Below are 49,335 nucleotides of genomic sequence, written 5' to 3'. Positions count from 1 at the left end.
GATCGTAGCCGGTGGCTTTCCGGAGATGTCATAGACGACGCGGGAGGTGCCGTTGACTTCGTTGACGATGCGGCGGGCGCAGACGTCCAGGAGTTCGTACGGCAGATGCGCCCAGCGGGCGGTCATGAAGTCGATGGTTTCGACGGCGCGCAGGGCGATCACGGGTTCGTGGCGGCGGCCGTCGCCCATGACGCCGACGCTCTTGACCGGCAGGAACACGGCGAAGGCCTGGCTGACCTCGTCGTACAGTCCGGCCTTGCGCAGTTCCTCGATGAAGATGGCGTCGGCCTTGCGCAGTTTGTTGGCGGCGTCCTGGGTGACGACGCCGAGGATGCGTACACCCAGACCGGGGCCGGGGAACGGGTGGCGGTAGACCATCTCGCGCGGCAGGCCGAGTTCCACGCCGATCTTGCGCACCTCGTCCTTGAACAGTTCGCGCAGCGGCTCCACCAGCTTGAGCTTCATGTGCGCCGGCAGGCCGCCGACGTTGTGATGGCTCTTGATGACGTGGGCCTTGCCGGTCTTGCTGCCGGCGGATTCGATCACGTCCGGGTAGATGGTGCCCTGAGCCAGGTAATCCACGTCCGTGAGCGTGGTCGCTTCCTCGTCGAACACGTCGATGAACAGGCCGCCGATGATCTTGCGCTTGGCTTCGGGGTCATCCACGCCGGCCAGGGCCTGCATGAAGCGTTGTTCGGCATTGACGCGGATGACCTTGACGCCGAGGTGCTGCGCGAACACGCGCATGACCTGGTCGCCTTCGTCCAGGCGCAGCAGGCCGTGGTCCACGAACACGCAGGTGAGCTGATCGCCGATGGCCTTGTGCAGCAGGGCGGCGACCACGGAGGAATCGACGCCGCCGGACAGGCCCAGCAGGACCTTGCCGCCGCCGACTTCCTCGCGCACGCGCGCGATGGCGTCGTCGATGATCTTGCCGGGCGTCCAGCTCGATCCGCAGCCGCACAGGTCGTGCACGAAGCGCGACAGGATGCGCGCGCCCTGGGCGGTGTGGGTGACCTCGGGATGGAACTGCACGCCGTAGTAGCGACGTTCGTCGTCGGCCATCGCGGCCAGCGGGACGTCCCGCGTCTGGCCGCAGGCGAAGAAGCCTTGCGGGAGTTGCACCACGTGGTCGCCGTGGCTCATCCACACGTCGAGCAGACCGTGGCCCTTGGCGTTGACGCGGTCCTCGATGTCCCGGAACAGCTTGCTGTGGCCGCGCGCGCGGACTTCGGCGTAGCCAAATTCGCGGGTTTCGGAGCCTACGACCACGCCGCCCAGTTGCACGGCCATGGTCTGCATGCCGTAACAGATGCCGAACACTGGCACGCCGAGTTCGTAGACCACCATCGCGGCGCGCGGCGAATTCTCGGCCGTGACCGATTCCGGGCCGCCGGACAGGATGATGCCCCTGGGACCGAAGGCGCGGATGTCCGCTTCGTCCATGTCCCAGGGGTGCAGCTCGCAATAGACGCCGAGTTCGCGCACGCGGCGGGCGATCAACTGGGTGTACTGACTGCCGAAGTCGAGAATCAGGATTCGGTCAGCATGAATATCCGCCATCTACGGGTTCCCGGCGATCGTGTGGTGGGAGGCTGGCGTCATTCGACGCGGTAGTTCGGCGCTTCCTTGATGATGGTCACGTCGTGCACATGCGATTCCTTGATGCCCGCCGCGGTGATCGTGTTGAAGCGGGTCTTGGTACGCAGTTCGTCGATGCTCTTGCAGCCGGTGTAACCCATGGAGGCGCGCAGGCCGCCGATCAGCTGATGGACGATCGACGCCATCGGGCCCTTGTACGGCACGCGGCCTTCGATGCCCTCCGGCACCAGTTTTTCGACTTCGGTGGTGGTGTCCTGGAAATAGCGGTCCCTGGAGCCGCTGGTCTGCGACATCGCACCCAGCGAACCCATGCCGCGATAGGACTTGTAGGAGCGCCCCTGATAAAGATCGACCTCGCCCGGCGATTCTTCGGTGCCGGCGAACATGGAGCCGATCATCACCGCATTGGCGCCGGCGGCCAGGGCCTTGGAAAAATCGCCCGAATAGCGGATGCCGCCATCGGAAATCAGCGGCACGCCCAGGCCCGCGAGCGCTTCGGCCACGCCCATGACGGCGCTGATCTGCGGCACGCCAACCCCGGCGACCACGCGCGTGGTGCAGATCGACCCCGGACCGATGCCAACCTTGACCGCATCGGCGCCGGCTTCGACCAGCGCCAGCGCGCCTTCCGGCGTGGCAATGTTGCCGCCGATGAGCTGCAGGTCCGGATAGTGTTTCTTGACCCAGGCGACGCGGTCGAGCACGCCCTTGGAGTGGCCGTGCGCGGTATCGACCACCACCACGTCGACGCCGGCTTCGACCAGCGCCGCGATGCGTTCCTCGGTCTCCGGCCCGGTGCCGACGGCGGCGCCGACGCGCAGACTGCCCTTTTCGTCCTTGCAGGCGCGCGGAAAGTCGCTGGACTTCTGGATGTCCTTGACGGTGATCATGCCGCGCAGCGCGAAATGATCGTTGACCACCAGCACTTTCTCGATCCGGTGCCGATGCAGCTTGGTGACGACTTCCTCGCGGCTGGCGCCTTCGTGCACCGTCACCAACCTGTCCTTGGGCGTCATCACGATCGACACCGGCTCGCCGTAGCGCGATTCGAAACGCAGGTCGCGACTGGTGACGATGCCGACCAGCTGGTCGCCATCGACCACCGGCACGCCGGAAATGCGGTGGTCGCGCGTGAGCTTGAGGACTTCGCCGATGGTCATGTTCGGCGGCACGCAGATCGGATCGACGATCACGCCGGATTCGTACTTCTTGACCTGACGCACTTCCGCCGCCTGCTGCGCCGCCGTCATGTTCTTGTGGACGATGCCGAGCCCGCCTTCCTGCGCCAGCGCGATCGCCAGCTTGGCTTCGGTGACCGTATCCATCGCGGCCGAAAGCAGGGGAATGTTCAGACGGATCGTGCGGGTCAGTTGCGTGCTGGTGTCAACCTGGCGCGGCAACACGTCCGAATAGGCGGGGAGCAGCAGCACGTCGTCGAAAGTGAGGGCTTCGTGCTGAATGCGCATCGAGAGACGGTTCTGCGGGGAGTTCTGGGGGAAAGGTTTATCTACCATGCGATAGTATAAAAGCATTCTCCCCGACTCGCCCATGGATCTCGCCGACCGTTCCCCCACCGGCGCGCCGCTGCGCACCGTCTACAGCGTTTCCGAACTGTCGGAACTGCTGCGGCAGCTGCTGGATGCCAACCTGCCGCGGTTGTGGGTCCAGGGCGAGCTGTCCAATTTCTCGCGCCCGGCCTCCGGTCATTGGTATTTCACCCTCAAGGACTCGGGCGCCCAGTTGCGCTGCGCCATGTTCCGCGGCGCCAACCGCTTGGTGCTGCCCAAACCCAAGGAGGGCGACGAGGTTCTGATCCGCGGTCAGATCGGTCTGTACGCGGCACGCGGCGATCTGCAGATGATCGTCGAACACATGGAGCCGGCCGGCACTGGCGCGCTGCTGCGCGAATTCGAAGCGCTCAAGCGGCGCCTGGCGGACGAGGGACTGTTCGATGCCGGCCTGAAACGCCCGATTCCCACCGTGCCGCGCCGCATCGGCCTGATCACCTCGGCCAGCGGCGCCGCCGTTCACGATGTATTGAGCACATTGCAGCGCCGCTTCCCGCTGGCCGAGCTTGTCTTGTATCCAGTGGCGGTGCAGGGCGCAGCCGCCGCGCCTGCCATCGTCAAGGCCTTGCAACAATTGCCGCGCCGCGTGGCGGTGGACGTGGTGCTGCTGGTGCGCGGCGGCGGCTCCCTGGAAGACCTGTGGTCGTTCAATGAGGAAGCGGTGGCACGCGCGGTCCGCGCCTGTGCGGTACCGGTGATCTGTGGCGTCGGCCACGAAATCGACACCACGATCGCGGATTTTGCCGCCGATCTGCGCGCACCCACGCCGACCGCCGCCGCCGAGCTGGCGACACCGAGCGTGGCGGACTGGCTGAGCCGCGTGCAGCAGGCGCAGACCGCGCTGTCGCAGCGTCATTCGGTGCTGCGCCGTGCCGCCGGCGAACGGCTGGAGGCGCTGCGGGCCCGGCTGGACCGTGCGCATCCGCAGCGGCGCCTGCAACAGAACGAACAGCGGCTGGACGAGCTGGAGGCGCGGCTGATCGCAGCCTTCACGCGTAGACGTGCGCGGGCCACGGAGCGGCTCGGCAACGCCTCGGCACGGCTGCGCGCCGCAACGCCGCAGCGGCGCCTGCGACTGGCCCTGCGCGAGCTCGAATCCCTGCAACTGGCCTTGCATGGGGCACAGCAGCGAAACCTTGCGCAGGCCGAACAACGACGTGCACGCGCCGAAGCCTTGCTGCTGGCGGTGAATCCGAAGGCGGTGCTGGAACGGGGCTATGCGATCCTCAGCAACGCGCAGGGTCAGGTGGTGCGTTCCGTGCGGGCCGTTCGGGCCGGAGACGTGTTGCGCCTGAGTCTGGTCGACGGGCAGCTCGGCGTCCGTGTCGATTCGGACACCGATCCGTCTCGAAGTTGAAACCGGGAGCCTCGAACCTGCTCCCATCGTCTTTCAGTCATCGGAGCCTGCCCTTGAACCCGTCCACCCTCCTGCCGTACCGCGCCGGTCTCGTCTTCACCGCGTTTGCGACCTTGCTGCTCGCCGCCTGCGCGAGTACGCCGCCCGCGCCGACGCAGACCGCAACGATCAAGCTGATCGCGTTCAACGATTTTCACGGCAACCTGGCACCGCCGGGCCGCGGGCTGGAAGTTCCGGACCCCGCCGATGCCTCGGCCACGCTGAGGCTGCCGACCGGCGGGGTCGCCTATCTCGCCGGCGCCGTTTCCGAACTCAGGGCGCAGAACCCGTTGAACGTGGTGGTGGCCGCCGGCGATCTGATCAGCGCCTCACCGCCGACGGCGGCACTGTTTCGCCAGGAACCGAGCATCGAGGCGCTCAACGCGCTCGGGCTGGAATACAGCGCCGTCGGCAATCACGAGTTCGACCAGGGCATCGACGAGCTTCGCCGCCTCCAGAACGGCGGCTGCGGCGGACCCGGCGCGCCGGGCACCGAATCCTGTGTCAAGGGTCCGTTCACCGGTGCCCGTTTCCGCTATCTCGGTGCGAATGTGACCGAACAGGCATCGGACACGCCGGCCTTCCCGCCCTACCTGATCAAGCGCTTTCAGGTGGACGGCCGCTCGATCGGCGTGGCGTTCATCGGCGAGGTATTGAAAGGCACACCGGCCATGGTGACCGCCAGCGGGATCGCCGGCCTCGAATTTCACGACGAAGCCGACACCGCCAATGCGCTGGTCCCGGAGATCCGCGCTCAAGGGGTGGAGGCGATCGTGCTGCTGCTGCACGAGGGCGGCTACAAGCAGGGCGGCTTCGATGCCTGCGAAGGCCTGTCCGGTCCGGCGGTGGGCATCCTGCAACGGCTCGATCCGGCGATCGACGTGGTCATCAGCGGCCACACGCATCAGGCCTACAACTGCCGGGTCGATGGCCGCCTGCTGACCAGCGCCGCGTCGTACGGCCGCGTTATCAGCGACATCGATCTGCTCGTGGATCGCGCCAGCGGCGAGGTGATCAGCGCCAGCGCCCGCAATCTGCCGGTGATCAACCAGCCGGTGCCCGAGGCGCCACAGTGGCCGGCGTTCACGCCGGACCCGGTGGTCACCGCCATCGCCGCGCAGTACGAGGCCCTGGCCGCGCCACTGGCGAATCGCGTGGTCGGACGCGCGGACGGCATGGTTTCGCGGCAGGTGAATGCACACGGTGAGAGCGCCCTGGGTGATGTGATCGCCGATGCGCAACTGGCGGCCACGCGCATGCAGGGCGCTCAGATCGCGTTGATGAATCCCGGCGGCATCCGCGCCGACCTCGGCTATGGCCCGTACAGCGCGCAGGGCACCCCCATCACCTGGGGCGAGGTGTTCACCGCGCAGCCGTTCGGCAACAATCTGGTGACGATGACGCTCAGCGGCGCACAGATTCATCGGCTGCTGGAATCGCAGTGGAACCTCGGCGCCGAAAGCGCGCTGCTGCAGGTTTCAGCGGGATTCAGCTATGCCTGGGACGGGCGCCGCCCCATCGGTCAGCGCATCGATGCGGACAGCATCAGCCTCGACGGAAACACGATCGAGCCGGACCAGTCGTATCGCGTCACGGTCAACAATTTCCTGGCCGGCGGCGGCGATGGCTTCGAAATGCTGACCGCAGGCGCCGACGTGACCGTCGCCGGCTCGGATCTGGATGCGATGCTGGACTGGTTGGCGACGGCCTCACCGCTGGCCGCCAGCAGCCATGGGCGGATTCACCGACTCGATGCGCCGTAGCCGCCGAACTGGCCGGTGTCAGCCGCCGCGCCGGACCGGCCAGGTGTTCTTGAAGCCGAAACGCTGTTCGACCTCGGCCGACAGACGTTTCGCCTGCTCGGCCGAGGCGAAACCCGGCACGATCACGCGGTACCACAGCGCGCCCTTGACCTCGGCGGCGCGCACCTCTGCCGGATAGCCTCCGCCGCGCAAACGAACGGCCTGGGCTTCGGACTTTTCGCGGTCACGAAACGCGATGACGCTCAGCGCCCAGGGACCGCCGGAATTCGTCGCCACCGGCGCAGGATTGGGCGGAGCCGGCGCGGTAGCCGCTGCTGGAGCCGGCTGCCGACGCGGCGGCGCGACGATCGGCGCAGTCCCTGGCGGCGCAGCCTGCGCCGCCGGACTCGGTGATCGCTCGGGCGCCGACACCACGGGCCCGGAACGGGCGCCTGCCTGCGGCTCGGCCCGCCGCGGCTCCGGGGCCTGAACTGCTGGCGCCGAAGCCACCTGCACGCCGGGCAGGCCGACCACGCCGAAGGCGGTGCGCATTGCCACCCAGTCGTCGCTGTCGCGCAGGATACGGACCGGCTGCAGACCCTTGTTGAGCCGGTAGCAGGCCTGCGGCACCAGGGTGTCGTAGACCTCGCCTTCGGTCACCTTGGCTTGGCCGCTGGCCACGCAGACCACCTGCCGACCGTTGAGGTTCTCGAAGAAGTATTCGCCGCTGCCGAGCGTCAGCCGCTGATCGCCCATGTAGATGTAAATCGGCCAGCTGGTGGAAATCTGCGGATGCTTCCAGACCACTCGAAGATAGCCCTGACGCAGGCGGAACACGGTGCGCAGGTCGTCGTCGTAGCTGGCGAACGGCAGCCGGTCGAACAGCACCAGCGCATCGGATCCGAGATCGATGAAACCGTGGCGGGCGAACTCCAATCGGGCGCGCGACTGCGGGCCCAGGCTCAGGGCATCACCGCTCTTGATGTCGGTGCTGGCGGTCAGCGGCTCGCGCTGCTCGCCACGGATGCGTTCGACATCGACACCCGCCGAATCGTAGACCAGCACGCCGGCCTGCGCCTGGGCGGCACCCAGAAGCAGAACAGCGGACAACAGCACGCGAACATTCGACATGCCGACAGTTTAGAGCCTGTTGCCGCCGCACGCGCTGCGCGTGGACCGCGCCGGTGCTGGCTAGAATGGCGCGCTGGGTGCGACGAACCAGCCTTGCGCGTAGTCGACGCCGATGTGCTTCAGAATCTCGAGCACACCTTCATGCTCGACGTGCTCGGCGATCACCTTGAGATTCATTTCGTGCCCGATTCGGTTGATCGCCTCGACCATGCCGCGATCGACCCGGCTTTCATCGACCGAGCGCACGAAGCTGCCGTCGATCTTGAGGAAGTCCACCGGCAGATTCTTGAGGTAGGAGAACGAGGCCATGCCCGCGCCGAAATCATCGAGCGCGAAATGCACACCGAGATTCGAAAGCTCACGGATGAAGTGCACGGCATCGGTGAGGCGTGACACCGCTGCGGTCTCGGTGATCTCCATGCACAGGCGCCGCGGATCGATCCCGCTGGAGCGGATCGCGGCACCGGCGAATTCGAGAAATTTCTCATCACCGATGGACTGACCGGAGACATTCAAGGCATAGATGATGCCGTCGTCCTCGCGTGCCGCGAGCCCGTCCAAGGTCGTGCGCAGGACCCAACGGTCGATCGAACTCATCAGAAAGTAATGCTCGGCGGGCGGGATGAACCGGGAAGGCGGCACCAGCTTGCCGTCTTCACCCCGCAGGCGCACCAACAGCTCACGGTAGACGACCCGCGTCGGATCGCTGACGCTGACCACATCCTCGGCCATCAGCATGAAGCGGTCCTGCTCCAGCGAGCTGGCGATCCGGCCCACCATGTCCATCTCGGTGTAGCGTTGCTCCACCTCGTCGCTGTCACCGGCAAATCGCGCGCGGTCACGCCCCGCCTCCTTGGCCGCAAAGCACGCCGAATCGACCTGCGACAGGGTGAACGACACCGCGCTCTCGCCGGCCGCCAATACCGAGACGCCGATGCTGCAGGTGATCGAAAGGGTCTGCTCGCCCCAGGCGAAGCGGAAGGCGCGGATGCTGCCGAGCAGTTCGTCGACGACGGTGCGTGCACGCTGCAGGTCGCAGTGCCGCAGCAGGACGCCATATTCGTCGCCGCCGAGACGGGCCAACACATCGGTCAGGCGCAGCTGTCCGCGCAGGATCGCGCTGACCTGCCGCAGCAACTCGTCGCCCGCCGCGTGCCCCAGCGTGTCGTTGATGATCTTGAACTGATCCAGATCGATGAAGCAGACCACATAGCGTGCCCGCGAGGCCTGTACCTCACGGGCTGCCTGCTTCACCCGCCGCTCGAACTCCTCGCGGTTCAGCAGGCCGGTCAGCGAATCGTGAGAAGCGCGATAGTCGAGTTCGTCGGACAATAGTGTCTGGTCGGTCAGGTCGGTAATCGCACACATCGCGCCCTCGACCCCGTCATTGCCGAACACGCAGGCGATCGTCAATCGTGCGATCAGTTTCCGGCCGTCGCGGGCCAGGATGACGCAATCTTCGGTGACGTGCCTTGCAGAGCGCTCGCTCAATGCCCACAGAATCGGACTTTCCAGAGGCTCGCCGTCCGCCGTCATCAGCCTCAGAACCTGATCGTGAGGACGCCCCAGCGCCTCCTGCCGCGACCAGCCGAGCAGTCGCTCGGCCGGCGGCATCAGCTCCACGATATCCGCCTGGGCGTCGACCACCAGCATGCCGTCGCTGATGGCGCGCATGGCCGCCGCCAGTTGCCGGCTGGCAGCGGCCTGGAAATGCGGCTTGCGAATTTCGACGATGGTTTCGCCATTGCCGATGCGCGTCAGACGAAGCCGCACCGGCTTTTCGGCCTTGCCACGCATCAGCGAAAGATCGCACTCGACCGCTTTGCCGTCATCAAGTGCATTCCAGACCTGGGCGAAGTGCTGGAGCCGGGAGGGTGCCACCACATCGGAAAACCGGCGGTCCATCAAGCCGCCAGGTGGCAGTTGCAACAGATCGCCGACGGATGCGCTGGCCTGCAGCACGGTCGTGTCGTCGGCAAGCAACACCATTGGCGCGTCGGCCAGCCGCACCCATTCGCGCATCGGCGCTGTCGAACCATTGTTCAAGAAAATACTCACCACCGCAGCCTAACCAAGCGGAGACTGCAGATGAAATCCCCAAATCCGACTATGCACCGAATGTTTCCGGCATTTTCGGCCCCCACGAACGTGACGCATTGTCGCTATACAAGCCGATCGCACCAAACTCTTGTCAACCCCGCACCCGAGTTCGCTCGGCTATCGACAAGCAGCCAGGCTGCCCCTATGGCGCCTCGGCCGACAGGACCGGCAGTGCCAAAGCCAGAATTTGACGCACGCGCGCCATTCCATGTGTGACGGACTGTTCAATCTGAGCGTGAATCTCGCCTTCATCCAGACCAGCCGCCCAGTTCACCGATACCGCGAGACTGGCGTATTCGAGACCGAGTTCACGCGCGAGTCCCGCTTCCGGCATGCCGGTCATGCCGATCATGTCGCAGCCATCGCGACGCAGACGGCGCACCTCGGCCGGTGTTTCAAGGCGCGGCCCCTGCGTCACCGCCATCACCCCGCCGTCCATAAGCTCGATACCGGCATCGGCCGCAGCCCGCAGCAGAATGGCGCGCAGTCGCGGCGTATACGGGTCGGAAAACTCTACATGCTTCAAAGCATCCGGCGGACCGTCGGAATAGCTGTGCTTGCGCCCCCAGCTGTAGTCGATGAGGTCGTCGGGCACCGCGAGCTGCGCCGGGCCCATGGACTCGTGAATGCCACCAACGGCGGAAATCGAAATCACGCTGCGCACGCCGACCGAATACAGCGCCCACAGATTGGCGCGATAGTTGATGGCATGCGGCGGGATCTTGTGGCCCTCGCCGTGGCGCGCAAAGAAAATCAGCGGCTGATCGTTCCAGCGCCCCAGATGCAGGGGGCCCGATGGCGTGCCGTAGGGGGTATCGATACCGCGACTCTCGTCGATCAAGAGACCGGGCCATTGGTTCATGCCGGTACCACCGATTACGGCGATCATCCCGCGCTCACTCCGGCGCGTCGTTCGATTCGGCGACGGCGTAGATGCCGGGCAACTGGCGCCAATAGCTCTTGTAGTCCATGCCGGCGCCGAACACGTAGCGATCCGCCACTTCTAGACCGACGAACTCTGCGCTGACACCAGGCGCGCGCCGCGAATGGGTCTTGTCGACCAGCACCAGGGTCTTGAGCGACTCCGGCAGCTGCGCGCGCAGCGCGCCCTGGACTTCGGCGAGGGTATGACCCTCGTCGAGTATGTCGTCGACGATCACGACGTGCCGTCCCTTCAGCGGCAGTGTCGGGCTGACCTTCCACACCAGTTCGCCACCGGAGGTCTTGCCGCGATAGCGCGAGGCATGCAGATAGTCGATCTCGAACGGAAAGTCGAGACGCCGGCTGACTTCCGCGGTCGTGACCAGCCCCCCCACCATGACGCAGATCAGGATCGGATTGAGCGTGGCGTATTCCGCCGTGAGCCGGCCTGCCAGGCGGTCGTAGGCAGCATTGACGGCCGCCTCATCGTGCAGACAATCGGCCTGGGCGCGAATCTGTCGCACCTCGTCGAGCAGTTCGGACATGCTGAGTGCGGGTTCAGTCGAAGGAGCCGGAAGTCTACCCGTGGGCGCCCTCGCGCCGATAGACCGCAGCCAGCCGGCGGCTCGCCGCCGGCCGCGATTTGACCGGCAGGGCATCCAGCACCTGGACCACCGCTTCACGGTCGTTGCAGACCGGCAGCATGTCGCAGCCAGCGTCCAGCGCCATCTCGCAGCGCGCCACGGCGTCGCCGACCACGGCCGCGCCTTTCATCGAGAGATCGTCGCAGAACACCGCGCCCTGGTAACCGAGCTTGCGCCGCAGATAGTTGCGTATCCACTTTCGCGACAGGCTGGCCGGCGTTTCGTCGACGGCCGAATAACGCACGTGCGCCATCATCAACGAGGCGATGCCGTCGTTGATCAGGGCCCTGAACGGCACCAGGTCGCGGGACTCGATCTGCTCCATCGCGCGCCGATCCACCGGCAGTTCCAGATGCGAATCGGCGGCGATCGCGCCATGCCCCGGAAAGTGCTTGCCGGTGGCGGACATTCCGTACTCGGCCATGCCGGCGATGAACGCCCGCGCCAGGGAAATCACACGGCGCGGATCTTCGTCGAAAGCGCGGTCGCCGATCACCGTGCTGACGCCGTGATCGAGATCCAGCACCGGTGCGAAACTCAGGTCGATGCCGAATGCAGTCAATTCGCGGGCGATCGTGGCGCCGTGCGCCTGCGCCGCGTGGAGCGCGCGCACCGAGCTTTCGTCCCAGAGCTTTCCAAGGCTGCGCATGCTCGGCACGCGCGAAAATCCCACGCGAAAGCGCTGAATGCGACCGCCCTCATGGTCGACCGCCAGCAACAGACGCGGACGCTTGAGCGCCAGCAGCTCATTGCACAAGGCGCGCAACTGCTCTGCATCACTGTAGTTGCGCGCGAACAGGATCACGCCGCCGATCAGCGGATGCCTGAGCACATCGCGGTCCTCATCGCTCAACGCGAGCCCGCCGACGTCCGCCATGATCGGTCCGATCGTTGCCATGTTTGCTGGGCTTTCCTGATCTTCAACGTGAATCACGCATGGCGTGATGCCGACTTACCCCCGCCCGCTTGCGAGCGGTGGGTGAGGGGAACGGCCGTGCCGCAAGCGATTCATTGTGCAGGGTGTCGCTCGCGGTATGGCCGTTGGCCCGAATTTTTCGTAAAAGCGGGTGAATCTATTATATCATCTTGATATAATTGGAATTATTCAATAATGCTTCGGACGAAGCATGGGCGAGACCCCGCCCGTGAATCAGTTTACCCCGACCCAGCTGCGTTTTCCCTCCATCGCCGGCTTTACGGTGCGCGCCGATTTCGATGGCGGCGCGATGTCCACCGAGTTCGGCCCGCTGTTGCTGCATGGCACGGATCGGCAGGCCGGGTTGATCGATCGGCTGGCGTCGGCGATCCAGGATCGACGGAATGCCTCCTACGTCAGCCGCGATGCGTCTGTACGAGGATGTCGACTACCAGGCCGGCTCCTGGTCGCGCGCGGGGCGAGTGGTATTCAAGGCCGAGGTCACGAGCCTGGGCGATAACCCGCGCTTCGTCGTGACCTCGCTCACCGATCCGGCACCAGAATTGCTGTACCGGGATTTGTATTGCGCGCGGGGCCAGGACGAGAACTTCATCAAGGCGATCAAAAACGACCTCGGCAGCGATCGCACGTCCGACCACGGGTTCCTCGCCTGCGTGCATGCCGGGGAAACAGCACTCGGCGCGTGCTCGAAGCGAAGCACCCAAGACCCGCGATCATGGACGCTGGCAGCGCTTCGTTGGATCGGAAAGGCTAAATGATTGATTTAATTATATAAAAACATGGTGGCCGGGGACGGAATCGAACCGCCGACACGGGGATTTTCAATCCCCTGCTCTACCGACTGAGCTACCCGGCCATCGGGCGACAAAAGGCCCGCAGTGGTGCGGGCGCGGGGTCGCGTATTAGACCGGGGGGAGGGGGCGGCGTCAAGGCTCGATGTCGACGGCAGCGAGACCGCGCAGGACAAGGTCGGGGCGGGTCTGCCAATCGGCATTCAGATGCGGGCGCAGGGTGTCGGCGTCACCGCCGATGAGGACGCGCTGGCCTTCGAAGCTGCGCGTGGTGTGTTCGATCAGTCCCAGCGCGGCGGCCAGCGCGGCTTCACGCACGCAGCCTTCGGTATCGCGGCCGGGCTCATTGCGGTAGGGCGCGGTGGTGTCACGGTGTTCGAAGCGGGTGGCGCCGAGCACGGCCTGTTGCTGGGTGATGAGGCCGGGCGCGATATAGCCGCCGAGATGTTGACCAGTGGAATCGACGAGATCGATCGTCAACGCCGTTCCGGCGCTGACGATGCAGCAGGCGCCGCGCGTGTCGGTCCAGAGCGCGAGCATCGCCAGCCAGCGGTCCACACCCAGGCGATGTGGTTCGGCGTAGGCATTGCGCAGGCCGTTGCGGCTGGCTTCGCTGCGGACGAAATGAATTTGCGGATGCTGCGTGCGAATCGCTTCGGCGAAGCGCTCGTTGGCGGCCTGCTCGAACACGCTGGCGATTCTCGCGGGCATCCCGGCTGGCGCGCCCAGTGCGGCGAAGGCGCGGGCGGGATCGCCGTGATGGGCGATGGCGTGAATCTCTGAGAGTCCCCCTGAGCCGGCGCATTGCGCGAGCTTGAGGCGGGTGTTGCCGAGGTCGACGAGCAGGGTCATGCGAGTCTCAGGCTGACATCCCCGGCCATGATCTTGTGCTGGCCCTGCGGGGTGTCCACGATCAGTGCGCCCGCAGCGTCGACGCCACGGGCGATGCCACTGATCGGTGGGTCGCAATTCACGTTAACGGCCGCGTCGCGCGTGGCGTCGTAGCGCAGGAAGTGCTCTCGGAACGGGGCGAAGCCTTCGTTCTGGAACATCTCCAAGGTCTGCAGCAGGGCCACCAGCAATGAGGCGGCGAGGGCGTTGCGCGGCGGCATTTCGGGCAGCGCTTCGGACAGGGCGATCCAGGGCTGGTCGATGCCTTGCGCCTGATCGCCGCGCATGGCGAGGTTGAGGCCCACGCCGACGACCACGCGGCAACCGCCGCCGGCTTCGCCGCGCGTTTCGATGAGGATGCCGGCGAGCTTGCGGCGCGCGATCCACAGATCGTTCGGCCATTTGACGGCGATGTCGTGAACGCCGATGCCGTGCAGCCAGTTGGCCAGCGCGGTGCCGATGGCGAGCGGCAAGGTGGTGAGCCGTTCCGGCCAGGCCGGGAAACTCCAGGCCACGGACAGATACAGGTTGGCGCCGAACGGGGAGCGCCAGGCGCGCCCGAGCCGGCCGCGGCCGGCGGTCTGCAGTTCGGCAAAGGCGGCTTGCGGGTCATTCGCTGTGCTGGATTCGAGAAGCCGGCTATTGGTCGAGTCGGTGATGGTCAGCACCTGCACGGCGGCCGCCCGCTGCCAGTGCCCGGGCAGCATGTCGATGATGCCTTGCAGCGACAGGCGTTCCAGCGGTGTACCGAGCCGATAGCCACGTCCTGGCTGTGTCTTCACGACCAGCCCCCAGTCCGCGAGCTTGCCGACACGTTTGGCCAGCGCGGCACGGCTGACGCCGGCGGCTTGCGCCAGACCTTCACCGGAATGCCACTGGCCGTCGGCGAGGGCGTCGACCAGCGGCAGCAATTCGTCGTGACTCAGCGTCTTGGCCATCGGCGCAGCAGCATGGCTTTTTCGAAGCGGTTTTCGTTGCCCGCGATCAGTCGCCGCAGATTGAGCCGGTGGGTGAACACGATCAGCAGTGTCATCAGGATCGCGAACAGGCCGCGTGCACTGAGGATGCTGGCATCCTCGAACAGCACATGGACGATGGCGATCACGCCGCACAGCATGCTGGCCAGGCTGACGTAACCGCTGAGCAGGATGGTGAGGGCGAATCCGGCCAGCATCCAGACGAAGGCCTGCGGCATCAGCGCGACGAACACGCCGGCCAGCGTGGCCACGCCCTTGCCGCCCCTGAAGCCGGTCCATACCGGGTAGATGTGGCCCAGCGAGACGGCCACGCCGCACAGGTAGGCGGTCCAGTCATTGGGCAGCACGATCGGTTGCGGGAACGGCCAGATCAGCGCCGGAATCAGCGTGACCGCAGCGATGCCCTTGGCCATGTCGATCAACAACACGCCGAGAGCGAACCACCTGCCCTGGGTGCGCAGGGCGTTGGTGGCGCCGACGTTACCGGAGCCGCTGCCGCGCAGGTCCACCCCGCGCAGTCGGGCGATGATCAGACCGCCCATCGCGGTGCCGAGCAGGTAGGCCAGCGCGACCTTCACGAGCAGTTCGATCATGACGAGCGCAGCCTACAGACCGAGCCAGGTCTTGCGGCGTGCCAGCGCGGCTTCGCCGGGCGTGGGCGCGAGGGCGATGGTCCAGGTGTCCTGGGGCGGCAGCACCGGCTTGAGCGCGGTGCTCATGAGCTCGTCTCCGCGGAAATAGTGCACGGTGACCGGCTCGTCGGCCCACAGCGACGCGAGGATGCTCGACCAGTTGGTCGCGGTCACTCGCAGGCCGTCGACGGCCATGATCTGATCGCCACCGGACAGGCCGGCGGCGGCAGCCGGTCCGTCGGTCAGCACATAGCCCACATTGGTGGTGCCGGGGCGCAGTTTGCAGCCCAGCCAGACGTTCATCGGCGTGCCGCCGGTACGGCCGCCGGGATCGGCCTCGGCCACCGCGGCGCGGCGCTTCGCATCCACGCCGAACTCGGCCAGCAGGGTGCTCAGGGGCAGGTCTCCGGTGCCGCGCAGCCAGTCGTCGAATTGCGCCGAGAGATCCAGGCCGGATACGCTTTGCGCCATCGCTTCCAGTCCGCCCTCCGGCACGGCCTTGCCGGTCGCGCCATAGCGGCGCCACATCGCGCGCATCACATCGTCCAGGGTCTTGCCGGATTTCAGGCGCAGCGTCAGGTCCAGGCACAGCGCCGCGATGGCACCCTTGATGTAGTAGCTGACGGTGGCATTGGGCGTGTTGTCGTCGGGCTGGTAGTACTTGATCCAGGTTTCGAAGCTGGATTCGGCCAGCGAGTGCACATGACGGCCGGGCGTGCGTTGCAGGCGTGTGGCCTGCTCGGACAGCACATCCAGATAGGTCGGTGCGTCCACCAGTCCCGCGCGCAGCAGGAACAGGTCGTCGTAATACGAGGTCACACCCTCGTAGTGCCACAGGTCGCGGGTATAGGCCTCACCGGTGAGATCGCTGTGTTGAAAACTGGCGGCGGTGATGCGCTTGACGTTCCACAGATGAAAATACTCGTGGCTGACCAGACCCAGAAACTGCCGATAGGCTTTGGGCGTGCTGGTGTCGCCGGGCCGCGGCAGGTCGCCGCGCGAGCAGATCAGGGCGGTGGAGGCGCGGTGCTCCAGTCCGCCGTAGCCCATGCCGACCACGTTGGTCAGGAACAGGAACCGGTCCAGCTTCGGCTGCTGCTCGAACATTTCGCGCTCGACGTGGCAGATCGCCGCTACGTCCTTGCGCAGCCGCGCCTCGTCCACCGCGAAGCGGCCTGACAGCACCATGGCATGGGGAATGCCGTCTACATCGAAGTCCAGGCGTGTGAACGGTCCGAGTTCCACCGGATGGTCGATCAGGTCTTCGTAGTCCGGGGCGAAGTAGGTGCCGAAACCGTCGCTGTCGGTCTCGCGCGGCTGCATCGCGGTGCTGGCCTTCCACTCAATGTACGGCGCGCGCTGCAGTTCCATTTCGTAGCCGGCTTCGTCGGCGCCCACCACGCGGTAAAACAAGGAGCTGCCGTTGAAGAAGCCACGGCGGCTGTCGAGATAGGCCTTGCGTACCGATTCGTCGAAGGCGTGCACGGTGTAGTGCAATGTCAGCGGGCCCTCGCAGGCGTCGATGCGCAGGCTGCGTTTGTCGATCCGCTCGAAACCCAGGGCCTTGCCGTTGCAGTCGGCACGGAATTCGACGATGTGCTTGGCGAAGTCGCGTACCAGATAACTGCCGCGTATCCAGGACGGCAGGCTCAGCAGTTGGCCGTCCGCCGTCGGCTTCTCGATGCGGCATTGCACGGAAAACAGGTGCCGTGCCGGGTCGAGCGGCGTGACGGCGTAGTGAATCGCTTGCACGGAAATCGTTTCCTCGGGTTTTACGCGATTGTACGTGCATGTCCGCGCTTCGCCTGCCGAATCCGAATGCGCCTCCGTGAGCGTATTGATAATCACTATCAATTGAGGTGATAGTCGGAGCCGACACCCGTCCGGCAGGTCGTCGTTCCCCACCGCTCACTCGTCATATGATGGAGACTGCGCCATGGAGGCGGTGGACGAACGCCTGATCGGGCTCGATCTAAACGCGGACGGCGAGCTCGGTATGGCGACCCGTCTGCACGGCCTGCCGCCGCATTTCGCCGGCGCGGCGGCGGAGGTGCCGGTGCGGCGTTGGCTGTATCCGCTGGGCACCGAGTTTCTGCACACGCTGCGCTATCTGGACCCGGGGCGCCTTTGTTTCGCGCGCGGCGCGTCAAGTATCGAAGACGTGCAAGGGCGCCTGCGATTGCAGACGCAGCAGGAACAACAGTTCTGCATGGGCTGCCACAGCAATCTGGGCGTGACCGTGGACGGCAGTTTTGCCTTCGTGCGCAAGTCGCCGGGTGCCTTTGGGCTGGGGCCACCAGGCGTTGGCGGAGCTGCGTGACCGCCCGCAGCTTGGGCAGTCGCACGGCGAAATCGAGACCTGGCTGGCGCGCAGCGGTGCCGCCGACGAATTCCGCGCCAATCAGGAAATGCTGGCGCGCTATTTCCCGAACGGTGAACTCGATACCGAGGCGCTGCGCGCGGTGCGGGATCTGGGCGAACTGCTGCTGCCCTCAGCCGGGCGCGCTGGCTCTGGACAAGGCCTATCTGGCAATCGTGCGCGAACAGTCTTTCGAGCACGGGCGGGATGCGTTCGTGAGCCCACCCGAAAACGCGCACCGGAGCATCGAGGAACCGGAAACCGGGCTGGTGGATGCGGGGCGCGTCTACGACAACGGGCGACTTAGGCTGGACTGGGGAAGCTGAGCCGGCGTTCGCCGCGTTCGCTTTGGTCCACCGCCCGGCTAGGAACTGGGGGGGACGTATCCGGTTTGCGTCAGGTCGCCGCCGAAAAAGTATTTCTCCAGCTCCTTGCTCAGGAATTCGCGCGCCGACTTGTCAGCCAGTGACAGCCGGTACTCATTGATCAGGCGCGTCTGGTGCGCCAGCCATTCCTGCCAGGCGGCCTTGGATACCTGTTCGTAGATCTTCTGGCCGAGTGGGCCGGGGTAGGGCGGGCGGTCGAAGCCTTCGGCTTCGGTGCCTAGTTTGATGCAGTGGACGGTGCGTGCCATTCGGGATCGTCTTCGAGTTGCTGCAGTCGGCTGCGGATCGGCGCGGGCAGTCCGCGCCGCAGGGCGGCCTCAATTGTAAGCCACTCGCCGGCTCGTTCCTGAACCGCATTGCCGCGCGGCCGCAGCAGTATCGGTTTCAGGCGCAGATCGAAGTGCGTGAAGCTGTGCTCGATCGGGCTCAGCGGCTCGTCGCCGGCTTCGCCCCAGTCGGCGATCTGTTCCGGTGTCTCCAGTGTCGGCAGGCACCACAGACCGCCCCAGATGCCGCAGGGCGGACGCCGCTCGAACCACAGTTGTCCTTTTGGGTCGCGCAGCAGCAGCAGGAACTGCTCGCGCTGCGGACGCACGCGCTTGGGGCGCGGACCCGGCAGTTGTGTGGTCAGGTCTTCGATACGTGCAACACAGTCGGCGCTGACCGGGCACAGCAGGCAACGCGGTGCGCGTACGGTGCAGACGGTGGCGCCTAGATCCATGATCGCCTGGGTGTAGTCGGCCAGTTGTGTTTCGGGCAGGCGCGCCTCGGATTCACGCCATAGCGTTTGGGCGACACGGGTTTCGCCGGGCCAGCCGGGTGTGCCGGAATGGCGCGACAGCACGCGCTTGACGTTGCCGTCCAGAATCGCGTGGCGCTGGCCGTGCGCCTGCGCGAGGATCGCGCCGGCGGTGGAACGGCCGATGCCCGGCAGCGCGCAGACGGCGTCGAAGTCGGTCGGAAAAACACCCTCGTGTTCGCGCACGATCCGCTGCGCGGCGCGATGCAGGTTGCGCGCGCGTGCGTAGTAGCCAAGCCCGGACCACAGCGCCAGCACATCGTCGATCGGCGCGGCGGCGAGGTATTCGACGTCCGGGAAGCGTTCGACGAAACGGTGGAAGTACGGCGTCACCGTGCCCACCTGCGTCTGTTGCAGCATCACCTCGGACAGCCACACGCGATAGGCGCTGCGCGGGGACAGCCAGGGCAGGTCGTGGCGGCCGTGCTGGGCATGCCAGCGCAGCAGGCGTGCGGCGAAATCGCCGCCGGTTTCAATCTCGATGCGACTCATCGACGGCGCCGAGCAGGGCCGCGATGACGGTCAGCGGGACGCACAGCAACGCCCCCCAATTGCCAGCGCGCCGGCCAGGACATCGGCGGGGGATCAGGTTCCGCCGTCGGGACTGGTCGTGGGGGCCTCTTCCTGCTTTTTCTCATCGCTCTTCTTGGACCGTCCGAACAGCCCCCGCAGCGCATCGGCCGCGCCCCCGCCGAGCTTTTCGTCGATCTTTTCCTTGATCTCGTCCTCGTGCTCCTCAAGTTCTTCCCTGGCACGCGCCTTGGCCTGGTCCTTGAGCACATTTCCGAGATCCAGGGAGAGCTTGGGATCGCTCAAAGGACCCGTGATTCGAACCGGAATGGTCAGACCGCTGAGCTCGTCGAGTTCCTTGCCGCCCTGCCCCTTGCTGGTGGCGGCGATCGTGGGTTTGGCCAGAAAGTCGATCTGCTCGCGCACCAGGTCCACATTGCCTTCGCCACCGAGGCGAAACAACGGATTCTTGAGGTCCAGCGCGGTGGATTGGTACACGCCATCGACGATGTTGCCGCTGGCGGTCAGCGCGGCAAAATCGGTCTGCTGCGGTTCGCTGACCGCCAGCTGTTCGCCATTGAGCGCCGCCTTGGCCTTGCGGATCGCCTGCCCGACGTTGAAGCCCTTGATGGCGCCGTTGGCGAGATTCAGGGCGACGTTGCCATCGAGTCCGCGGCGTAGGTCTCCCACGGTGCGTCCGGTGGTGTCGAGTTTGAATGCCACATCACCGGTGCCGCTGAGCGTGTCCTTGCCGGAGAAGTCCTTGAGCAGCGTACCGACCGCTATCGAGGACAGTTTCGTGTCGGTCGAATAACTGGGTTGCGTGCCGGGCGAAATCCGCGTCGAGGTGCTGACCGTGCCGTCGTAGAGCTTGGCATCGAGATTCACGGTCTTGGTCTTGTTCTTCGGCGCGCTGAGCTTGAGGCTCACATCCTTCAGGCTCATGCCGCTGAGCTTGAGCGTTCCGATATCCAGGGTGCCTTCGGCATTGAACTGCTCCAGCAGCTCCACCGGAATCTCGATGCTGTCGATGTCGGCCGCGGCGCCATCTTCGTCGCCCTGCGGCGCTTCGCCTTCTGGTGTGGGCGGCGGCAGGTAGCGATCCACGTCGATGGTGTCGATCTTGAGTGCGAAGTTCAGTGCCTGTGTAGCGAAGTCCTTGAGCGTGGCGCGGCCGCTGATGATGGTGTCGTCGAGCACCAGCTTGATGTCCGGCAGCGCCGCGGACTTGAGGTTGCTGGTGAAGCGGGCATCCAGCGCAGCCTTCTCCAGCACGCTGTTGTCGCGCGGTTCCGGAATCTCGATCTTCAGCGTGTCCAGCAGTTGGCGCGGCGAGAAGGTGGCCGCCGACAGCGTGCCGGAAATCTCGGGCGAATCGCCGGCCATGTCGTTGCCCTCGGCTGCCAGCTTGAGCGTGATGCCTGCGGTCTGAAGCTGACTGTCGCCGACCGTCAGGTGCCCGTCCTTGGATTCATAGGCGGCGTTGCCGGTGAACTCGAGTTGCTGCTCACCGCCGGGGATCGCCTCGCCTCTGGCGATCACGTTGAGCGTGAGCTTGTCGATGGCGTAGCGCTGCATTTCGAGGTCGGTGTTGATCAGGCCGACCAGATCGACCTTCGCATTCATCGCCGGCGCCTTGGAGTCGAACACGAAATTCAGATTGAGGTTGACCGGTTCATCGAGACGCAGCTCACCGGTTTCCAGGTTGATGCTCTCGATTGCATAGCGGGTCTTGGCCTGGCGGTCGTCGAATACCACCGAAGCCTCGTGAATCTCGATGCTGCCGACACCGACGTTGCTCAGGTCGAAACCACCCGTCTGTTCGGTCGGGGGCTGCGGCCTCGGTTCGGGAGGCGATTCGGCATCCTCCCCCAGCTTTTCGACCAGGTCTTCCCAGTTGCCGACGCCCTGTTCATTGCGCGCCAGCTTGAGCCCCATGCCGTTGAGTTCCACGGTACCGATCTGAATCTGTTTGTCGAACAGCAGCGGCAGCAGCTTCACCGAGGCTTCGACGCTGTCGATGCGCGCGAACGGCTCGTCGCCGAATCCCTGCGCGTTGCCGAACGTGGTCTGGCCGAGCTTCACGCCCAACCAGGGAAATACGCTGAGCTTGATTTCGCCGCCGATCTTGAGTTCGCGCCCGGTCTTTTCCTGGGTGATTCGCTCGATGTCATCGCGATAGTCGTTGGGATCGAACATCAGCGAGATGCCGACGGCGAGGACGATCAGCAGCGCGATGATGGCGCCGACAATCCAGAGTGCGATCTTGAACGGCTTGGACATATCCGGATACGACCTGTGGGGGCAGGGGGCGATAGTCTACCCAAGCTACCGGATTGCGCCGACGAAAAGTCTGAACGGCGGCCGGCCGGCCGGAAATTCAAGGCCGCGCTGCGGTGCCGCAGCGTCTAGGTCGCCTTGAGTTCCTGGGTGTCGATGAGCTCGTCACCGTCCAGGGTTTCGAGGCGTACGGTGAATCCCCAAAGTCGGGCGATGTGCTTGAGCACTTCGCCGCCGTTGTGCGCCTCCAGCGGGCGGCCCCGATAGCGGCGGTGTTGCAGGGTCAGCGCGCGATCGCCGTTGTAGTCGTAGCGCACGATCTGGATATCCGGAACTTGCACGTCGCGGTTGTACTGCGCCGCCAGCAACTGGCGCAGGCGACGGTAGCCCTGCTCATTGTGGATCGCATCCACCGTCAGAAAGCCGTCCTGCTGGAAGTCGTCGATCGCGAAGAAGTGAAACTCGCGCATCAACTTCGGAGACAGGTACTGCGTGATGAACGATTCGTCCTTGTAATTGCGCATCGCAAAGTCCAGCGTCTGCCGCCAGTCGCTGCCGGCGATGTCCGGGAACCACTCGCGATCCTCGTCCGTTGGGTTTTCGCAGATGCGGCGGATGTCCGTGAACATCGCGAAGCCCAGCGCGTACGGGTTCAAGCCGCCGTAGCCGTGCTGGTCGTACCCGCGCTGGGTGATGACGTTGGTATGCGAACTCAGCCATTCGAGCATGAACCCGGCGTCCACGCGGCCACGGTCGTACAGCCGGTTGAGCAGGGTGTAGTGCCAGAACGTGGCCCAGCCCTCGTTCATGACCTTGGTCAGGCCCTGCGGATAGAAGTACTGCGACAGCTTGCGCACGATGCGCACCAGTTCGCGCTGCCAGGAGGCGAGTTTGGGTGCATGCTTCTCGATGAAGTACAGCAGGTTTTCCTGCGGTTCCGGCGGGAAGTGCCCATTACGCGCAGCGTCGGCATCGAGTTCCTTGTCGCGTGCTGGCAGGGTGCGCCAGATTTCGTCGAACTGCTGCCATTCGAACTCTTCGCGCTGCAACTGGCGGATACGCTGCTCTTCCTCGGACAGCGGCGCCGGCCGACGGTAGCGATCAACGCCGTGGTGCATCAGCGCGTGGCAGGAGTCCAGGGTGTCCTCAACGGCGGTGAAACCGTAGCGCTCCTCGCACTGCATGACGTAGCGGCGCGCGAACACCATGTAGTCGATGATCGCGTCGGCATCGGTCCATTGCCGGAACAGGTAGTTGCCCTTGAAGAAGGAGTTGTGGCCATAGCAGGCATGCGCGATCACCAGTGCCTGCATCGGCATGCTGTTCTCCTCCATCAGATAGCTGATGCAGGGATTGGAGTTGATCACGATCTCGTAGGCGAGCCCGCTCATGCCCTTGCGGTAGGACTGTTCGTTCCTGATGAACTCCTTGCCGTAGCTCCAGTGCGGGTAGCTGATCGGCAGACCGAGCGAGGCGTAGGCGTCCAGCATCTGCTCGGAGGCGATCACCTCGATCTGGTTCGGGTAGCAGTCCAGACCGAACTCGTTGACGGCGATGTCGCGGATTTCCTCGTCGTACTGCTGCAGCAGCTCGAAGGTCCATTCGGCGCCGCTGGAGATCGGTTCCCTGAGGGTTTCGGCGCTCATGCGGCCTCCTTGCGGAACAGTTCGCGCAGCACCGGGTAGACCTCGTGGCGCCCGGTGACCGTGGCCATCGCCATGTGGCTGGCTTCGATGCGACGGTAGGCGTGTGACAGCGGTGACAGGCGGTTGGTGTTGTCCGGCACCTCGACATACGCGAAGTAGCGTACGGCCGGCAGGATCAGATCTTCCAGCCAGGCCCGGCTCTTCTCCGGGTCTGCGCCGAAAGCATCGCCGTCCGAGACCTGTGCACCGTAGATGTTCCACTGATCGGCGGGATAGCGCTCGACCATGATCTCCTGCATCAGCCGCAGCGCCGACAGCACCACGGTGCCACCACTGCCGGTGTCGTGGAAGAAGCGGTCCTCGTCGACTTCCTCGGCGTCTTCGGTGTGGCGAATGAACACCAGATCGACCTTTTCGTACTTGCGCGTCAGAAACAGGTACAGCAGCGTGTAGAAGCGCTTGGCGAGGTCCTTCTTGTCTTCGGTCATCGAGGCCGAGACGTCCATCAGGCAGAACATCACGGCGCGGTTGATCGGCTGCGGTTCCTTGACGCGATTGCGATAGCGCAGGTCCAGTTCGTCGATGAACGGCACCATGCGCTTGCGCCGTTCCAGTGCCTCGATCTGCTCGGCCGGTGCGCCGGCCTCGGTCAGCGCGGCGATCTGGCGTTCGATCGGCTTCTTCAACGCGATGCGACGTGCCATCGCGTTCTGCAGCGAGCGCACCACCGACAGATTGGTCGGAACCCCGCGCGGGGTGTAGCCGGCCCGCCGCCATTTGAACTGCCGGATATCGCCGAGCATGGTGCGCACCATCGCCGGCAGCTCCAGATCGTCGAAGAACAGGTCCATGAACTCGTCGCGCGACAGCGTGAACTCGAAGCTGTCCTGGCTTTGCTCGCCGTCGCCTTCGCCGGATCCGCTGCCACCGCCGCCGCCTTCCCCTTCGGGTCGCTTGATGCGGTCTCCGGTCTGGAACTGGTGATTGCCGGGGTGCACGATCTCGCGGTCACCCCCCTGGCCATGCTGGAAGCTCGGCTCGGAAATGTCGCGTGCCGGGATGCTGACCTCGCCGCCCTGCTCCATGTCGGTGATCGAGCGGCGGCCGGCGAGGTCGGCGACGGACTTGCGAATCTGTTCCTTGTAGCGGCGTATGAATCGCTGCCGGTTGACGGCGCTCTTGTTGCGGTCGTTGAGCCGGCGGTCGATGATCATCAAAGTCGCGCTCCTTGCCGTTCGGGCAGGCAGGCTTGTCGGTTTGAAGGCTCTAGGATGACTTGCGAACGCGCAGGTACCATTCGGACAGCAGGCGCACCTGCTTTTCGGTGTAGCCCTTGTCCACCATGCGGCTGACGAAATTGTTGTGCTTCTGCTGGTCTTCCGCCGAGGCCTTGGCGTTGAAGGAAATCACCGGCAACAGTTCCTCGGTGGACGAGAACATCTTCTTCTCGATCACGTCACGCAGCTTCTCGTAGCTGGTCCAGCGCGGGTTCTTGCCGCCGGCCGCGGCGCGCGCGCGCAGCACGAAGTTCACGATCTCGTTGCGGAAATCCTTGGGGTTGGCGATGCCGGCCGGTTTCTCGATCTTCTCCAGTTCGCCGTTGAGTGAGCTGCGATCGAACTGCTCTCCGGTCTCGGGGTCGCGAAAGTCCTCGTTCTGAATCCAGTAGTCGGCGAAGGTGACGTAGCGGTCGAAGATGTTCTGACCGTATTCCGAATACGATTCCAGATAGGCGGTCTGGATTTCCTTGCCGATGAACTCGGCGTAGCGCGGCGCCAGCCAGCCCTTGATGAATTCCAGATAGCGGCGCTGGGTTTCCTCGGGCAGCTGTTCGCGCAGGATGCGCTGTTCCAGCACGTACATCAGGTGCACCGGATTGGCGGCGACCTCGACCTGGTCGTAGTTGAAGACCGAGGACAGCACCTTGAAGGCGAAACGCGTGGACACGCCGTTCATGCCCTCGTCGACACCGGCGTAGTCACGATATTCCTGGAACGACTTGGCGCCGGGATCGGTGTCCTTGAGCGATTCGCCGTCGTAGACGCGCATCTTCGAGTAGATCGCCGAGTTCTCGGGTTCCTTGAGGCGGGTCAGCACCGAGAACTGCGCCATCATCTCCAGCGTGCCGGGCGCGCAGGGCGCCTTCGACAGCGTGCTGCCCTGCAGCAGCTTGTTGTAGATCTTGACCTCCTCGGACGCCTGCAGGCAGTACGGCACCTTGACGATGTAGACGCGGTCGAGGAAGGCCTCGTTGTTCTTGTTGTTGCGGAAGGCCTGCCATTCGGATTCGTTCGAATGCGCCATGATGGTGCCGTTGAACGGGATCGCGGAAAAGCCCTCGGTACCCTTGTAATTGCCCTCCTGCGTGGCCGTGAGCAGGGGGTGCAGCATCTTGATCGGCGCCTTGAACATTTCGACGAATTCGAGCAAGCCCTGGTTGGCGAGGCACAGCCCGCCTGAATAGGAGTAGGCGTCGGGGTCATCCTGACCGAAGAATTCGAGCTTGCGGATGTCGACCTTGCCGACCAGCGAGGAAATGTCCTGATTGTTCTCGTCGCCCGGTTCGGTCTTGGTGATCGCCACCTGCTTGAGCACCGACGGCTGCACGCGCACCACCTTGAAGCGCGTCAGGTCGCCTTCATACTCGGCGAGGCGCTTGATCGCCCAGGGCGAGGCGATGCCGCTGAGGGCGCGGCGCGGAATGCCGAATTCCTTCTCCAGCATCTCGCCGTCGCGCCCCGGCAGGAACAGGCCCAGCGGCGATTCGTTGATCGGCGAGCCCTTGAGTGCGTAGATCGGGTAGGACTCCATCAGCACCTTGAGGCGCTCGGCGATCGAGGACTTGCCGCCGCCCACCGGCCCCAGCAGATACAGCACCTGCTTGCGTTCCTCCAGGCCCTGAGCGGCATGGCGGAAGTAGGCGACGATCTGCTGGATCACGTCTTCCATGCCGTAGAACTCGCGGAAGGCGGGATAGCGGCGGATGACGCGGTTGGAGAAAATCCGGGACAGTCGCGGATCGTTGCGGGTATCGACGAATTCCGGTTCGCCGATCGCTGCGAGCATGCGCTCCGCAGGCGATGCATAGGCAAGGGGGTCTTCCTTGCACAGCATCAGGTATTCCTGAAGCGACATTTCCTCGTCACGTGCCTTGAGGAAGTTGTCGCGGAATTTCTCGAAGATTTCCATCAGCCGTTACCTCGTCATTGACAGACAGGGCCTGTTCAGGCCCATCAGTCCCGACGAAGTCCGGTGAGACTGCCCGCAACTCGTCGGGGATCCGACAGCTTTCAGGCAAACCCGTGCAAGAATCGATGCACGTCTGTACGTACCGCTCGAAAAAGTTTGCCCGAATTGACCTTTCGCAATCGTCGAAAGAAAGAGCGTGGGCTGCAGCCACCTGCAATCTCACTGTACCGCGAAGTGCAGGCTTGTGGGGCGCCGTCGAAGGCAATCCGATGTGCGGTAGGGCTGCACCGAAACGCTGCATCGGATCGCAGCCCTTGGACTTCGGGTAACGCACAAAGTTGCCGTGCGATGACGCCGTTTTCGTGTAGTCCGCTACTGACACGAATCGCCCGCAAAGACCTACGCGGCAGCCGACCGACGGTCGTTCAGTCCAGGTGCAGGCGCAACCAGCTGCCAATCAGCTCGATCTCTTCCAGACAGACCTGATGCTCCATTGGGTAGTCCTGCCACTGTACGGAGTAGCCCATGGCACGCAGCGCATCGCGGCTGTCCTCGCCCAGCTTGGCGGGCAGGACCGGATCGCGTGTGCCGTGACACATCAGGATCGGCAGCTCGCGATTGGCGGCGCTGGCTTCGGAGGCGAGCCGCCCGGCCAGCGGCAGATAGGTGGACAGGGCGAGCAGACCGCCCAGTCGCAGCGGATGGCGCAGCGCCGTGTGCAGCGCAATCGCACCGCCCTGCGAGAAGCCGGCCAGGATGATCCGCTCGGCAGTGATTCCGGCCTCGATCTGCGCCTGGATCAAGCCATCGACCCGCGCCGCCGAGGCGCGCACGCCAGCTTCGTCCTGCGGTCCGTTGCGATCCAGGCTCAGGATGTCGTACCAGCCGCGCATCGGCATGCCGCCATTGAGCGTGATCGGCCGCATCGGCGCATTCGGGAATACGTAGCGGGGCGGTCTGGGCAATGCCAGCGCTTCGGCTACCGGCACGAAATCGAAGCCATCGGCGCCCAGACCGTGCAGCCAGATGATGGCGGCGTCCGGAGCGGCGTCCGGTTCGGCATGGATGCACTCGTCGGTCTGGCGGATTTTCAGGTTCGGACTCATCGCAGGGGTCGCAGGGTCGGTTGTGGGCAAGGACACGGGTAGAATGCCGCATTGCGATTGGTGATGAGCCCCGAAGATACCCGACACCCGCCTGCGAAGACCGATGTTCAAGCGATTGCCTGCCCTGTTGTGCCTGCCGATGCTCGCCGCGCTGTACGCCTGCGGTCAGACCGGCAGCCTCTACCTGCCCGACCAGAAGTCCGATCTGGTCGGCATCCCGGAAGACTCCAGGGCGGCCGCCCAGGCCGCACCGATCGCCGAGCCGGCCGACCAGAATGACGGCGAGGACGAATTGGAGGCGACGCCCGGTGACGCGAGCCTGCAGGCCGATCCCAGTGGCACCGTATCCGCACCATCCGATCCAGACCCTGACCCAGCCGGCAAGGAATAAGCCTGTGGATCATTTCGAATACCGCGACGGCACGCTGTGCGCCGAGGACGTCAGCCTGAGCGAGATTGCGCGTGTCCACGGCACGCCCACGTTCGTCTACTCCCGCGCCACCCTGAGCCGGCATTTTCAGGCCTTCGATCAGGCGCTGACGGGAATGCCGCACCTGGTCTGCTATGCCGTCAAGGCCAATTCCAATCTGGCCGTGCTGCAGATACTGGAACGGCTCGATGCCGGTTTCGACATCGTTTCCGGTGGCGAACTGGATCGCGTCATGCGAGCCGGGGCGCCGGCGCGGCGCATCGTGTTTTCGGGTGTCGGCAAGACCGAAACCGAGATGCGCCAGGCGCTGACGGTCGGCATCCGCTGTTTCAACGTGGAATCCGAAGCGGAGCTGGAGCGGCTCAACCGCGTGGCGGTGGCGATGAACAAGCGCGCGCCGGTGTCGTTCCGTGTCAATCCGGACGTCGATCCCAGGACCCATCCCTATATTTCCACCGGACTCAAGGAGAACAAGTTCGGTGTGGACATCGCCACCGCCGAGCGGCTCTACCGGGAGGCCAGCGAGATGCCGGGTATCACGGTGGTCGGCATCGGTTGTCATATCGGCTCGCAGCTGCTCGATCTTTCCCCGTTTATGGATGCGCTGGACCGTCTGCTGGCCTTGGTCGAGCGCCTCAAGGCGCAGGGCATCACGCTGCGTCATATCGACGTGGGAGGCGGTCTCGGTGTGCGCTATCGCGACGAGAACCCGCCGGACCCGGCTGCGCTGGTCGCCGCGATCCGGCCCAAGCTGGAAGCCACCGGCCTGGAAGTGATGATGGAGCCGGGCCGCGCCATCGCCGGCAACGCCGGCGTGCTGCTGACGCGTGTGGAATACCTCAAGCCCGCCGGCGACAAGCATTTCTGCATCGTCGACGCAGCGATGAACGATCTGATCCGGCCGGCGCTCTACGACGCCTGGCAGGCGATCGTGCCGGTGCGTCAGCGCAGCGACCTGGAAACGCGAACCTATGATGTGGTCGGCCCGGTCTGCGAATCCGGAGACTGGCTGGGACATGACCGCGAACTGGCGGTATCGCCCGGCGATCTGCTGGCGGTGCGCACGGCCGGCGCCTACGGCTTCACCATGGCCTCCAACTACAACAGTCGGCCGCGTGCGGCCGAGATCGTGGTCGACGGAACCGCGGTTCATCTGGTGCGCGCCCGCGAGTCCTATGACGATCTGGTGCGCGGAGAGGCGATGCTGCCCTTGTGAGCGAGCCCGCCACCAAACCGCTGATCCTGATCGACGGATCGAACTGGTTGTATCGTGCGTTTCACGCGCTGCCGCCGCTCGCCAACGCGCAAGGGCAGCCGACCGGCGCGATCTACGGCCTCGGCAACATGCTGCGCCGCTTGTACAAGGACTATTCGCCGCGGCGCATCGCCGTGGTGTTCGATCCGCGCGGCAAGACCTTCCGGCATGAGATATACGCCGAGTACAAGGCCACGCGGGACGCGACGCCCGAAGATCTGAGCATTCAGTTTCCGGCGATTCGCGAATTGCTCGAGGCGATGGCGATGCCGGTCCTGCAGATCGACGGGATCGAAGCCGACGACGTGATCGGAACCCTGGCGATGAAGGCGGTGGCGGCTGGCGAGGAGGTGGTGATCGTCACCGGCGACAAGGATCTGGCGCAGCTGGTATCGCCACAGATCAAGCTGCTGGACACCATGAAGAACCGCAGCTTGGACCGCGAAGCGGTGATCGAGCGTTTCGGCGTGCCGCCGGAGTGCATCGTCGATTATCTGGCGCTGGTGGGTGATGCCAGCGACAACATCCCCGGCGTGCCCGGCTGCGGCCCCAAGACCGCGGCCAAATGGCTCAATGAATACGGGTCGCTGGATGCGCTGGTCGCCCATGCCGACGAGATCAAGGGCAAGATCGGCGAGAAACTGCGCGCCGCGCTGAACGTGCTGCCGCTGTCGCGCGATCTGGCGACGATCCGCACCGATATCCCGCTGCCGCTGGAACTGGACGCACTGCAGCCGGGCAAGGCCGACGACGCCAAGCTCGCCGAGTTCTATCAGCGCATGGGATTCACGCGCTGGCTGGAAGAGCTGAGCGACCGCGGCGGCGCGGTGCCCGCGCCGGAACCGGTGGCCAGCGCAGCGGCGCCGGTCGATTACCGCATGGTGGCGACACGCGAGCAGCTCCGCGAACTGTGCGAAGCGCTCGCCAGCGCCGAGCTGATCTGCTTCGACACCGAAACCGATGCCCTTGATGCGATGCGCGCCGGATTGGTCGGGCTGTCGTTCGCGACCAAGCCGGGCGAAGCCTGGTATGTGCCTTTGACGCACGATTATCTTGGCGCGCCGCAGCAGTTGCCGCTCGGTGAGGTCGTCGCTGCAGTCAAGCCGATGCTTGAAGACCCCGGCAAACCCAAGCTGGGCCAGCATCTCAAGTACGACGTCAATGTGCTGGCGCGCTACGGAATCGAGGTCGCCGGGATCGGCTACGACACCATGCTGGAGTCCTATGTGCTCGACGCCGCCAACTGGCGACACGACATGGATTCCATGGCCCAGCAGCACCTTGGCCACAAGACGATTTCATTCACCGACGTCGCCGGCAAGGGCAAGGGCCAGCTCAGGTTCAATCAGGTGGCGCTCGACAAGGCCACCGAATACGCGGCCGAGGATGCGGACATCACCCTGCGGCTGCATCAGGCCTTGTATCCGCAGCTTCGGAAGATCGGATCGCTGCCTTCGGTGTTTCATGACATCGAGATGCCGCTGGTGCCGGTGCTGGCGCGGATGGAGCGTGCCGGCGTCAAGATCGACACTGCCTTGCTGGCCCGCATCAGCGCCGAGTTCGGCGACCGCATGAGCGAATTGCAGGCACAGGCCTGGAAGGCCGCAGGCACCGAGTTCAATCTGGGTTCGCCGGCGCAGCTGCAGACCATTCTCTACGACAAGCTGCAATTGCCGGTGTTGGGGCGCACCCCCAAGGGACAGCCCTCCACTGCTGAGGACGTGCTCGATCAGCTCGCGAACGAGCACGAACTGCCGCGATTGATCCTCGAATGGCGCGGAATGTCGAAGCTGCGCGGCACCTATACCGATGCCTTGCCGAAGCAGATCAATCCGGTCACCGGGCGCATTCACACCTCCTACCATCAGGCGGTGGCGGCGACCGGGCGTTTGTCCTCGTCCGATCCCAATCTGCAGAACATCCCGATCCGCAACCTGGAAGGGCGGCGCATCCGCCAGGCCTTCATCGCCGAGGACGGCCAACGCCTGCTCTCGATCGACTACTCGCAGATCGAACTGCGGCTGATGGCGCACCTGTCCGAAGATGAACGCCTGCGCGACGCCTTCCGCAAAGGCCAGGATGTGCACCGGGCGACCGCCGCCGAAGTGTTCGGCCTGGCGCTGGATGCCGTGGAGCCGGACCAGCGCCGCGCCGCCAAGGCGATCAACTTCGGTTTGATCTACGGCATGTCCGCCTTTGGGCTGGCGCGCCAGCTCGGCATCGCGCGTGCTGACGCGCAGCGCTACATCGACACCTTCTTTGCGCGCTATCCCGGCGTGAAACGCTACATGGATGAGTCCCGCGCCCAGGCCAGGGAACAAGGCTATGTCGAGACCCTGTTCGGTCGACGCCTGTATCTTCCCAATATCCGCTCCCGCAACCAGGGACTGCGTCAGTACGCCGAGCGCACCGCGATCAACGCGCCGCTGCAGGGTACTGCGGCCGACTTGATCAAATTGACGATGATCGATATCGACCGCTGGCTGAGTGCCGAGCGGGTTCCGCTGAGCATGATCATGCAAGTGCACGACGAACTGGTGTTCGAAGGGCCGGCCGCCGCGATTGCCGCGCATGCGGAAGGCGTCGCCCAGCGCATGTGTCGGGTGCACGCCCTGACTGTTCCGCTGGTGGCCGATTGGGGCACGGGGTTCAACTGGGACCAAGCGCACGAGGCGCAAGGTCACGCCAGCAGCCTCGACGATCCGGAATAATCTCCGCAGGATTTATTCGAAATCGTTCTGGACGGTGTACGGGAACCAAACGTCGGGGGGCAGGGTCTGATCCCTTGAGCGTTGCTCTCTTGGCGCTTTTTCCGCTTCCACTCCCTGGGCGGAAAACCGGCACCCCAAGCCGGACACATCGCCCGATGGCTGACCCCGAGCCATCGGGCGTTTTCTTTTTCGGATCGATTGCGCTGGCGTTGAAATAAATCAAGCTTTTGATCTTTTTGAAATCAGGGATTTGCGAACGATCTTCGGGCGCGCGCAATTTTTACGGAACAAAACTCGGAACAGCGCGGTCGGATATTGCGAGTGTTCACTCCCTGGCACTCATCCGCCCCCACTCCCTGGGCGGACCCGGCATCCCCCCAAGCCGGAACTCTTGCCCGACGGCCCTCCCCCGAGCCGTTGGGCATTTTTTTGTCGGCGGGCCGGGCGAGATCAGCATCGTTCCGGGTTTCCGGTCGATCTCCTCAGCTTCCGGTCGTTCCGGACCAGCCGCAGGCTGGGCCCCGAATCCATGCAGCGCTCGGTCGTCGGCCGCGGAGTGACGGTCGACTTTACTGCACCGCTCCGGCACCGGGTCGAAATTTATTTTCGAATGCCGGAACTTTCCTGGAACACCCTGGTCTGATTCTGCGAACGACATCTCGTGTCGTTCTTCCGCCTCCCTCCCTGGGCGGAAACTCCGGTTTCCCCAAGCCGGTCCAGTGCCTGCGGTCTTCCCCCGGACCGTGGGCACTCTTTTTGCCTGCGTTTCTGTCGAGTTTCGTCGCGGTCGCGGATGAGGCCGGCAGATGAAGATATCGGGATTCGCGCTTGCGCCGTTTTCTCGAAAGCTTCATCGACTCGTAATCCCGAGGTTACGAGGCGTGGCTATCCTCTCGCGCCAGACGGTCAAAGGCCTCGTATTGGTGCATCGCATTCGCTCACAGGTGCATTGGCTCCTTGGCCCGAAATAAAACGCGTCGCATAAAACTGGGGAACAACATGGCTGTTAACCGCTGGCTCAAACCACTGCTGCTGGCCGCATGGGGGCTGTTTGCTCTCGCTGTGCAGCCGGTCCACGCACAGGACACCACCTCGGCCATTCGTGGCCGCATCGTCGATGCCGACGGTCAGGGCGTTTCCGGGGCGAAAGTCGTCATTTCCGATCGACGAACCGGAACCAGCAATACCTTGCAGACCGGCCCCGGCGGCGGTTTCAATGCGGGCGGCCTGCGGGTCGGTGGCCCGTACAGCGTTCAGGTGTCCTCTTCGCAGGGCGATGTCAGTTCCGAGGACATTTATCTGGTGCTCGGTGACAGCTACAGCCTGGAACTCACCATCGGTGCACCGGTTGCTCTGGAACAGGTCATTGTGGTGGGCAAGGCCGTCACTGCGCCCAATACGGCGATCGGTCCGTCGGCGAGCTTCGGGCTCGCCGATCTCGAAAGCGCACCGACGGTGAATCGTGACATCAAGGACGCGATCCGCACCGATCCGCGCATCTACATCGACGAAGCCTTCGCCGATTCAATTCAGTGCGCCGGTGCCAGCTCGCGTTTCAACAGCCTGACGGTGGATGGTGTTCGCCTCAACGACAATTTCGGCCTGAACAGCAATGGCTATCCGACCGAGCGCATGCCGTTCTCCTATGACGCGATCGAACAGGTTTCGGTCGAACTGGCGCCGTTCGATGTGCAGTACGGCGGTTTCAGCGCCTGCAATATCAATGCCGTGACCAAATCCGGCACCAACGAATTCCACGGTTCGCTGTTCTATGACTACACCGACGATTCCCTGACCGGTGACAGCCTCGAAGGTGATTCGGTCGATCTCGGCAGCTTCGACGAAAAGCGCTACGGCTTCACGGTGGGCGGGCCGATCATCAAGAACAAGCTGTTCTTCCTGGCCTCCTATGAAAAGCTGGAGGGCGCCGATACCTTCTCGCGCGGTCCGGTCGGATCGGGTGCTGCCAACGAAGTCCTGGGCGTCTCGCAGGCGCAGTACGACGAGATTCTGGATATCGCGAACACCTTGTACGGCTACGACCCGGGCGGCTTGCCACCGAGCCTTCCGGTGGACGACGAGAAATTCCTGGTCAAACTGGACTGGTACATCACCGATACCCAGCGCGCCGCCTTCACCTACAACTATAACGACGGCTACCACATCGCCGAATCCGATGGTGATTCCGATGAGTTGGAGTTCTCCAACCACTACTACGAACGTGGCGCGGAACTCAACGCCTACGTCGCGCAGCTGTTCTCCGACTGGACCGAGAATTTCTCGACCGAGCTGAAGGCGGGTTATTCGGAGCTCAAGAACCGGCAGTTGTCGCTGGGCGGCGTGGATTTCGGCGAGGTGCAGGTTTCGACGAGCAACAATGACTCGCGTGCCACGGTCTATCTGGGCGCCGATGATTCCCGCCACGCCAACAAACTGAGCTACGAAACCTACAACGTGAAGCTGGCGGGGGAGTATCTGCTGGGCAAGCATCTGATCACCGGTGGCTATGAGCTGGAGCGCCTGGACGTCTTCAACCAGTTCATCCAGGAATCGGAAGGCGAGTTCCGTTTCAGCAGCATCGACGACTTCCGCAACGGCACACCCAATCGTGTGATCTACGAGAACGCGGCCTTCACCAACGTCAAGGATGACGCGGCGGCCGACTTCGTCTACGACATCAACAGCCTCTACCTGCAGGACGAGTACCGCTTCGACGAGCTTGGCCTGACGCTGACCGGCGGTCTGCGCTACGAGTGGTATGCCACCGGCGACGACCCGGTCGAAAATCCGGCGTTTGCCAGCGCCTACGGGTTCTCGAATTCGCAGAGCGTGGACGGCATGAGCCTGTTGCAGCCCCGCCTGGGCTTCAACTGGAACGTCAACGACATGGTCGAGCTGCATGGTGGTATCGGCCTGTACTCCGGCGGCAATCCCAACGTCTGGATCTCGAACAACTACTCGAATGACGGCGTCACTCAGATCGAAAGCTCACTGTTCGCTGACGACTTCGCAGACACCTCCTTGTTCGACATTCCGACCGCAGGCGATGGCCGGCCCGTCTACGATATTCCGCAGGAGCTGTATGACCGCATTGCCGCGGGCATGGGCTCCGCCGGCGGCGTCAACTCGCTGGACCCGGATTTCGACGTGCCGTCCGAATGGAAGTACGCCCTCGGCGCGATCCTGTACGCCAGCGACAGCCTCACGTTCAGTCTGGACTATCTGTACACCGACAAGCAGGACGCCGCGATCATCAGCGACATCTCTCGCGAGGCCGTGGGTGAGACTGCGGACGGCCGCACCCGCTACGACAGCAAGAACGGCCGCAGCCAGGACTTCGTGCTGACCAATGTCGACGGTGATTCCGGCCAGTCCCACATCCTCTCGTTTGGGTTGAACAAGTCATTCGAGTTCGGCCTTGATGTCGGCTTCGGCTACGCCTACACGCGTTCCGAAGACGTGAATCCGATGACCAGCTCGGTGGCGTATTCCAACTACACGTACCTGGCGACAGACGATTTCGAGAACCCCAAGCCAGCGACCTCGAACTACGAAATCCCGACACGTTTCACGCTGACGCTGAAGTACGACCACGCCTTCGTGAAGGACTATCTGACCAAGGTCAGCCTGTTTTCCAGCTACAACGAGGGCCGCCCGTACAGCTACACCTTCACCAGTGGCATCAACTCGTCCGTGGGCGATGCGACGTTCCAGGGGCGCTATCTGCTGTACATGCCGTCGGGCATGAACGACCCGAACGTGGAGTTCGGGGATGGCTTCGATAGCGTGGCCTTCTTCGCCTACGCGGATTCTCACGGGCTCACCGAATACGCCGGCCGTACCGTCCCGCGCAACGACTTCTACAGCGACTGGTGGTTCAATGTAGACATGAAACTGGAGCAGGAGCTGCCGGGCCTGCGCTCGGATGACCGCACTTCCGCCTTCATCGTCATCAAGAACCTGACCAACCTCATCAACGACGATTGGGGCGTGCAGTACGAAGCCTCGTTCCCGCGCATGCTGGACATCGTCGATGCCGAGGTGCTGTCGGACGGTCGCTATCAGTTCAACGAATTTTCGGTGCCCACCGAGCAGTTCCGCGTCACCGATTCCTCGCTCTGGGAAATCCGCGTGGGCTTGCGTTACGAGTTCTGAGCCAGCGGAGACCGGAAACATCGGGCCGGCCCCCGCAAGGGTCGGCCTTTTTCCTGGGCGCGACTGCGATGTGGCCTGATAAGATAGGCGCATGGGTACTTTCATCGTCACATTCGCGGTTCTACTACTGGCTTTCGGCGGGCTCGCCATCGGTTTGCTGCACGGCAAGCCGATCAAGGGCAGTTGCGGCGGTCTGTCGACAATGACCGGCGACCGCTGCGACGTCTGCGGCGGCCAGCCCGAGAAGTGCGACGAGGCCTCCGGACGCTAATCGCCCGGCATTGCAACAGCGTACAGCGCCGTCCTCGCGACGGATGGAGTTGGGGAGATGGCCACATTGCAGAACGTCACGGCCAGGGACTTCATGTCGGCCAACCTCGTCAGTTTCTCCGCCGACATGGACGTGCTGACGGCGATACAGCTGCTGCTTGAAAACGGCTGTTCCGCCGGCCCGGTGTTCGACCGGCTCGGCAATCTTGTCGGCATCCTCTCCGAAAAGGACTGCATCCAGGTCGCCCTCAATGCCGGCTACCATGGCGAATGGGGCGGCAAGGTCTCGCAGTTCATGTCCACCAGCGTGATCACCGTGGATGCCGACGACAGTATTCTCGATGTCGCGCGGCGTTTCGTCGGATCACCGTTCAAGCTCTACCCGGTGGTTGGCGACAACCGTGTCATCGGCCACATCACGCGTAGCCACGTGCTGCGCGCCATAGACTCGATGCGCGGCAAGTATCCGGTTTGAGCGGATCCGGGCTGCGGGTCGTCTGAACGGTGCCCGCGCGCCGCCCTTCGTCGCTGCCCGAATCCGGAATGCCAGCGAAGCCGGAGTGGCGCAGCCTTGGCAGGCTGTGGCCCTATCTGCGTGAATTCCCGCTGCGCGTCGGCATTGCGCTGAGCCTGCTGGTCGCCGCCAAGCTGGCCGGCGTGAGCCTGCCGATGGTGATGAAGCATCTGGTCGATGCGCTCGACACCGAGGCTGCGGCGGTGGTCGCAATTCCGTTGCTGCTGCTGTTGTTCTATGGCGTGCTGCGACTGATCGTGGTGTTGTTCTCCGAGCTGCGTGACGTCATCTTCGGCCGCGTCGCCGAACGCGCGATGCGCCGTGCCGCATTGGAAGTGTTCCGTCACCTGCATCGTCTGGACCTGAGCTATCACCTGTCGCGCCAGACCGGCGGTCTGTCGCGCGACATCGAGCGCGGCGTTTCGGGCATCAGCTTTCTGCTGCGCTTCCTCACTTTCAACATCGTTCCGACCCTGTTCGAGATGTTGCTGGTGGCCGGGATCCTGCTGGTCCAGTACGGCTGGGTCTATGCCCTGATCGTGCTCGGTGCCGTCAGCTTGTACGTACTGTTCTCGGTGATGGTGACCGAATGGCGCACGCGTTTCGTGCGTACCGCCAATCAGCTGGATTCGCAGGCCAATACGCGCGCCATCGATTCGCTGCTGAACTACGAAACCGTGAAGCTGTTCGTCAACGAGGATTACGAGGCGCGCGAGTATGACCGGGCGCTGGCGGACTGGGAACGCGCGCAACGGCGCAACCGCAAGTCGCTGGCGACGCTCAATATCGGCCAGGCGGTCATCATCGCCGGTTCGGTCACGGGCATCATGGTGCTGGCCTCGGTGCAGGTGGCGGCCGGCGACATGACGATCGGCGATTTCGTGGCCATCAACGCCTACATGACGCAATTGTTCATTCCCTTGAACGTGCTGGGTTTCGTCTATCGCGAAATCCGCAGGGCGTTGACCGACATGCAGCGCATGCTGACGATGCTGGACGTGCCGCCGGCCGTGGTCGACGAACCCGGCGCGCGAACCCTGGCGGTGAGCTCGGCGGCGGTGCGATTCGAGCAGGTGGGCTTCGCCTATGACGCGAGCCGACCGATTCTGCGCGAGCTGAGTTTCGAGATTCCGGCCGGCAGGACCGTGGCCGTGGTCGGGCCGAGCGGGGCCGGAAAATCCACACTGGCGCGCCTGCTGTTCCGGTTCTACGATCCGGACCGGGGGCGGATACTCGTGGACGGGCGCGACATCACCGACTACACGCAGAACAGCCTGCGCACGCATATCGGCGTCGTGCCGCAAGACACCGTCCTGTTCAATGACAGCCTGGCCTACAACATCGGCTACGGCCGGCCGGGCGCCTCGCGCGAGGATATCGAACGCGTGGTGCGGCTGGCGCATCTGGACGGTTTCGTCGCTCAACTGCCGGACGGCCTTGATACGCAGGTCGGCGAACGCGGCCTGAAGCTCTCGGGCGGAGAAAAGCAGCGCGTAAGCATCGCAAGGGCGCTGCTCAAGGATCCGCCGATCATGATCTTCGACGAGGCGACGTCCTCGCTGGACACTGAATCGGAGCGGGCGATTCTGGGCGCACTGGCGGAAGCGGCGCGGCAGCGCACCACGCTGGTGATCGCACACCGGCTGTCGACCGTGGTCGATGCCGACGAAATCATCGTGCTGCGTCACGGCCTTATCGTCGAACGCGGTCATCATGCTGCGCTATTGGCTGCTGACGGCGACTATGCACGGCTGTGGAATCTTCAGCGCCGCGCGCTCGCGCCGCAGACCAGCGAGCAAGCCCGCGACTGAACAGCCGGTGGTTTGCGTGGCCGCGGTCCTGCGGTTCTCGCTATAGTGCAGACACAAGTCCGACCGGACCGGCGAACCTGCAGGCTCTCCACTCGTGTTCATGTCGGCAGCACACGCAAAGTTGTACCGATTGCCTGAAGGAGGCGGGCCGGGACATGCCGGCCCATGCAATGCAGCAAACCAGCCTGAAGCAGAAATTGACCGATCGATTCGTCAGTGCCGAGATTCAGGGCCTGCTGGCGCGTGTTCCCAAGCCACTCGGCAGCTTCGGCTACGACCCCTGGGGATACAACGAAGATGCGATCAAGCTCGGGGTGCCGCCGGTGCGTTGGCTCTACGAGCACTATTTCCGCGTGGTTGCGCACGGACTGGAAAACATTCCGGCGCAGGGCCGGGTTCTGATCGTGCCGAATCATTCGGGCCAGCTGCCGATGGACGGTCTGCTGATCGGCTACTCGATGTTGACCAATCCGCACGGTCCGCGCGCCGGTCGCGCCATGATCGAACGCTTCTTCCCGACGGTGCCGTGGCTGGGAAACTGGCTCAATGCGATTGGCGGGGTGATCGGAGACCCGGTCAATTGCGGGCGCATGCTCGAACGCGAGGAAGCCGTGGTGGTGTTTCCCGAGGGAATACGCGGCAGCGGCAAGCTCTACCGTGACCGCTACCAGCTGCAGCGATTCGGTAACGGATTCATGCACCTGGCCTTGCAGCACAATGCGCCGATCGTGCCGGTCGGCGTGGTGGGCTGCGAGGAAACCATGCCCTCCCTGTTCAATATCTCGCCGCTGGCGCGTCTGCTCGGGGTGCCCTATGTGCCGATCGCGCCGCCGTTGCCGCTACCGGCGCGCGTGATCCTCAACTTCGGCGAGCCGATGCGCTTCGAATGCCCGGTGCAGAGCGAGGACGAAGTGCTGGCGCGGGTCGACATGGTCAAGAAGGCGATCGGGGGCTTGATACGCAAGGGTCTGAAGGAACGGAAGAAGGTCTTTTAGCATGCCGCCCCCGAAAAGAAAGACGGTTCTGGTGACCGGCGCCGCCGGTGCGCTCGCCAAGCGCGTGATCGCCCGGCTTCACGAGCGCCACAACGTCGTTGCTGTGGACTTTCGCCGTCGCGTCGAGACCGACGAGGGCATTCCCTCGTACAAGGTCGCCACACATACGCGCGGCTTCGAGGACATCTTCCGCCGCCACCAGTTCGACGCCGTGCTGCACATCGGCCGCATGTTCGCGCATGAATCCGATCGCCTGCGCCGTTACAACACCAATGTGCTCGGTGCGAAGCGCCTGCTCGACCTGTGCTGCAAGTACAAGGTTTCGCAGGTCGTCATGCATTCCACGTATTTCGTCTACGGCGCCAGTCCCTACAATCCGGCATTGTTGTCGGAAGAGGCGCCGCTCAAGGCCTCCGAGGTGACCCAGGATCTGGTGGATTCGGTCGAACTCGAAAGCCTCGCGCAGATCTATCTGTGGAAGCATCGCAAGCTGCACATGACGATCCTGCGGCCATGCAATGTGCTCGGTCCGGGCGTCAAGAACAGTATGTCGCTGCTGCTGTCGAGACCGCTGGCACCGGTGCTGACGGGGTTTTCTCCGATGATGCAGTTCGTCCATGTCGAGGACATGGCCGAGGCGATGGTGCTGGCTTTCGAAAGGAACCGGCCCGGCATCTACAACGTGGCGCCCGAAGACTGGGTGCCCTATCAGGAGGCCGTCGTGCAGGCGGGATGCCGCAAGTTGCCGGTGCCCTCGGTGCCGCCGATGCTACCCAAGGCGATCAGTGGTCTGCTCAACTGGAACGCGTTCTTTCCGCCTTATCTGATCAACTATTTCAAATATCCGGTGATCATCGATGGGCACACTTTCCGCGATACCTTCGGCTGGTCCCCCAGGCACAGCCTGAGCGATATCTTTTCGTACTATCGCAAGCAAAAGGCGATTTCGCCGCACTAGCGGTGGCTCCGCCCGCCCGGCGCGTCGCTACAATTGAAGCGGGAGATGGGCAGCCTGCCTGGCACAGGATTCATTTTCAAGGTGCCTCTGCCGACATGGCCGCTGGACCGCGCATCATCCTGCGCGACGATGCGAGACCCTCGTTTCAATAGAATTAATGGATTGTTAAGCGGACCAGTATTAATTTACGCAATACATATCGGGCGCTGTCTGTTGCGTTCGTTCATCCATATTTAAGGGCAGAACCATGAAGATCGATATCGGAATCAGCCAGGAACAGCGTCAGGCCATCGCCAAGGGGCTGAGTCGGGTGCTGGCGGACGAGTACACGCTATATCTCAAGACGCACAATTTTCACTGGAACGTGACGGGTCCGATGTTCAACACCCTGCATCTGATGTTCGAGGGCCAGTACACTGAATCCGCGACGGCGGTCGACCAGATTGCCGAGCGCATCCGCGCGCTTGGCTATCCCGCTCCCGGTTCCTACAAGCAGTACGCCGAACTCTCGCAGATCGAGGAAGAACCGGGCGTACCGGAGTGGAAGGACATGGTGGTCCAGCTCGTCGGCGGTCATGAAACCGTTGCGCGGACCGCTCGCGAGGTGTTCCAGCAGGCCGAGCAGGCCGACGACGAAGCCACGGCCGATCTGCTGACACAGCGCATGCAATTGCACGAGAAGACCGCATGGATGCTGCGCAGTCTGCTCGAGTAACCGATATGGGGGATTGCCGTGTCCCGCGACGCGGGGCACAGTTGCGCCCGCCGAACGGCGGCAGAATCGTCTGCAGCCGTTCAGGTTGAGAGGGCGAGGCGCCATGTTTACAGTAGCTACGCGACGTCCGGTTCTTTCGGTGCGGCGCCTTCGAGTTCACTATCCGCTGAAGCGGGGGCGTGTCTGGCCCTTGTTCGGGCCGTGCGGCGTGATCAAGGCGGTCGACGACATGCATTTCGACCTCCATGCCGGCGAGACTCTCGGTATTGTCGGTGAATCCGGTTGCGGCAAGTCCACGCTGGCGCGCGCTCTGGTCGGGCTCGAGACGCCGACGGGCGGGCAGATCAGCATCGACGGTCACAACGTCACCGCTTACAGCGACGCCGACTGGCGGCCGCTGCGCCGCGAGGTCCAAATCGTTTTCCAGGACCCGCAGGCGAGCCTCAATCCGCGCATGAGCATTGCACAGTGCATCGCCGAACCGCTGAAGACACTATGTCCCGAGGTGGGGGCCAACGAGCGCAGCGCCCGCGTGCTCGAAATGATGCAGCGTGTCGGTCTGGATGCGGAGCTGAAGGATCGTTATCCGCATGAAATCTCGGGCGGTCAGTGCCAGCGCGTCGGTATTGCGCGCGCCCTGGTGGTCCGCCCCAAGGTATTGATCTGTGACGAGCCGGTGAGTGCGCTGGATGTTTCGGTGCAGGCCCAGATCGTCCATTTGCTGGTGGACCTGCAGCGCGAGTACGGACTGGCGATGTTGTTCATCTCCCACGATCTGGCGGTGGTGCGCCAGCTCAGCCATCGGGTGATGGTGATGTACCTGGGCAAGGTCATGGAGCAGTCGGCGCGCGACGCGCTGTTCGAAGCACCGCAGCATCCTTACACGCGTGCTCTGCTGTCGGCCGTACCGGATTTCGAAGCACAGCTTCCGGGCGAGCGCGTGGAGTTGATCGGCGAGATTCCGAGTCCCTCGAATCCGCCCAGCGGTTGCGTGTTCAGAACGCGCTGTCCGCTGGTCGATCATGTCTGCGCGCAACAGGTGCCGGTCCTGCGCCGGGTTCCCAGCGGCGGCTATTCGGCCTGCCATTTCGCGGCCTATGCCGAGAGTCCGATGATTCCGCGGACGGCGTGAACTATGTGCGTGAGGGGGAAAGGCGCGAGGTGTGAGGCGTAGAAGCGCGAAAAGGCCGCGGCGGTTGCCAGCCTTCCCGCCTCACCCCTTACTTGCAGTTCGGCCGACGCCCCGCGGCGCGTGCCTGGTTGTAGATCGCCATCGAATGCTCCAGACGATTGTTCAGGTCGCGGATACGGTTTTCGGGTGAAGGATGGGTCGACAGGAACTGCGGCGGGCGCTCGCCGTTGTTGAGCCGGCCCATGTTGATCCACAACTGGATGCTCTCGCGCGGGTCGAAGCCCGCATCCGCCATCAGGTCTTCGCCGATCAGGTCGGCCTCGCTTTCATGCGCGCGTGAATACGGCAGCAGGAAGAAGGTCTGCGCGGCCACACCGAGCAGCTGCGGATCGATGCCGGTCGCGGCGTAGGTGAGCTGCCCGCCGAGCTGCGCCACGGCCTGCGAGGACACCCGCTCGTTCGAGTGGCCGGCGATGACATGGCCCACTTCATGGCCGATGACGGCGGCCAGCTGGCTCTGGTTCTTGGCCACGTCGAGCAGGCCGGTGTAGACGCCGATCTTGCCGCCGGGCAGGGCGAAGGCGTTGGCCTGATCCTCGGCAAAGACATTGACTTCCCATACCGTGTTACCCGCAACCTGGCGGGTGATCGCCTGCGCTACACACTGTACGTAGCGGTTGACCGAGGCGTCCTTGGTGACCGGCGTTTCGCTTTTCAGCTCCTGATAGGACTGAACGCCCATCTGCGCGATCTCCTGCTCGGAGAACAGCTTGAGCTGACGCCGACCCAGCGGCGAGGTCGCACAGGCGACAAGCAGCGACAGGCTCAGGGCGACGAGTACGCCGTACTTGAAGGCGGAGCTGCGGATCATGGGGGCGGGGTGATCCCGTTCAGACGAAGGGCGTCCATCATGCGCAAGCAATCGCGTGGCGACAAGCACGGATCAGCCGCTGTCCCGGCTGCGTCAGTCGGCTCAGCCGGGATTGTCATCGGAGTCTGCGGGCGATGCCGCGGCTTCGTCGCCGACCGGGCTCATGTGCGCCTGCAGGAACGCCAGCGTGCGCGCCCAGGCATCTTCCGCGGCTTTCTTTTGGTAGGCCTTGCCGGACGGGTTGGCAAAACCATGACCAGCGTCAGCGTAGACATGGACCTCAAGCGACTTGTCGAGATCGTGCATGGTGCTTTCGAACGACTCGATGGCCTTCGGGGGGATGCTGTCGTCCTTCCCGCCGAAAAACGCCAGAATCGGCGACTGGATTGGCGCCAGCTTTTCGGCGTCGCCGCCGACCTGTCCGTAGTAGATCACCGCGGCGTCCAGTCCGGCGGGGGTCAGCAGCACGTTCTGGAAAGCCATCGAGCCGCCGAAGCACCAGCCGATCACGCCGACCTGCGGTGCACCCTTGGACTTGATGTAGTCGAAGGCTGCGTAGATGTTGGCCGCCAGTCGCGCCTTGTCGTCGAGGGCTGCGTTCATGGCCTGTTGTGCGCCGGTCCGGGTGTCGTAGATCTGGCCGTCGTAGAAGTCCGCGGCCAGCACCAGATATCCATGAGCGGCCAGACGATCCGCCATCGCCCGGATGTTGTCGTTGAGTCCCCACCATTCGTGATACATCACCAGTGCCGGCAGTGCACCTTCCACGCCCGCCGGGCGTGCCAGATAGCCGTTGAAGTCCTCGCCGTTGACCGAGCCGTAGCTGACGGTCTCGTGCTCGACAGCGGCGGTGGGCGGCTGCTTGGCCGCTTCGCTGGCCTGCGGAGTATCGCCTTCGTGTTGCCGGCCCATCGCTTCGACGTAAGCGTCCGCCGCAGCGCTGCCGTCGGCGGTGGGCGGCTCGTCCTGGTCCTTGCCGGGCCACAACCCGATGATCGCGATGACCACCACGATGGCGGCTGCGAGCAGCAACAGAGGGCGTCGGTTCACGGAGATCTCCCGGTGATCTGGTTATTGTCGTCGTCTTGGAGTGTCGTCGAGGGACAAGGGTTCCATCGACACGTCCGGGCCCGCGCACTGTCGCGAACGGTCCCGGGGGCGGGAAAGGTAACGAAAGCGGCGGAGCTTGTCGCGCTGCGCCGGGCCGCCTTCCGGTGTCAGTCGTCCGCGATGAACGGCGCGAGCATTGCCTGAAAGGCCTGTGTCTGCTGTTGCCACCAGTGGTGATCGGCGTAGCGATGGTCCTGCCAGTCGAATCCGGGGATCACCAGCTCCGTGACCAGCGCATGCGAGGCCTCGCCAAGCAGACGCGAGCCCTTCCAGATGCCGCCGGGAATCAACAGCGAAATCGCATCCGGGGCGTGGAAGCCCAGCGTCGTCCGGCGCGGTGGCCGTGACTCGTCGTAGCTCAGATATTCCAGCGGTCCGCCGGACTGCAGTACGTGCAGAATGTCGCTGCGGTTGCGGTGCAGACGGCCGATCGGCGAGCCCCGATCCAGCAGGTAGTGGATGCTGCTGGCGCAGCAGCGTTCGCCGTGCCTGGTGTTCAGCGTGTGCGCGGACTGGTAGATGCGCCGGTACCAGCCACCTTCGGGGTGGCGCTCCAGCCCCAGCCGCGCGACCCACTTGGCGCCCTCAGGGTTCGAGGCGCTCAATCTTCCAGGCCTTGACGCAGCGGCGGTACAAGAGCCGGTCGTGGGTACGGCCCGGCCGGCCCTGCCAGAATTCGAAGGATTCCGGCTCCAGCGAATAACCGCCCCAGCTGTCGGGAAACGGGATCGCCTGACCTTCGAACTTCTGCGCGTTGTCGCGCATGCGCGCGTCCAGCGCCTCACGGCTGCCCACCACCTGCGATTGTCGCGAGGTATAGGCCGAAAGCTGACTTTCACGTGGTCGCGACTGAAAATAATCGCGGGCCACCGTCTCCGGAAGGCGCGAAACCCGCCCTTCGACGCGGACCTGGCGCTCCAGCCGGTCCCACCAGAACGTGGCCGCAACAAAGGGGTTCATCTCAAGTTCAAGACCTTTGCGCGACAACAGGTGCGTGTAAAAGTTCAGACCGCCGTGCCGAAAGCCCTTGAACAGCACGATGCGCACCGAGGGACGCCCGTCCGGAGTAGCGGTGCCCAGGGCCATCGCGGTGGGATCGATCATGCCGGCCTCGCGTGCATCGGCCAGCCATTTATCGAGTTGTTTCAGCGGGTCCGGATCAAGCTCTGGAATATCCAGCGGGGGATTGCGGGTGTATTGCGGCATGGCCTTGAGAAGTGACGAAACCTGAGCCCTACAATGGGTCACATCCTACAGGAAGACATCCCATGGAAAGCTTTCAGGCACTCAGAGTGCACACCGTCGACAAACGCGCCGAAGCGCGTCTGGAAACGATTGCGCTGAATGATCTCAGCGCGGGCGAGGTGGTTGTCCGCGTGCACTGGTCCGGCCTCAATTTCAAGGATGCGCTCGCGGTCAGCGGCAAGGGCCGCATCATGCGTCGCTCGCCCTGCGTGGCCGGCATCGATCTCGCCGGTGTGGTGGTCGAAAGCAGTTCCGCAGACGTGCAGGCCGGTGCGGCGGTGGTGGTCACTGGCTGCAATATCGGCGAACAGCTGGACGGCGGGTTCGCGCAGTACGCGCGAGTGCCGGCCTATGCCGTGGTGCCGCTGCCGGATGGCTTGTCGCTGCGTGAATCGATGGCGATCGGCACGGCCGGCTTCACCGCCGCGCTGGCGCTCAAGCGCATGCTCGACAATCACCAGCGACCGCACATGGGCCCGATCGCGATCACCGGGCCGACCGGCGGTGTCGGATCGATCGCCACCGACCTGTTCTCACGCGCCGGTTTCAAGGTGGCCGCGATCACCGGCAAGCCGGAGCAGGCCGGCGACTACCTCAAGGCGCTCGGCGCCAGCGAGATCGTCGATCGCAAGCGCCTCGACTTTGGCAGCAAGCCCCTGGAAACGGCGGTCTGGGGTGGCGCCGTCGACAATCTCGGCGGCGATGCGCTGGCCTATCTCACGCGCACCGTCAAACCCTGGGGCAATATCGCCTTGATCGGTCTGGCGTCCTCGCCCAAGCTCGAAACCACGGTGATTCCGTTCATTCTGCGCGGCGCGTCGTTGCTGGGGATCTGGTCGGTGGAGGTGCCGCGCGAGTGGCGGCTGGAGATCTGGAAGCACCTCGCCAGCGACTGGAAGCCGCGTCATCTGGACCGGATCGTCAGCCGCACGATCCGCCTCGACGAGGTGACCCAGGCCGCCGAGGACCTGATGGGCGCCAGCATGACCGGCCGCTATCTCGTCGATCTGCGCGATTGAGAAAGACGCTTACGCTTGTCCCGCCGAGCCGGCACGCGCGCCGCGCGTAGTCGACTGTGCCGTGTCGCTCGCTCCGGACGGTGACAAGCTGTGTCGAAGCGCGCTCACGCAGTGGCGAAGACCGTAGACAAGTGGCGCGCGAGGCGCTGCGTCAGTGTGAGAACGGTGACTGTTGGATTGGCTCAGCTCCCCGTCGGGAAGACACTGCCGCCGGCAGTGAAGAGGTTGTCGATGCCATGCACGCGACAGTTCGTATCGACCACTCCGTCGCCCGGGTCGATGGACATCCGTGTCGTGCCGAGCGGGTGGTTCGAAAACTGCACCTCGTCGGCGAGACCGATCGGACCCAGGCGTCTGGCAATGCCGCGTCTCAAAAGATCGTCGGCCAGTGCGGAGGCAAGCACGCAGTGCGAATGATGGTCCAGAAACGTGAGCTGCCAATTGAGACGGACCCTGGGCAGCCCGAACGAATCTGCCTCGCCGCCCAAGGTCATGCGGCTGGTCGCATTCGGCGCTTGCTCAAAAAAAGTCCTAGCCTTGGCGGTGCGGTTTCGCTCATTTGCGGCGTTCGGAATATGTGTGCTCGAGCGTTCAGCACGCCCAGTCTGACCTGTTGTTGCGCGCCCAAAAAGTCCCAAGCGTTGGGGTCAGGTCTTGTTCCTTGCCAAATTTTTTTGGCTTCGCTACGTTCCCCGCATGGCCCGCCCTCTGCGTATCGAATTCCCCGACGCGATCCATCATGTGATGGCGCGCGGCAATGCCCGTCAAGCTATCTTCCTCAATGACGAAGGTCGCGACGCCTACGAGAGCGGACACCGACAACTTCCGCAGATCGGTGTGCACTTCGGGTAGCACTACTCGACTACTCGACGGTAAGCCGGATCGCGCGAGGTGTGGATCGGCGGGCTGCGTCAAGGCGCAAGACCTGACCCCGACCTTCGACCTAGACCTGACCCCGACCTTCGACCTTTGTGCATCCCAGGCCGGCGATTCTTTTTCTGACGCCACCGGTGCCGTCAGCTCGATAAAGCCGGCGGCTTCACGCGGCGGCGATTCGGGCGATGACACCGATTCGCCCTTGAGCTTGCGCCGCCAGTTGCCCAGCGTGCTCAGCGCAAGCCCACGCGTGCGGCAGAACGCTTCTTGGTTCTGCCCGCTTTGCGCCCACTCTTCAATCAACGCGCGCCAATCCGACTCGCTGCGTCGGACGTAACGAACTCTGCCCATTCCTGTTTCCATCGCATCGCTCCGTTTCAGTCGATGCGTGCAGGCTAATGGCCAATGATCCGCGCGAATAGGACGCTGCGGTTTGAACGCTTACGCTGCCGCCAGCATCTCTGTCATCGTCGGTCTCCATCGACACGACGACAGATTGCCTCATCCTGTTTGGTTCCGGCTATGCCGGCTTAGGGGTTCGATACCTGCGTTGAATCAGGCGAATCAGGCGCTCCTGTTCCCCCTCGCCGCACGCACGCAGAAGTCTGCAATCGCATCGATCAGCGCGTGAGCGTCACTGGCCTTGGACGATGGCGCCACCGGACGCACCAGGGCTTCGGTGAACGCGCCGACGATGCAGGCTGCGCTGACCTCGACGGACTGCTCGGGAAACTCGCCGCTGGCGACGCCGGCGCGCAGTACGTCCTTGAACACTTCGCCGAACCGCTGTCGGCAGACGATACGGGCGGCTTCGACTTCGGGGTCGGTCGGTTCGGCGATGAAGGCGTAGGCGAGGTATGGACCCTGCAGGGCGCGCGCTGCGAAGGATTCCACCGCGGCGCGCAGGCGTTCGATGGCCGGCGCCGGTCGGTCCACGATCTCGCGCAGGATCGACACTTCATGGGTGACGGCCTCGTCCAGCACTTCCACGAACAGGTCTTTCTTGGACGGGAAGTAGCGATACATTGCGCCGGTGGACAAGCCAGCCTCCGCCGCCACCGCGCTGATCGACGCGGCGCGGAAGCCGCCGCTCGCCACCAGTCGACGCGCGGAACGCAGGATGCGCTGGCGATTGTCGGCCAGTCGTTCCTGCATCAGCGGCGAGCGTTGGTAAGCCATGATGTGAATCTCAATTGTTTTTTGTGAATCATATTTCACTTTTTGATGCGTGGCGCCTAGAATCCGTCGTGCCGGGCACATTCCACTGAGCCGCCAAACCCGGCAGGTGTCGCTGCGCAGCTATAGATCGTGGGACACACACACAAGGGTGGCCAGCACGGAGCGAGTCCCGGATGAGCGCAAGCCTGAATTTCGATCTTGGCGATGAGGTCGACCAACTGCGAGAGATCACGCAGAAGTTCGCGCAGCGCGAGATCGTGCCGCTGGCGGCGAAGACCGACCAGGACAATGCCTTTCCGATGCCGTTGTGGCGCAAGTTCGGCGAACTGGGCGTGCTGGGTCTGACAGTGGAGCCCGAATACGGCGGTACCGAGATGGGCTATCTCGCGCACGTGGTGGCAATGGAGGAAATCTCCCGTGCCAGCGCCTCGATCGGCCTGTCCTACGGCGCGCATTCGAACCTGTGCGTGAACCAGTTGCGC

At 64.1% G+C, this 49,335-nt stretch carries 42 protein-coding genes, 1 tRNA gene and 2 pseudogenes (1 of these 45 only partly in view); 19 read left to right on the top strand and 26 right to left on the bottom strand.

Going from position 1 to position 49,335, the window contains the following annotated elements:
- A partial coding sequence (guaA, locus tag RM530_RS07295) for a glutamine-hydrolyzing GMP synthase (RefSeq protein ID WP_311364561.1) occupies window positions 1-1,563 on the bottom strand: 1,563 nt, incomplete at its 3' end.
- A 38-nt stretch (window positions 1,564-1,601) separates the two neighbouring features.
- Window positions 1,602-3,068: an IMP dehydrogenase gene (gene guaB / locus RM530_RS07290; protein WP_311364560.1), complete on the bottom strand. Its 1,467-nt coding sequence runs from the start codon at window positions 3,066-3,068 to the stop codon at window positions 1,602-1,604.
- A gap of 82 nt (window positions 3,069-3,150) precedes the next feature.
- Here guaB and xseA point away from each other — a divergent pair, with 82 nt between their 5' ends.
- Together xseA and RM530_RS07280 are read left to right on the top strand one after the other, a co-directional pair.
- Window positions 3,151-4,527 carry an exodeoxyribonuclease VII large subunit gene (gene xseA / locus RM530_RS07285; protein ID WP_311364559.1) on the top strand — a complete coding sequence of 459 codons (1,377 nt, stop codon included), beginning with the start codon at window positions 3,151-3,153 and terminating at the stop codon, window positions 4,525-4,527.
- 53 nt (window positions 4,528-4,580) lie between these two features.
- Complete coding sequence (locus RM530_RS07280; protein WP_311364558.1) at window positions 4,581-6,329, top strand: bifunctional metallophosphatase/5'-nucleotidase; 1,749 nt, start codon at window positions 4,581-4,583, stop codon at window positions 6,327-6,329.
- An 18-nt stretch (window positions 6,330-6,347) separates the two neighbouring features.
- Here the strand turns inward: RM530_RS07280 and RM530_RS07275 are convergent, their stop codons facing one another.
- From RM530_RS07275 to nagZ, 5 genes are all read right to left on the bottom strand, one after another.
- Window positions 6,348-7,439, bottom strand: a complete 1,092-nt coding sequence (locus RM530_RS07275; RefSeq protein WP_311364557.1) for an SPOR domain-containing protein — start codon at window positions 7,437-7,439, stop codon at window positions 6,348-6,350.
- 60 nt (window positions 7,440-7,499) lie between these two features.
- Window positions 7,500-9,497, bottom strand: coding sequence for an EAL domain-containing protein (locus RM530_RS07270; RefSeq protein ID WP_311364556.1), 1,998 nt, complete (start codon window positions 9,495-9,497; stop codon window positions 7,500-7,502).
- A 184-nt stretch (window positions 9,498-9,681) separates the two neighbouring features.
- Complete coding sequence (locus RM530_RS07265; RefSeq protein ID WP_311364555.1) at window positions 9,682-10,428, bottom strand: S-methyl-5'-thioinosine phosphorylase; 747 nt, start codon at window positions 10,426-10,428, stop codon at window positions 9,682-9,684.
- Window positions 10,429-10,435: 7 nt separating this feature from the next.
- Window positions 10,436-11,005: a hypoxanthine-guanine phosphoribosyltransferase gene (locus tag RM530_RS07260; RefSeq protein ID WP_311364554.1), complete on the bottom strand. Its 570-nt coding sequence runs from the start codon at window positions 11,003-11,005 to the stop codon at window positions 10,436-10,438.
- Window positions 11,006-11,039: 34 nt separating this feature from the next.
- On the bottom strand, window positions 11,040-12,002 hold the full coding sequence (gene nagZ / locus RM530_RS07255; RefSeq protein WP_311364553.1) for a beta-N-acetylhexosaminidase: 963 nt from the start codon (window positions 12,000-12,002) through the stop codon (window positions 11,040-11,042).
- A 443-nt stretch (window positions 12,003-12,445) separates the two neighbouring features.
- Here nagZ and RM530_RS07250 point away from each other — a divergent pair.
- Window positions 12,446-12,691 (top strand): annotated as a pseudogene (locus RM530_RS07250) (transposase); the annotation flags it as partial.
- 130 nt (window positions 12,692-12,821) lie between these two features.
- Here RM530_RS07250 and RM530_RS07245 read toward each other — a convergent pair.
- The 5 genes from RM530_RS07245 to RM530_RS07225 form a co-directional block, all read right to left on the bottom strand.
- Window positions 12,822-12,897, bottom strand: a tRNA-Phe gene (locus tag RM530_RS07245).
- A gap of 70 nt (window positions 12,898-12,967) precedes the next feature.
- The gene (locus RM530_RS07240) at window positions 12,968-13,684 is read right to left on the bottom strand and encodes a type III pantothenate kinase (protein WP_311364552.1); all 717 of its coding nucleotides are present in this window, start codon (window positions 13,682-13,684) and stop codon (window positions 12,968-12,970) included.
- Window positions 13,681-14,661, bottom strand: coding sequence for a biotin--[acetyl-CoA-carboxylase] ligase (locus RM530_RS07235; RefSeq protein WP_311364551.1), 981 nt, complete (start codon window positions 14,659-14,661; stop codon window positions 13,681-13,683). Before RM530_RS07235 ends, RM530_RS07240 begins: the two co-directional genes overlap by 4 nt.
- The gene (plsY, locus tag RM530_RS07230) at window positions 14,646-15,293 is read right to left on the bottom strand and encodes a glycerol-3-phosphate 1-O-acyltransferase PlsY (RefSeq protein ID WP_311364550.1); all 648 of its coding nucleotides are present in this window, start codon (window positions 15,291-15,293) and stop codon (window positions 14,646-14,648) included. The genes RM530_RS07235 and plsY overlap by 16 nt, the downstream gene beginning before the upstream one ends.
- Window positions 15,294-15,305: 12 nt before the next feature.
- Complete coding sequence (locus RM530_RS07225) at window positions 15,306-17,084, bottom strand: M61 family metallopeptidase (protein WP_311364549.1); 1,779 nt, start codon at window positions 17,082-17,084, stop codon at window positions 15,306-15,308.
- A 184-nt stretch (window positions 17,085-17,268) separates the two neighbouring features.
- Between RM530_RS07225 and RM530_RS07220 the strand changes: the two genes are divergently transcribed.
- Both RM530_RS07220 and RM530_RS07215 read left to right on the top strand, forming a co-directional pair.
- Complete coding sequence (locus RM530_RS07220) at window positions 17,269-17,652, top strand: hypothetical protein (RefSeq protein ID WP_311364548.1); 384 nt, start codon at window positions 17,269-17,271, stop codon at window positions 17,650-17,652.
- Between the two features lie 113 nt (window positions 17,653-17,765).
- A complete protein-coding gene (locus tag RM530_RS07215) occupies window positions 17,766-18,017 on the top strand; it encodes a hypothetical protein (RefSeq protein ID WP_311364547.1) in 252 nt (83 codons plus the stop codon).
- A gap of 38 nt (window positions 18,018-18,055) precedes the next feature.
- On the opposite strand, the gene RM530_RS07210 is transcribed toward RM530_RS07215, so the two are convergent.
- The 7 genes from RM530_RS07210 to RM530_RS07180 form a co-directional block, all read right to left on the bottom strand.
- Window positions 18,056-18,325 (bottom strand): oxidative damage protection protein, encoded by a 270-nt coding sequence (locus tag RM530_RS07210; protein ID WP_311364546.1) that lies wholly within the window; start codon window positions 18,323-18,325, stop codon window positions 18,056-18,058.
- Window positions 18,295-19,368: an A/G-specific adenine glycosylase gene (mutY, locus tag RM530_RS07205; RefSeq protein ID WP_311364545.1), complete on the bottom strand. Its 1,074-nt coding sequence runs from the start codon at window positions 19,366-19,368 to the stop codon at window positions 18,295-18,297. The genes RM530_RS07210 and mutY overlap by 31 nt, the downstream gene beginning before the upstream one ends.
- A gap of 93 nt (window positions 19,369-19,461) precedes the next feature.
- Complete coding sequence (locus tag RM530_RS07200; protein ID WP_311364544.1) at window positions 19,462-21,669, bottom strand: AsmA family protein; 2,208 nt, start codon at window positions 21,667-21,669, stop codon at window positions 19,462-19,464.
- A 125-nt stretch (window positions 21,670-21,794) separates the two neighbouring features.
- Window positions 21,795-23,312, bottom strand: coding sequence for a SpoVR family protein (locus tag RM530_RS07195; protein ID WP_311364543.1), 1,518 nt, complete (start codon window positions 23,310-23,312; stop codon window positions 21,795-21,797).
- Window positions 23,309-24,526, bottom strand: a complete 1,218-nt coding sequence (locus tag RM530_RS07190; protein ID WP_311364542.1) for a YeaH/YhbH family protein — start codon at window positions 24,524-24,526, stop codon at window positions 23,309-23,311. Before RM530_RS07190 ends, RM530_RS07195 begins: the two co-directional genes overlap by 4 nt.
- Before the next feature lie 52 nt (window positions 24,527-24,578).
- Window positions 24,579-26,501: a PrkA family serine protein kinase gene (locus tag RM530_RS07185; RefSeq protein WP_311364541.1), complete on the bottom strand. Its 1,923-nt coding sequence runs from the start codon at window positions 26,499-26,501 to the stop codon at window positions 24,579-24,581.
- 425 nt (window positions 26,502-26,926) lie between these two features.
- The gene (locus RM530_RS07180; protein ID WP_311364540.1) at window positions 26,927-27,607 is read right to left on the bottom strand and encodes an alpha/beta hydrolase; all 681 of its coding nucleotides are present in this window, start codon (window positions 27,605-27,607) and stop codon (window positions 26,927-26,929) included.
- A gap of 103 nt (window positions 27,608-27,710) precedes the next feature.
- Here RM530_RS07180 and lptM point away from each other — a divergent pair, with 103 nt between their 5' ends.
- The 11 genes from lptM (at window position 27,711) to RM530_RS07125 (ending at window position 42,553) form a co-directional block, all read left to right on the top strand.
- Window positions 27,711-27,998, top strand: a complete 288-nt coding sequence (gene lptM, locus RM530_RS07175; RefSeq protein WP_311364539.1) for an LPS translocon maturation chaperone LptM — start codon at window positions 27,711-27,713, stop codon at window positions 27,996-27,998.
- A 4-nt stretch (window positions 27,999-28,002) separates the two neighbouring features.
- Entirely contained in the window at window positions 28,003-29,253 is a 1,251-nt protein-coding gene (gene lysA / locus RM530_RS07170) for a diaminopimelate decarboxylase (protein WP_311364538.1), read from the top strand.
- On the top strand, window positions 29,250-32,003 hold the full coding sequence (gene polA, locus RM530_RS07165; protein ID WP_311364537.1) for a DNA polymerase I: 2,754 nt from the start codon (window positions 29,250-29,252) through the stop codon (window positions 32,001-32,003). Before lysA ends, polA begins: the two co-directional genes overlap by 4 nt.
- Before the next feature lie 999 nt (window positions 32,004-33,002).
- The gene (locus RM530_RS07160; RefSeq protein WP_311364536.1) at window positions 33,003-36,158 is read left to right on the top strand and encodes a TonB-dependent receptor; all 3,156 of its coding nucleotides are present in this window, start codon (window positions 33,003-33,005) and stop codon (window positions 36,156-36,158) included.
- A 91-nt stretch (window positions 36,159-36,249) separates the two neighbouring features.
- A complete protein-coding gene (gene nqrM, locus RM530_RS07155; RefSeq protein ID WP_311364535.1) occupies window positions 36,250-36,429 on the top strand; it encodes a (Na+)-NQR maturation NqrM in 180 nt (59 codons plus the stop codon).
- 57 nt (window positions 36,430-36,486) lie between these two features.
- A complete protein-coding gene (locus RM530_RS07150; RefSeq protein WP_311364534.1) occupies window positions 36,487-36,903 on the top strand; it encodes a CBS domain-containing protein in 417 nt (138 codons plus the stop codon).
- A gap of 68 nt (window positions 36,904-36,971) precedes the next feature.
- Entirely contained in the window at window positions 36,972-38,753 is a 1,782-nt protein-coding gene (locus RM530_RS07145) for an ABCB family ABC transporter ATP-binding protein/permease (protein WP_311364533.1), read from the top strand.
- 155 nt (window positions 38,754-38,908) lie between these two features.
- A complete protein-coding gene (locus tag RM530_RS07140) occupies window positions 38,909-39,748 on the top strand; it encodes a lysophospholipid acyltransferase family protein (protein WP_311364532.1) in 840 nt (279 codons plus the stop codon).
- A gap of 1 nt (window position 39,749) precedes the next feature.
- Complete coding sequence (locus RM530_RS07135) at window positions 39,750-40,706, top strand: NAD-dependent epimerase/dehydratase family protein (protein ID WP_311364531.1); 957 nt, start codon at window positions 39,750-39,752, stop codon at window positions 40,704-40,706.
- A 247-nt stretch (window positions 40,707-40,953) separates the two neighbouring features.
- The gene (locus tag RM530_RS07130) at window positions 40,954-41,421 is read left to right on the top strand and encodes a Dps family protein (protein ID WP_311364530.1); all 468 of its coding nucleotides are present in this window, start codon (window positions 40,954-40,956) and stop codon (window positions 41,419-41,421) included.
- 139 nt (window positions 41,422-41,560) lie between these two features.
- Entirely contained in the window at window positions 41,561-42,553 is a 993-nt protein-coding gene (locus RM530_RS07125) for an ABC transporter ATP-binding protein (RefSeq protein WP_311364529.1), read from the top strand.
- Window positions 42,554-42,641: 88 nt separating this feature from the next.
- Here RM530_RS07125 and RM530_RS07120 read toward each other — a convergent pair whose 3' ends face one another.
- The 4 genes from RM530_RS07120 to pdxH all read right to left on the bottom strand — a co-directional run bounded on the left by RM530_RS07120 (window position 42,642) and on the right by pdxH (window position 45,740).
- Window positions 42,642-43,424 carry a M48 family metallopeptidase gene (locus RM530_RS07120; protein ID WP_311364528.1) on the bottom strand — a complete coding sequence of 261 codons (783 nt, stop codon included), beginning with the start codon at window positions 43,422-43,424 and terminating at the stop codon, window positions 42,642-42,644.
- A 102-nt stretch (window positions 43,425-43,526) separates the two neighbouring features.
- Window positions 43,527-44,474: a dienelactone hydrolase family protein gene (locus RM530_RS07115; protein WP_311364527.1), complete on the bottom strand. Its 948-nt coding sequence runs from the start codon at window positions 44,472-44,474 to the stop codon at window positions 43,527-43,529.
- Between the two features lie 167 nt (window positions 44,475-44,641).
- On the bottom strand, window positions 44,642-45,139 hold the full coding sequence (locus RM530_RS07110; RefSeq protein ID WP_311364526.1) for a cupin domain-containing protein: 498 nt from the start codon (window positions 45,137-45,139) through the stop codon (window positions 44,642-44,644).
- Complete coding sequence (pdxH, locus tag RM530_RS07105) at window positions 45,120-45,740, bottom strand: pyridoxamine 5'-phosphate oxidase (protein ID WP_311364525.1); 621 nt, start codon at window positions 45,738-45,740, stop codon at window positions 45,120-45,122. Before pdxH ends, RM530_RS07110 begins: the two co-directional genes overlap by 20 nt.
- A gap of 62 nt (window positions 45,741-45,802) precedes the next feature.
- Here pdxH and RM530_RS07100 point away from each other — a divergent pair, with 62 nt between their 5' ends.
- The gene (locus RM530_RS07100; protein ID WP_311364524.1) at window positions 45,803-46,798 is read left to right on the top strand and encodes a YhdH/YhfP family quinone oxidoreductase; all 996 of its coding nucleotides are present in this window, start codon (window positions 45,803-45,805) and stop codon (window positions 46,796-46,798) included.
- Between the two features lie 182 nt (window positions 46,799-46,980).
- Here RM530_RS07100 and RM530_RS07095 read toward each other — a convergent pair whose 3' ends face one another.
- Complete coding sequence (locus RM530_RS07095; RefSeq protein ID WP_311364523.1) at window positions 46,981-47,436, bottom strand: GMC family oxidoreductase; 456 nt, start codon at window positions 47,434-47,436, stop codon at window positions 46,981-46,983.
- Window positions 47,437-47,494: 58 nt separating this feature from the next.
- Between RM530_RS07095 and RM530_RS07090 the strand changes: the two genes are divergently transcribed.
- On the top strand, window positions 47,495-47,650 hold the full coding sequence (locus tag RM530_RS07090; protein WP_311364522.1) for a hypothetical protein: 156 nt from the start codon (window positions 47,495-47,497) through the stop codon (window positions 47,648-47,650).
- Window positions 47,651-47,803: 153 nt separating this feature from the next.
- Here RM530_RS07090 and tnpA read toward each other — a convergent pair.
- Window positions 47,804-48,025, bottom strand: a pseudogene (tnpA, locus tag RM530_RS18955) (IS66 family insertion sequence element accessory protein TnpA); the annotation flags it as partial.
- A 213-nt stretch (window positions 48,026-48,238) separates the two neighbouring features.
- Entirely contained in the window at window positions 48,239-48,853 is a 615-nt protein-coding gene (locus RM530_RS07085; protein ID WP_311364521.1) for a TetR/AcrR family transcriptional regulator, read from the bottom strand.
- 173 nt (window positions 48,854-49,026) lie between these two features.
- Between RM530_RS07085 and RM530_RS07080 the strand changes: the two genes are divergently transcribed.
- A protein-coding gene (locus RM530_RS07080) for an isovaleryl-CoA dehydrogenase (protein ID WP_311364520.1) crosses the window boundary here: on the top strand, window positions 49,027-49,335 show its 5' end (the start). It continues 855 nt past the right edge of the window; the window shows 309 of its 1,164 coding nt (coding positions 1-309); the start codon lies at window positions 49,027-49,029; its stop codon lies beyond the right edge, outside the window.

Origin of the sequence: Banduia mediterranea, from assembly GCF_031846245.1 — a bacterium.
Taxonomy (GTDB): domain Bacteria; phylum Pseudomonadota; class Gammaproteobacteria; order Nevskiales; family Nevskiaceae; genus Banduia; species Banduia mediterranea.
This window is presented reverse-complemented; position numbering and strand designations above follow the sequence as displayed.

Coding starts and splice junctions, on each gene's coding strand:
- guaB (WP_311364560.1), bottom strand. CDS start 3,068: ATGCGCATTCAGCACGAAGCCCTCACTTTCGACGACGTGCTGCTGCTC.
- xseA (WP_311364559.1), top strand. CDS start 3,151: ATGGATCTCGCCGACCGTTCCCCCACCGGCGCGCCGCTGCGCACCGTC.
- RM530_RS07275 (WP_311364557.1), bottom strand. CDS start 7,439: ATGTCGAATGTTCGCGTGCTGTTGTCCGCTGTTCTGCTTCTGGGTGCC.
- RM530_RS07265 (WP_311364555.1), bottom strand. CDS start 10,428: ATGATCGCCGTAATCGGTGGTACCGGCATGAACCAATGGCCCGGTCTC.
- RM530_RS07260 (WP_311364554.1), bottom strand. CDS start 11,005: ATGTCCGAACTGCTCGACGAGGTGCGACAGATTCGCGCCCAGGCCGAT.
- nagZ (WP_311364553.1), bottom strand. CDS start 12,002: ATGGCAACGATCGGACCGATCATGGCGGACGTCGGCGGGCTCGCGTTG.
- RM530_RS07240 (WP_311364552.1), bottom strand. CDS start 13,684: ATGACCCTGCTCGTCGACCTCGGCAACACCCGCCTCAAGCTCGCGCAA.
- RM530_RS07235 (WP_311364551.1), bottom strand. CDS start 14,661: ATGGCCAAGACGCTGAGTCACGACGAATTGCTGCCGCTGGTCGACGCC.
- plsY (WP_311364550.1), bottom strand. CDS start 15,293: ATGATCGAACTGCTCGTGAAGGTCGCGCTGGCCTACCTGCTCGGCACC.
- RM530_RS07220 (WP_311364548.1), top strand. CDS start 17,269: ATGGAGGCGGTGGACGAACGCCTGATCGGGCTCGATCTAAACGCGGAC.
- RM530_RS07210 (WP_311364546.1), bottom strand. CDS start 18,325: ATGGCACGCACCGTCCACTGCATCAAACTAGGCACCGAAGCCGAAGGC.
- mutY (WP_311364545.1), bottom strand. CDS start 19,368: ATGAGTCGCATCGAGATTGAAACCGGCGGCGATTTCGCCGCACGCCTG.
- RM530_RS07200 (WP_311364544.1), bottom strand. CDS start 21,669: ATGTCCAAGCCGTTCAAGATCGCACTCTGGATTGTCGGCGCCATCATC.
- RM530_RS07195 (WP_311364543.1), bottom strand. CDS start 23,312: ATGAGCGCCGAAACCCTCAGGGAACCGATCTCCAGCGGCGCCGAATGG.
- RM530_RS07190 (WP_311364542.1), bottom strand. CDS start 24,526: ATGATCATCGACCGCCGGCTCAACGACCGCAACAAGAGCGCCGTCAAC.
- RM530_RS07185 (WP_311364541.1), bottom strand. CDS start 26,501: ATGGAAATCTTCGAGAAATTCCGCGACAACTTCCTCAAGGCACGTGAC.
- RM530_RS07180 (WP_311364540.1), bottom strand. CDS start 27,607: ATGAGTCCGAACCTGAAAATCCGCCAGACCGACGAGTGCATCCATGCC.
- lptM (WP_311364539.1), top strand. CDS start 27,711: ATGTTCAAGCGATTGCCTGCCCTGTTGTGCCTGCCGATGCTCGCCGCG.
- RM530_RS07160 (WP_311364536.1), top strand. CDS start 33,003: ATGGCTGTTAACCGCTGGCTCAAACCACTGCTGCTGGCCGCATGGGGG.
- nqrM (WP_311364535.1), top strand. CDS start 36,250: ATGGGTACTTTCATCGTCACATTCGCGGTTCTACTACTGGCTTTCGGC.
- RM530_RS07150 (WP_311364534.1), top strand. CDS start 36,487: ATGGCCACATTGCAGAACGTCACGGCCAGGGACTTCATGTCGGCCAAC.
- RM530_RS07145 (WP_311364533.1), top strand. CDS start 36,972: ATGCCAGCGAAGCCGGAGTGGCGCAGCCTTGGCAGGCTGTGGCCCTAT.
- RM530_RS07140 (WP_311364532.1), top strand. CDS start 38,909: ATGCCGGCCCATGCAATGCAGCAAACCAGCCTGAAGCAGAAATTGACC.
- RM530_RS07135 (WP_311364531.1), top strand. CDS start 39,750: ATGCCGCCCCCGAAAAGAAAGACGGTTCTGGTGACCGGCGCCGCCGGT.
- RM530_RS07130 (WP_311364530.1), top strand. CDS start 40,954: ATGAAGATCGATATCGGAATCAGCCAGGAACAGCGTCAGGCCATCGCC.
- RM530_RS07120 (WP_311364528.1), bottom strand. CDS start 43,424: ATGATCCGCAGCTCCGCCTTCAAGTACGGCGTACTCGTCGCCCTGAGC.
- pdxH (WP_311364525.1), bottom strand. CDS start 45,740: ATGCCGCAATACACCCGCAATCCCCCGCTGGATATTCCAGAGCTTGAT.
- RM530_RS07100 (WP_311364524.1), top strand. CDS start 45,803: ATGGAAAGCTTTCAGGCACTCAGAGTGCACACCGTCGACAAACGCGCC.
- RM530_RS07090 (WP_311364522.1), top strand. CDS start 47,495: ATGGCCCGCCCTCTGCGTATCGAATTCCCCGACGCGATCCATCATGTG.
- RM530_RS07085 (WP_311364521.1), bottom strand. CDS start 48,853: ATGGCTTACCAACGCTCGCCGCTGATGCAGGAACGACTGGCCGACAAT.